This is a genomic window from Lentzea sokolovensis (assembly GCF_033949975.1).
GTDB classification, from domain to species: domain Bacteria; phylum Actinomycetota; class Actinomycetes; order Mycobacteriales; family Pseudonocardiaceae; genus Lentzea; species Lentzea sokolovensis.
On the sequence record NZ_JAXAVU010000017.1, the window covers coordinates 283,873 to 340,686 of the forward strand.

Here is a 56,814-nt window from a genome sequence, read left to right on the forward strand (position 1 = left end):
CCACCACACCGGCGGCATCACGATCCTCAAAGGCTCGCTCGCCCCGGAGGGCGCTGTGGTCAAGTCGGCGGGCTTCGACTCGGACGTCTTCACGGGCACCGCGCGGGTGTTCGATCGCGAGCGCGCCGCGATGGACGCGCTGGAGGACGGCACCATCACCTCCGGCGACGTCGTGGTCATCCGCTACGAGGGCCCCAAGGGCGGGCCGGGCATGCGCGAGATGCTCGCGATCACCGCGGCGATCAAGGGCGCGGGCCTCGGCAAGGACGTCCTGCTGCTCACCGACGGCCGGTTCTCCGGTGGCACGACAGGACTCTGCGTCGGGCACGTGGCACCGGAGGCGGTCGACGGCGGGCCCATCGCGTTCGTGCGCGACGGCGACCAGATCACGCTGAACGTCGCGAAGGGCACGCTCGACGTCGACGCCGACCTGGACAGCCGTCGCGAGGGCTGGGCGCCGCTGCCTCCGCGCTACGAACGCGGCGTGCTCGCCAAGTACGCCAAGCTGGTCGGCTCGGCCTCACGCGGAGCCGTCTGCGACTAGAAGCTCAGCTCGGCCGCCGAGCGGACCAGTGACTCCACTGGCGAGCCCGGCGGCCAGGCGAGCACCGTCGTGACGTCCGGCGCGTCCACGACGGGCACCGCGACGTGTTCCGGCCACTGCCAGGCGCGGCTGGAGGCGGGGATGACGAGCAGGGTCCTGCCGAGCGCCACCAATTGGGCGAGTTGCGACTGGGTGCGCACCTCGGGACCTGGGCCGTCCGGGTAGGTCCCGTCGAGCCGGGGCCAGCGGGCGATCGGCAGGTCCGGCACGTGGCTGACCTCCGCCATCGTGAGGCTCTCGCTGGCCGCGAGCGGATGCGTCGCCGGGACGATCGCCACCTGGCTCTCGGTGTGGAGGTCGGCGGTGTCGAACCCCGCGAGGTCGTCGAACGGGCGGTGCATCAACGCGATGTCGGCCTGCCCGTCGCGGAGCCGGTGCGCCTGCTCCCCCACCTCGCACAGCAGGACCTCGACCGGGTCGGTCAGGACGTCGAGCAGCGCCCGCAACAGCTCGTGGGACGCCCCGGCCTTCGTCACGAGCACCAGCGGGCGTTCCGGGTCACCGGCGCGACGGGTCCGGCGGACTGCGGCCGCGACCGCGTCGAGCGCCGTTCTGGCCTCCCGCAACAACACCCGGCCCGCGTCGGTGAGCTCCGCGCCGCGCCGGTCGCGGTCGAGGAGCCGGACGCCGAGTCGTCGTTCCAGCTGGGTGATCGCCCGCGACAGAGGCGGCTGGGCGATCCCGAGCCGTGTGGCGGCACGTCCGAAGTGGAGTTCCTCCGCGACGGCCACGAAATACCTGAGCTCGCGGGTCTCCAGATCGTCCACGGACCAAGCCTAATACCCGTGAGGTATCAGAGCTTACTGAATCGATCTTGGACAGCACGCCCACAGCGAGCCGAACATGAAGACGTGAACAAGAAGACCGCGCTGGTCACCGGCGCGAACAAGGGAATCGGCTTCGCCATCGCCCACGGGCTCGGGGCGCTCGGCTTCAGAGTCGCGGTGGGCGCACGGGACGACGTTCGCCGCAAGGAGGCCGTCGAGCGCTTGCGCGCCAACGGAATCGACGCGTTCGGGGTCGCGCTGGACGTCACCTCCGACGACAGCGTCGCGGAGGCCGCGGCGACGATCGAGCGGCTCGACGTGCTCGTCAACAACGCCGGCATCGGCGGGCGCACCGACGCGGGAGCGCAGGATCCGACGACGCTCGACCTCGACGTCGTCCACACCGTCCTCGACACCAACGTGTTCGGGGTCGTCCGGGTCACGAACGCGATGCTCCCTCTGCTGCGCCAGGCCGCCTCGCCGCGGATCGTCAACGTGTCGAGCAACATGGGGTCGCTGGCGTTGCGGACCGGCCCGATCATGGCGGCGTACGCACCGTCGAAGTCGATGCTCAACAGCATCACCGTCCAGTACGCGCGGGCGTTCGACGGCACGAACGTCATCGTGAACGCCTGCTGCCCCGGCTACGTCGCGACCGACTTCACCGGCTTCGCCTCACCGCGCACACCCGAGCAGGGCGCCGCGATCGCGCTCCGGCTCGCCACCCTGCCCGACGACGGGCCGCGCGGTGGTTTCTACGACGACGAGGGCGTCATCGCGTGGTGAGGGGTCGCCCAGTCGACTGAATTCGCCACGCGGGCACGGTAGCCCGGTCGGTGGGCCCCCGCGATTGAGCTCACAGCGGCGGGTACTTCGCGTTCACAGGCAACAGCCAAACGCGGAGGGACGACACGATGATCGATCAGACGCACGTTGAGGCTCTGTACGACTGCGACGTGATCGACAACCGGGGTGAGAAGATCGGTTCGGTCAAGCGGGTGTGGCTCGAGGACGGCACCGGCAAGCCGATGTGGGCCGAGGTCCACACCGGACTGTTCGGCATGAAGGAGAGCTTCGTCCCGATCCAGCAGGGACAGGTGGCGGGCGGCGCGATCACCGTCCCCGTCACCAAGGAGCAGGTGAAGGAGTCGCCGAGCATGCACACCTCCGGCGACCACATGTCGGACCAGGAGCAGGAGGCGCTCTACCGGCACTACGGGATGATCCCGCAGGCCAAGACCGGTGAGCACGACCGGCTCGACGGCAAGGCCGCCAAGGGCGGCAACGGCAGGCAGGCCGCTGGGCAGCGCGGCGCCGGACGTGGCACGGGCGACGCGGCCGAGGTCACGCTCTCGGAGGAGAAGCTCGACGTCGGCACCCGCAGCGTCGAGACGGGCCGGGTGCGGCTGGTCAAGCACACGGTCACCGAGCAGCGCAACATCACCGTGCCGGTCACGCACGAGGAGGTCCGGGTCGTCCGCGAGCCCGCGGAAGGCAGCACCGGCAAGGCGTTCGCCGACGAACAGGCGGAGATCACCTTGCACCGCGAGGAACCGGTGGTGCAGAAGCGCACCGAGGCCGTGGAACGAGTGCGGCTGGAGAAGGACGCGGTCACCGAGCAGAAGGACATCAAGGGCGAGGTCCGCAAGGAACGCGTCGAGGTCGAGCGCGACGACGAACCGCGCGGCCGCCGCTGACCGAACGTCGTGCGAACCGCCCACCACTTCCGCCGGTGGGCGGTTCGCGGCAATTCCAGGCGACACCGAAACATTCACCCGAAGCGGTTGATCACCGCAAGAACACCGGCCGCCCTGCCGATCCCGAAGTCGATCACCAGTTCGTTGACATCAGAGGGAAAAATGACGCAGGCACTGCTGGATCGCAAGTGGGACAACTTCTTCAACCACTTCGACGCCAACGGCAACGGGTACGTCGAGCACGAGGACTTCGTTCAGCGCGGCGAGGAGATCGTCACGGCGTGCGGCTACGACCCCGCTTCCGAGCGCGCGAAGTCGGTGGCCGACGGGTTCCAGCAGGTGTGGAACTCGCTCGTCGGATCGCTCGACACCGACGGTGACGGCCGCGTCTCCCGCAGCGAGTTCGTCGCGGGCATGGCGGTTCTCGCCGAGGGCGACGGCTACGACACGGTCTTCCAGCCGGCCATCGACGCGTTGCTCGTCATCGGCGACGAGGACGGCGACGGCAGGCTGAGCATGAACGACTGGCTGCGGCTGCAGGGCGGCTACGGCACTCCCCTGCCCGCCGCCGAGGAGTCGTTCCGCCTGCTCGACACCGACGCCAGCGGCTACCTGACGCGCGCCGAGATCTCGGTCGCCACCAGGGAGTACTTCACCAGCACCGACCCGCAGGCCGCGGGCAACCACCTCTACGGCCCACTGGTCTGATTCAGTACAGGCTGTCGAGAACGTCGGAGTAGCGCTTCTCGATCTCCCGGCGGCGCGGCTTCAGCGACGCGGTCAGCAACCCGTCCTCGACGCTGAAGTCGTGCTCCAGCACGGCGAACCGCTTGATCGTCTCATGTCGTGCGAGCTGCGCGTTGACGGACTTGATCGCGTTGTCCACTTCGGACTCGGCGTCCGTGAGCCCCGCCGCGGTGTCCGGGTCGAGCGTCACGAGCGCCACGCAGTACTTGCGCCGGTCGCCGTGCACGATCACGTTGCTGATGTACGGCGACGCCGCGTTGATCATGCTCTCGATCCGGGTCGGCGCCACGTACTTGCCGCCCGAGGTCTTGATCAGTTCCTTCTTGCGGTCGGTGATCTTCAACCGGCCCGCGTCGTCGAGCTCACCGATGTCGCCGGTGTGCAGCCAGCCGTCGACCAGCGACTCGGCGGTGGCGTCCGGCCGGTTGTGGTAGCCGCGCATGACACCGGGGCCGCGCAGCAGCACCTCGCCGTCTTCGGCGATCTTGACCTCCATGCCGGGGATCGGCGGCCCGACCGTGCCGATCGCGATCATGCCCGGCCGGTTGAAGAACGTCGCCGCGGACGACTCGGTGAGCCCGTAGCCCTCCAGGATCGTGATGCCGGCGCGCTCGAAGAACTCCGCGATCTCCGGTGCGAGCGGCGCGGAACCCGACACGAAGTAGCGGATCCGGCCGCCGACGCGGTCGCGCAACTTGCGGTACACCAGGCGATCCGCGAGCCAGCGCGTCGCCGGGCCGTGCTCGCGGTCGGCCCACCGGAAGATCTTCTCGGTGACGCCGCCCTTCTCCCGCGCTCCCGCGACGATCCGGCCGTGGATCTTCTCGAAGATGCGCGGCGCGGCGGCCACGATGGACGGCCGCAGCTCGCCGAGGTTGTCCACGATCCGCTCGACGCTGCCGTCGACGGCGGTCGGCACGCCCGCGGCGATCATCGCCATCGTCAGCACCTTGCCGAACGCGTGCGACAGCGGCAGCCACAGGAAGTGCAGGTCTGTCGGCTGCAGAATGCCCAGGGACGCAACGGCTTCCGCCGTCGTCAGCCAGTTCTCGTGGGTGAGCTCGACGCCCTTGGGCGTGCCGGTCGTGCCCGAGGTGTAGATCAACGTCGCGAGGTCGTCCTGCGCGAGCCCGTCGATCAACGCGTCGTAGTCACCCGAGACCTGGGGAACCGCGCCGAACCGCAGCACCTCGACGCCGTCCGGCATCGACGCGGCGTGCTCGTCGGTCTCCACGACGACGATCCGGCTGCCGGAGTCGCCGATGATGTGCGCGACCTCCGCGGCCGTGCTGTTCGGGTAGATCGTGGTGGTGGCACCCCCGGCGGCGAGCACGGCCAGGTCGGTGACGATCCACTCGATGCTCGTGGGCCCCATCAACGCGACGCGGTCGCCCTTGCGCAGGCCCTTCTCCACCAGCCCGAACGCCTCCGCGGCGACTCGTTCCTGCAGCTCGGACCACGTGAGCGACACCCAGCCGCCGTTGTCGCGGTACCGCATCGCCTCAGCGTCGGGCGTGCGGGCGACCCGATCGCGCAGCAGGCCGGGAATCGACAGCGCCATTGCTCTCCCCTTCTCTGGAGCGTCGCTCCAGAGCGGTACTCTAACCCTCATGTCCGACCGACGACAGTCTCTCCTCGACGCGGCGCTCAGGCTCGTCGAGGAAGGCGGCCTGGACGCCGTCACGATCGCGGCGCTGACCGAGCGCTCGGGCATGTCGAACGGCAGCATCTACCACCACTTCGGCAGCCGCGCGGGCGTGTTCGCGCAGCTCTACGCCGACAGCTACGCCCGGTGCGTCGCCGCGATGCTGCCCGCGCTGAAAGCGGAGAAGGCGTCCGAGGGCGTGCGCGCACTGACGCTGAGCTACCTCGATTGGGTCATGGCGAACCCGAGCCGGGCGCGTTTCCTCTACGCCGCACCGGACCACGCCGACCCGGCGGCCAAGATGACGGAGTTCGCGCCGGTCCTGGCCTGGTTCCTCGACCGGATGGCGTCCGGCGACCTGCGCACGGTCCCGCCGTGGGCGTTGGAGCCCGTGGTGATGGGACCGGCGCACGAGTCGGTGCGCAGGTTCCTGCTCGGAGTGTTCGACCTGGCCGAGGCGCGCGAGATCGTCGCGGACGCCGTGTGGGCCGTGCTGAAGCCCTAGTCCCAGGCGGCTTTCGGCGCGGGGAAGACCAGGTCGCCGTTGACGCTCTCCAACTGCACCACGGTCCCGAACACCTTCCCGCGCACGACGTTCATGCCGTTCTCGTGAACCTGCACGAACTCTTCCTCATCCCCAGTCATGCCGTCATTATCAGCTACGAACGACCTTCGTTGGCCATAGAACACCTGTTCGATTATGCTGCGGTCCATGCGCCAGGGATCACTGTTCGACCTGGACGCGGAGCCGGAACTGGCCCCGCTCGCCCCGCGCCGCACCGAACTCGGCCACGGCGCGTGGATCGACGTCCAGCCGGGCTGGCTCGCGGGCGCCGACGCGTTGTTCGACCAGCTCGTCGACGAGGTGCCGTGGCGCGCCGAACGCCGCCAGATGTACGACGCCGTGGTCGACGTGCCGCGCCTGCTCTGCTTCTACAGCGGCACCTTGCCGTTCGACGTGCTCACCACGGCCCGCGAGGCGTTGTCGACGCACTACCTGCCCGAGCTGAACGAACCGTTCACGACCGCCGGGCTCTGCTACTACCGCGACGGCCGGGACAGCGTGGCCTGGCACGGCGACACGATCGGCCGCGGCCAGACCGAGGACACGATGGTCGCGATCCTGAGCGTCGGCACCCCGCGTGCCCTGCTGCTGCGGCCGCGCGGAGGCGGCGAGACGCACAAGTACGCGCTCGGGCACGGCGATCTGCTCGTGATGGGCGGCTCGTGCCAGCGCACCTGGGAGCACGCCATCCCGAAGACCTCGAAGGTCGTCGGGCCGAGGATCAGCGTCCAGTTCCGCCCGCACGGAGTCCGCTAGCGACCAGCTCCTCGGACACCCGCCACACCCGCTGGGCCTCGTCCGTGCTGCGCAGACGGCTGTAGAGAGCCTGCTCGGCGGGTGGCCCGCTGAGGTGACCGAAGCGGCTCGGGCCGTAGAACGTGCCGGCCTCGGGTGCCGTCGCGGCGAGCAGCGCCGGGAGCTGGGCGGACTCGACGGTGCCGAGGACACCCACCGAGGACAGGACTCGGATCACGCGCACGCCCGCCATGTCGCTGGAGCGGCCGACCTCGGGCCGGGCGGCGAGCAGGTTCGTCGGAGCCACGCCGGGATGGGCGAGGTTGCTCGTGATGCCCCAGCCGCCCGCCTCGCTGCGCCGGGCGAGCTCCAGTCCGAAGAGCCCGAAGGCGATCTTCGACTGGCTGTAGGCCTTGCCGCCGTTGTACGAGCGCTCCCAGTTCAGGTCGTCCCAGTTGATGGCGTTCTGGTTGGCGGCGATGCTGATCTGCGAGGTCACCCGCGCACGGCCGGCCTTCAGCAACGGCAGCAGGTGGTCCACGAGAGCGAAGTGGCCCAGGTGGTTGGTGCCGAACTGCAGCTCGAACCCGTCCGCGGTCGTCTGCCGCTCGGGCGGGGTCATGACGCCCGCGTTGTTGACGAGGACGTGGATCGGCTTGCCCTCCTCCAGCAACACCGAGCCCAGGGCCGCGACCGAGGCCAGCGTGGAGAGGTCGAGCGAGCGCAACGACACGTCGGCGTCCGGGGTATGCCGCCGGATCGCGGCGATCGCCGCCTCGCCCTTGCGCTGGTTGCGGACGGGCATGACGACCTCGGCCCCGGCCGCCGCGAGCCGTCCGGCGATGCCGAGCCCGACCCCGTCGCTGGCGCCGGTGACGACGGCCCGCCTGCCGGTAAGGTCCGGGACCTCGACGTCGAACTTCCTGCTCATCGCGCACTCCCCTGCTCGTGGTGGTGTTGTCCTCCACAGTGGCCGGACCAGCACCACCGCATCCAGGACCTCTCACTCCGTGGCTACGGCGGCGCGCGCACGTTAGAAAACAGGGAGACGAGAGGAGCCGACGTGGCGATCGACCGAGCCGGCCTGGCGGCGTTCCTGCGGCGCCGCAGAGAGGCGTTGCAGCCCGAGGACATCGGACTCCCGCGCGGATCCCGGCGCCGGACCAGCGGGCTGCGCCGCGAGGAGGTCGCCGCCCGGTGCAACATGTCCACCGACTACTACGCGCGCCTGGAACAGGAACGCGGAACGCACCCGTCCGAGCAGATGATCGCGGCGATCGCCCAGGGCCTGCACCTGTCGCTGGACGAACGCGACCACCTGTTCCGGCTCGCCGGGCACAGCCCACCGCACCGCGGCGCGCTCAGCGAGCACGTCAGCCCCGGCCTCGCACGGATCTTCGACCGTCTCCAGGACACCCCGGCCGAGATCGTCACGGAACTCGGCGAGACGCTGCGCCAGACCCCGCTCGGCATCGCGCTCACCGGTGACGCGAGCCGGTACACCGGTCCGGCCAGGAGCCTCGGCTATCGCTGGTTCACCGACCCCGCGGCCCGCGCGTTGTACGACCCCGCCGACCACGAGTTCCTCGGCCGGATGTTCGCGTCGGGCCTGCGTGAAGCCCTGACGCGGCACGGCCCCGGCTCCCGCGCCGCGCACTACACCGACCTCCTGCTGGCCCGCAGCGAGAAGTTCAGGACCGTCTGGGACGCCCAGGAGATCGGCCTGCGCCCCAAGGAGTTCAAGCGGTACGTCCACCCGAGCGTCGGCGCGCTGGAACTGCAGTGCCAGACGTTGCTCGACCCGGACCAGAACCACTTCCTGCTGGTCTACACCGCCACGCCCGGCACCGAGAGCTACGAGAAGCTGCAGCTGCTGGCCGTCATCGGATCCGCTGCGCCAGCGGGCTGACCAGCAACAGCAGCAGACCCCAGTAGCTGATGAACGGCGACAGCACGAGGGCGATCAGCAGCACGACGGTCGGGGTGATGGCCCGCAGCACCACCGGCCGGGAAAGTCCTTGAGCCTCCACGGCCAGCTCCGGGCTGCCGTGCACGAGCAGCGTGATCGCGGTCAGCAACATGCTGCTGACGGTGATCGTGCCGATGTAGAAGAACTGGGTGAAGTGGTCGTCACCCGGCCGGCCGGCGAGCTCGGTCGGGAACGGCAGGACCACGATCGTCAGCAGCCACGCCATGTTCAGCACCACGAGCACCGAGCTGTACTGCTTCACGTTCTCGAACAGCCGGTGGTGGGTGAACCACAGGTGCGCGATGACCGCGAAGCTCAGCAGGAAGCTGAAGATCTGCGGCCAGTGGTGGGCGACCAGTTCGCTCGCGGGCTCGGAGCCCGGTTCGGAGGTGATCTCCACCAGCGGTAGCACCAGCAGCGTGATCGCGATGGCGACCACGGCGTCGGCGAACAGGACCAGGCGGTCGGGATCGCGCTTCATGGACACCCGGCCAACCTAGTCCTGACAGGACTCAGATCACGTCGACGAACACGGGGTTGGCGTAGAACCAGAGGTCCGCCCACGGGTCCGAGTTCGCGATCTCGTCGACCACCGGGTCACCGGACGACGTGAGCCGCTTGCCGTCGCTTCCCCGCAGCCGCAGGTAGAACGACCGCTCGACGTTCTTGAAGGTGTGCGTGAACCGGATCTTGCCGGTGCGCGGCACCTCGAACGTCTTCGCGACGGCGGTCTCCGGCGCCAGGAACAGGTCGCGGTCCGCGGACGGACCGGTCACCGGGCCCGAGATCAGGTCCACTTTGGCCAGCACGGGCCTGGCGCCGGAGAAGTTCGGGCCGTCGGCGCGGTCGATCTCGATGGTGATCTCGACGTCGCCGCCGCGGCGCACGAACGTCCGCCCGCCCAGCGTCACGCCGCGCAGGTCGTCGCGCGACCGCACGCGCAGCTCCAGGCCGTCGATCAGGCGGCCGTGCACGGTCAGCACCTTGCCCGACTGCAGGCCGCGCATGATGTCCACATAGGACTTCGACCGCGCGCCGACGACGTTCGCGCCGTACTGGCCCGGGAAGAAGTCGCCGTAGTTGGTCTGCTTGACGCCCGAGTCGATCGGCGCGCCCTTCGAGCCGGTCGTGGCGTAGTCCTGCTTGCCAGGGGTGAGGGTGTCGTTGAAGACCTGGTGCACGTCCGAGTTCGCGGTGATCCACCACGGCCTGCCCTCGGCGAGCAGCGAGTCCCACAGGCCGCCGACCTTGGCGGTCATCCAGTCGAAACCGCCGTGCGTGCGGTAGGACTCCGCCGGGTAGCCGGGGAACGACTCCGGCAACGGTGCGGCGGTGTCGTAGTAACCGCGGGCACGACCGGAGCCGCCCGCGGACTTCGGCGTGCCGGCGGCCTGGTGACCGGGCGCGCCCTCCATGCCGACCGCGACGCCGGGGGCCGCGTCGCGCCAGCCGCGGATCTCGTGCGGGCTGTCCACGCCGCGCCGCGACGGGTGGTTCGCGAACATCAGGGCGATCTCGGTCCGTCCGGAGAGGACCTGCGCCTCCAGGTACCGCAGCGCGGCCAGGGCGAGCGACTCGGTGTTGTTCGCGATGCGGCCGTCGTAGGACAGCTCGAACGCCTTGAGGATGTCGACGGTGTGCTTGCCGGGCGGCATGAACACGGTGGCGTGCTCCGCGCCGGGGATGTTCCACTCCAGGCCCTGGTAGACCAGCACGTCGCGCTGCGACCGGCGGACGCGCTCGATGTCCGGCGTGATCTGGTCGATCGAGAACTTCTGGTGCGCGACGCCACCGTGGTCGGTGATGACGACCCAGTCGAGGCCGAACTCGTGTGCCTTCCCGACCTGCTGCGCGATCGTGTACTGGCCGTCGTCGGAGTACTGGGTGTGGATGTGGTGGTCGCCCGAGTACCAGCGCTCACCGCCGCCCCAGGGGTTGACCGGGACGTGCGCCTCGGCCTTGCCCGTGCCGGCGGCCACGGCTCCGACGGCGCCGGCCGCGATGCCCAGGCCGGCGAGGAACCTGCGGCGTTCGACCGACGACGGACGGTCGTCCGCGGGGTCGAGCCAGCTGCCCTCCACCGGCTCTACCTCGTGGTGGTGGTGCGTGTGATCACCGTGAGAGTGATCGTGAGAGTGGGACATGCGCAGATCTCAACCGGTCAAGCTTGCGTGGCAAACGAACGGACGATGAACGCTTGTACCGGGAATTTCACTCACACGGCCTGGACAGCCAGCAACGCCAGGTCGTCGTGGTCGTCGCGGTCCAGCCACTTGAGCACGACCTGCTCGCAGTGACGCGCGATCTCCTCCGCCGGCAGTCCCTTGCATTCCTTCAGCACTGCCCGCAGACGCTGCTCGCCGAACAGTTCCGTGCGATCGGTGTGCGCACGGGCCTCGGTGAACCCGTCGCTGTAGAGCACCAGCGTGTCCCCCGGCGCCAGCGTGACCTGTTCGCCGGAGAACCGGACGTCCGACAGGATGCCGACGATCGCACCGGTCGCGCTCACCTCGTGCACGCTGCCGTCCGCCCGCAGGATCATCGGCGCGGGATGGCCGCCGGACGCGAGCGACAACCGCGCGCCGCCGTTCGCCAGCGGCACCAGTTCGCCGACGACGATCGTGGTGAAGAGCTTCGAACCGGTGGCGCGCAACGAGGTGTTCAGCAGGTGCAGCAGCCGCACCGGGTTCGTCTCGACCAGGGACAGCGCCTGCAGGGACTGCCGCACGCGTCCACTGTGGACCGCGGCTTCCAGGCCGTGGCCGCAGACGTCGCCCAGCGCGAACGTCGCCGAGCCGTCCGTGCGCGGGTGCACGTCGTAGAAGTCGCCGCCGACCATCGCGCGCTGGTGGGCCGGGATGAACACAGAGGCCATCGTCACACCGTGCACCTCGGGCAACGGCAACGGCAGCAACGCCGAGCGCAGCACCTCGATCGTCCGCTGCTGCTCGGTCAGCCTCGACGACGACTCCAGCGCCGTGGCGGCGTGCTTGCCGAACAGCCGGACGCGTTCGACGTCGTTCGGCGCGAAGTCGCCCTTGCGCGCCACGACCAGCGCACCGCCGACGCCCAGTGGCACGGCCAGCGCGCAGCCGAAGTCCTCCGGCACGCCCCAGCTGCCTTCACCCAAAGAGGTGATCCTGGTCAGCGCCGCCGTGCCGGTCAGCACCTCGGCGATCTCGGAGGCCCTGCGAGGCGTGCGCACGACCGTCGGTTCGCCGCCGCCGCACCGCCACCACTCGAGCCGATCACGGGTGGCGGGCACCACGGCGACGCAGTGCTCGCCCAGCAGCTCCGCCGCGAGCTGCACGATCGTCTTCAGGGTCAGTTCCCGCGACGTGCCGCCGGCTAGCCGCAGATGGGCGTGATCGAGCGTGGAGTCCGTGAAGTACCAGGCACTCCAGCCCTCGCCGAGGTCGTGCTGGCGGCCCGCGACGTGCACGTCGAAGTGCCCGCCGAGACCGAGCCGGGGGAACCGGTCGGCGGCCGCGGCGTTGCGCACGCGCACCACTCCTGCCGGGTCCACGACGAAGACGGCTTCGCGCAACCCGTCCACGAGCCGCTGCCAGCCTTCGAGGTCGATCCCGACGGCGCTGCTCATCGGCAGTCGCCCAGCGCAGCCGGCCGAATCATCACGGCCTCCTGCGGGTAGTTGGCGTGCATAGCGGCATCAAGTTACCTCGCTCCCAACCTAACGTGGCAGGCTTGGCTGCGACCACCGAGGCACGGAGGCTTGGAGTGACCACGGCCAACGAAGAGACGGACGCGACCCTCGATCGGGTTCTCTCCGCCATGAGAGATCTGCGGGACGGCAACTTCCGCCGCAGGCTCGTCGTGCCGGGGAACGGGCCCGTGTCGGCCCTCGCGGACGTGTTCAACGAGATCGCGGAGCGCAACCAGTGGCTCGCCGGTGAGCTGGGCCGGGTCCGCCAGGCGGTGGGCCAGGAGGGCAGGCTCACCGAACGGGTGGCGCCCGCGGGCACCGCCGGTGGCTGGTCGCTGATCGCGGACTCGGTGAACGGCCTGGTCGAGGACCTGATGCGGCCGACGAGCGAGCTGAGCCGCGTGCTCGCCGCCGTCGCCGAGGGCGACCTGACCAAGCGCATGTCGGACCAGACGCTGCGCGGCGAGTTCGCGACGCTCGGCTCGACGGTGAACGGCCTGGTCGACCAGCTGTCGAGCTTTGCCGACGAGGTCACGCGTGTCGCCCGTGAGGTCGGCACGGACGGTCGCCTGGGCGGTCAGGCGAAGGTGCCCGGCGTGGCCGGCACCTGGCGCGACCTGACCGACAACGTGAACTCGATGGCGAACAACCTGACGAACCAGGTCCGCAACATCGCCCAGGTCGCGACGGCGGTGGCGAACGGCGACCTGACGCAGAAGATCACCGTGGACGTCTCCGGCGAGATGCTGGAGCTCAAGAACACGCTGAACACGATGGTCGACCAGCTGTCGTCGTTCGCGGACGAGGTCACCCGTGTCGCCCGCGAGGTCGGCACGGACGGCAAGCTCGGTGGTCAGGCGAAGGTGCCGGGCGTGGCCGGCACCTGGCGCGACCTGACCGACAACGTCAACTTCATGGCGGACAACCTGACCACTCAGGTCCGCAACATCGCGCAGGTCACGACCGCGGTGGCGCTCGGCGACCTGACCCAGAAGATCACCGTCGACGCCCGCGGCGAGATCCTGGAGCTCAAGACCACCATCAACACGATGGTCGACCAGCTGTCGAGCTTCGGTGACGAGGTCACCCGTGTCGCCCGCGAGGTCGGCTCGGACGGCCGCCTCGGTGGTCAGGCCCAGGTGCCGGGCGTGGCGGGCACGTGGCGCGACCTCACCGAGTCGGTGAACGTCATGGCGAACAACCTGACGACCCAGGTCCGCAACATCGCCTCGGTCACCACCGCCATCGCTCGCGGCGACCTGACCCAGAAGATCACGATCGACGCCCGCGGCGAGATCCTCGAACTCAAGACCACCATCAACACGATGGTCGACCAGCTCTCCTCGTTCGCCGACGAGGCCACGCGCGTGGCCCGTGAGGTCGGCACCGAGGGCCGGCTGGGCGGTCAGGCGACGGTGCCGGGCGTCGCGGGCACGTGGCGCGACCTGACCGACAACGTCAACTTCATGGCGAACAACCTGACCAACCAGGTCCGCAACATCGCGCACGTCGCCACCGCCGTCGCGAACGGCGACCTGTCGCAGAAGATCACCGTCGACGCGCGCGGCGAGATCCTGGAGCTCAAGTCCACGCTGAACGTGATGGTCGACCAGCTGTCGTCGTTCGCCGAGGAGGTCACGCGTGTCGCGCGCGAGGTCGGCACCGACGGCCGGCTGGGCGGTCAGGCCCGCGTGCAGGGCGTCGCCGGCACCTGGAAGGACCTGACCGACAACGTCAACCTGATGGCGGACAACCTCACCAACCAGGTCCGCAACATCGCCGCCGTCGCCACCGCCGTCGCGAACGGCGACCTCTCGAAGAAGATCACCGTCGAGGCGAAGGGCGAGGTCGCCGCTCTCGCCGAGACCCTGAACGGCATGGTCGACACGCTCCGCGCGTTCGGCGACGAGGTCACCCGTGTCGCCCGCGAGGTCGGCACCGAGGGCATCCTGGGCGGCCAGGCGCGCGTGTCCGGCGTCGCCGGCACGTGGAAGGACCTCACCGACTCGGTGAACTTCATGGCGGACAACCTGACCAACCAGGTCCGCAACATCGCCCAGGTCACCACCGCCGTCGCGCAGGGCGACCTGACGAAGAAGATCGACGTCTCGGCGCGCGGCGAGATCCTGGAGCTCAAGACCACCATCAACACGATGGTCGACCAGCTCTCCTCGTTCGCCGACGAGGTCACGCGTGTCGCGCGCGAGGTCGGCACCGAGGGCAAGCTCGGCGGCCAGGCCGAGGTCGACGGCGTCGCGGGCACGTGGTCGAAGCTGACCGACAACGTCAACCAGCTCGCCTCGAACCTCACGACCCAGGTCCGCGCGATCGCCGCCGTCGCCACCGCCGTGACGGCAGGCGACCTGACCAGGCAGATCACCGTCGACGCGTCCGGAGAGCTCGCGGAGCTCAAGGACAACGTCAACCAGATGATCGCGAACCTCAAAGAGACCACGCGCGCCAACCGCGAGCAGTACTGGCTCAAGACCAACCTGGCCCGCCTGTCCGGCCTGATGCAGGGCCACCGCGACCTGCGCGCGCTGGCTTCGTTGATCATGAGCGAGCTGACGCCGCTGGTCAGCGCCCACCACGGCGCGTTCTTCCAGATCGAGGAGGACGAGTCCAAGCAGACCCTGGAGCTCACCGCCTCCTACGGCTTCCGGCTCGACTCCGCCCGCACGACCCGCGTGGCCATGGGCGAGTCGCTGGTCGGCCAGTCGGCGCTGGAGAAGAAGACGATCCTCGTCACCCAGGTCCCCGGCGGCTACCTGACCGTCTCCTCCGCGCTGGGCGAGTCGGCCCCGGTGAACCTGGTGATCCTGCCGATCCTGTTCCAGGGCGAAACCCTCGGCGTGATCGAGCTGGCGTCCCTGAACGAGTTCTCCGACGTCCACCTCGACCTCCTGGACCAGCTCAAGGAGGCGATCGGCGTCAACGTGAACACGCTGCTCGCCAACTCCCGCACCGACGCCCTGCTGGTCGAGTCCCAGCGCCTGACGACCGAACTGCGCGCCGGTTCGGAGGAGCTGGAGGACCGGGCCCGCCAGCTCCAGACCGCCTCGAAGTACAAGTCCGAGTTCATGGCGAACATGTCCCACGAACTCCGGACTCCGCTGAACTCGTTGCTGATCCTGGCGAAGCTGCTCGCCGACAACCTCGACGGCAACCTCAACGCCAAGCAGGTCGAGTTCGCCCGCACGATCCACTCGTCCGGCTCCGACCTGCTGCAGCTCATCAACGACATCCTCGACCTCACCAAGGTCGAGGCGGGCCACATGCAGCTGCACGAGGACCCGGTCCGCCTGGACGAACTGGTCCGCTACGTCGAGACCCTCTGCCTGCCCCTCACGGCCGAGAAGAACCTCGAGTTCTCCGTCCGCGTGGACCCGAACGTGCCGGAAACCCTGCACACCGACGAACACAGGCTTCAGCAGATCCTGCGCAACCTGCTGTCCAACGCCGTGAAGTTCACCCACGACGGCGGCATCCGCCTGCACGTGCGCATGGACGATCCGTTCACCGTGGCCTTCGACGTGCACGACACCGGCATCGGCATCCCGGCCGAGAAGCTCGCCGTCATCTTCGAGGCCTTCCAACAGGCAGACGGCACCACGTCCCGCAAGTACGGCGGCACGGGCCTGGGCCTGTCCATCAGCCGTGAACTGGCTCAGCTCCTGAACGGCGCCCTGCGCGTCCGCTCCGAGCCGGGCATCGGCTCGACGTTCACCCTCTGCCTGCCACTGGGCAAGGTCATCTCGGACAGCCTCGTCCTGCCCGAACCGACCCCCATCGTCATGCCCGCCCCGGTGCTGGCCGCCTCCGGCTCAATGCGCTTCCACGGCGAGAAGGTCCTCGTGGTGGACGACGACCTGCGCAACGTCTTCGCCCTCACGAGCGTGCTCGAACTGCACGGTCTGGAAGCCATCTACGCCGACAACGGCATAACGGGCGTGCGCGCCCTCGAACAGTACGACGACGTGGCCATCGTCCTGATGGACATCATGATGCCGGAGCTGGACGGCAACGCGACGATCTCGGCCATCCGTGCCATGGAGCGCTACGCCGACCTCCCGGTCATCGCCGTCACCGCCAAGGCCATGAAGGGCGACCGCGAGAAGTCCCTGGCTTCAGGCGCCACCGACTACGTCACCAAGCCGGTGGACACCGAACACCTCATCCGCCTGATCTCCTATTACCTGGGCATTTCAGGAGAGGCGTGACAAATGGGCGAACCGCCCACGGGAAATGGGCAGCCACGAAGTTGAGGCACGTAAATCGTGCGTGCCTGACCAGCGGTGATGACGCGACCAACCCGGCGATTGGGGCTTGACTTCGAGCCCCGATCGCAATTCTCGCGAAGCGGCGATGAATCGACCCGGCTCGGTACACCCCGCTGGAACGCGACATGCCGACGCAAGCCGGCCCGCGGCCATCACCGAGTCGAGTCGACGGCCTCCTGAACAGCCAGGTCCACCGACTCGTGCAAGCTCAGCACCTCAGCCACATCGGCCAACTCGAACAACCGCCGAACCGGCCCCTGGGCGGCAGCGACCCGCAACTGCCCACCGCCCTCGGCCAACCGCCGATGCCAGTCCAGCACCAGCGCCAACCCGGTCGAGTCCATGAAGGCCAGTTCCGACAGATCCAGCACGGCATGAACCCCGGTGACATCGGAATCAAGCCGCGCGGACAGCAAAGGGACGGTGTCGATGTCCAGCTCACCGGCGACGGCGAGCACACGCCATCCCCGCTGGACCTCGCTGCCGACGTTGAGCTCCATCGTCGCCGTTCCTTCCGCCACGCCCGACTCGTGCGACCCAAATCGTGCAGCACGATGCCCGACCATGCGACCACCGGGGGGCTGAAAGATCCGAACGGCGCGCCGGATGTGCGACGATGCGCCTTGTGTTGAACGACCCACTGGCCGAGGTGCGGGTGATCCTGACCGCCGAGGGTGGCTCGTGCGCTCGCGCACGTCAGGTGGTGCGCGAGGCCGCTACCTCGTGGGAGTTGTCCGAGGACCTGACCGACGACGCGCAGCTCGTCGTGACGGAGCTCGTGTCCAACGGCATCGATCACGGTGAGGGTCCGATCACACTCACGGTGAGCCGGAAGGCGGGCGGCATGCTCGTCGAGGTGCACGACGAGTCGTCGAAGCTGCCTCAGCTCAGACCCGTGGACCCCACCAGCGCCCGGGGCCGCGGCATGCAGCTCGTGCAGGCGCTGAGTGTTCAGTGGGGCACGACACCGCAGCGCGGCGGCAAAGTGGTCTGGGCGCAACTAGAAGCCTGACAACGGGCATCTGAGCCCGCACAACGGCCGCGCGCAGTGTGATCACCCTCGTCCTGCGGTTGGCCGTGCTCGTCGCGGCGATGCTCCTCCCAAAAGCTTTTCTGCTCGGTCAAGACGTGCTGACCTGGTGAGACCCCGTTCGGCTTGTGACGATCCGGCGATCACGCGTACGGTCGGTGCGGACGGGAGTCCTTATGAACCAGCTACGACAGAGAACTACCTACGTCCAGTCCATCCCGATCGTCTCGCTCACGGGTGAGATCGACATGTTGTCGTCGGCCCCGGTGACCAGCAGGCTCGCCGAGTTGCTCGACCGCAAGCCGCCCGCACTGGTCGTGGACCTGCGGGAGGTGCGCTTCTTCGGCTCCGAGGGGATCCGCGCGCTCGTGGAGACCCAGGCCCAGGCCGACGAGCTCGGCATCAGGTTCGGTGTCGTCAGCGACACCAGAATCGTGTTGCGTCCGTTGGAGATGACGGCCGTCGACCAGTTGCTGTTGCTGTTCAACGACGTCGACGACGCCGTCACCGCGCTGAAGAGCTTCTAGGCGGCGGACGAGTTCCTCGCGCGAGAGCGCTCCACCAGCGAGAGCAGCAGCCCTTCCTTGGTGGACCACGGCGAGATGTCCACGACGTCGTGGCCAGAGACCTTCATCAACCCCTCCGCGACCACCGCGCCCGCCAGCGACTGCTGGGCCCGGTGGCGCGAGATCCCCGGCAGAGCCGCGCGTTCGCGCACCGAGAGCTTCGCGAGGCGCGGAATCCACTTCTCCAGGTCCTTGAGCCGCAACTGGCGCGGCGCGTAGGTGCCGTTGCGCGCGCCGGCGAGGCGGGCCAACTGCTCGAACACCTTCGAGCACCCGACCGCGCGAGCGCTCTCACCCCAAGGGAAAGCGGACGCGAGCCGCTGCGCCACCTCGGCGCGCATGTCCGTGACGGTCAGGCCGGTGCGGGTCAAAGTCCTTGCCCCCAAAGGCAACGACACCGCGCGCTCGGGTTCCGCCCCGGAGCCGGCGGCCAGTTCGACGGTGCCGCCGCCGACGTCCAGCACGACCATGGGACCCGCGCTCCAGCCGAACCAGTGCCGGGCCGCGGCGTACGAGAAACGTGCTTCTTCCTTGCCGGACAACACTTTCAGGTCGACGCCGGTGCGTCTGGCGACCTTGCGGATGACCTCGGCGGAGTTCGAGCTGTCGCGCACGGACGAGGTGGCGAAGGGCAGGAACGGGACGTCGCCCGCCTCCTTGCGGGCGGCCAGCACGGCGGCGCAGAGCGACTCGACGCCGTCGCGGCTGATGGCCCCGGCGGAGTCCAGTTCCCGGTCCAGCCGCAGCCGGACCTTGTGGGACACCAGCGGACGCATCAGGTCTCGTTCCACGACCACCAGGTGTGCGCTGAAGCACCCGACGTCCAGAACTCCGACCGTCATCCGCCACCTTCCTTCCACCAAGTGTTCTTTACCTCATCGGCGCCCATTGTGCGGAACTGAGCACCCGAACGCGCAATCTTGCCCTGATGAGATGCGTTACAGTCACCGAATGTCACTGGCGGAGATACCTTCCCGGCTCGAACACGCCCTCGGCAAGGCTCGATCCGGCGTAATCGTGCTGGCGGTGCACGGTCTCTCCTCGGACGTGGCCAAACAGTCGTGGTTGTCCGCCTCCGTCTCCACGCTGTCCTCGACGGTGCCGTCGGCGTCCGCGACGGCGCTGCTGACCGCGCTGACCGGCGTCCCCGCGGACGTCCACCGCGTACCGGGAACGGTGTACCGCAACGGGTCCGGCCTGGTGCACGCCATCAAGGGCATGCCCGCGATCCCGAACCTGACGACCGTGCTGGAACGTCACGGCGCGACCGTGCTCGCCCGCGAGCTCGACCTGCTCGAAGGAACCTGGGCGCAGGCCCTGCTGCGAGGGTGCACCCGGATACCCGCGCACGCCCCGCACAAACTCACCGCTCAGGCCGAGGACCCGCCGCTGCTGGTCGCGAACGTCGTCGCCGATCTCGACAAGGCGCTCAAGGACTCCAGGTTCCTCTGGACGTACGTCAACGTGGGCGACCACGTGCGCCGCCACGGTTACGACGAGTCGGTGCACGAGGCCATGCTGCGCTTGGACGCCCACGCTTCCCGTTGGGCCGCACAGGGTTGGACCGTCGTCGCGCATTCGGACCACGGCATGGTCCCCGTCGACCCGGACCCGGAACTCGTCGAGGCCTGGGACGCGATCGTGCGCGAGGAGTGCGTGATCCCCTCCGGCGGCGCCGGGCGCACGCGGTGGCTCTACCCGAAGGCGGACCGCCTGGAGGCCGTTTTCGACCGCGTGGCAACGACTCTGGGTGACACGGCGACCGTGCACCACGCCACCGATCTCGGGTTGCCCCAGCCGGAGGCGGGCCCGGTCGTCGCGGTGGCCGCGTCACCGAGGTTCCCGCTCCCGGATCCGTCCGTCCGCTACGAGAACGGCGGCCTGAGCCGCGACGAGATCGACGTCCCCTTCGCGGTCTGGCAAGCCGTACAGTGACCGTGTGCACGTCGAATTCTCCAACACCATAAGGGAAATCGATTCTGCCGATTGGGACTCCGTGGTCCGCGACGCGGGCGCGCCGGTCTTCTACCGACACGCCTACGTCAGCGCCTACGAGCAGTCGCCGCTGACGACGGTCGACGCCTTCGCGTACTTCGTGGTGCGCCAGGGCGACAAGCCGGTCGCGGTCATGCCCGCCTACCTCCAGACGGCCGCGAATCCGTTGCGCCGCCTGCACGAGGCCTATCCGGACGCGGTCGGCCAGCCGGCGCTGCTCAGTCACACCTGGCACTGCTACGACGCGCACGTGCCCGCCACCGCGGAGGTGCTGCCGAGACTGCTGGACGCCCTGGTCCGCACGGCGTCGATCCTCGGCGCACGCTGGTGCGGATTCATGAACGTCCAGCGCGGCAACGCTTTGTCGCACGCGTTGAGAGCGGCCGGGTTGCCCGCGCGTCACCTGACCGACCGATGGACCACCGGCCTCACCACCTATGAGCACTACCTCGCGAGTCTGAGCCCGCGCGCCAGAGCGAACGTGCGGCGCAACGACCGAAGATCGGCAGAGGCCGGCGTGACGATCGAGGTCCTGCCCGTCCACCACGCCTCGCTCGACGAGATCACCCTGCTGTGCGTCAAGACCGCCAGCCGCTTCGAGAACAACGGCTACTACCCCGGCAAGGCCTTCGCCAGGTTCGTGACGGCGCTCGGCGACCTCGCGCACGTGATCGAGGTGCGGCAGCACGGCAAGCTCGTCGCGGCCGGCGTCTGTCTCACCGACGCCACCCGTTTCCACACCTGGACCTGCGGCGTCGACTACGCCGTGGACGGCAACTACAGCCCGTACGGCGTGCTGTTCGCGGAGTCGGTCCGGCTCGCGATCCGCCTCGGCAAGTCCACGCTGGAGGGCGGGCGCGGCAACGCCGCCTTCAAGCGGCGGCACGGCATGAGGCCATGCCATCTGGACGCGGTTCTCCACCGCGTCTGAACGGCGAATTGTTCACAAGGATGAACAATTGGTTTTACAACGTCGGATTCCAGGAAGTTCATATATCTGATCAACTCGGATGGGCGCCCTTTACGCTGTTCAGCAGCCCAGGACAAGACGAAGGAATCAATTTTTAACGCACCTTTACACGCGTTGATCCGATCTGGCATCGTGGCGCCGGGCGCAAGACAATGAAAGGGACTGGACGGTCTCGTGAATCTGTCTCGACGCACCCTTCTGGCGTCCGCAGCGGCCACTCCCCTGCTCACTGGAGCAGGAGTCGCCATCGGTGCGGGAGAAGCCGCAGCTTCGCCCGCGAAACTCCGTGCGGCCCTCGACTACGGCAACAGCAAGCTGAAGGCGGTCGCACCGGGCATCACCTCGTTCCCGGAGATCACCAGGGCCGAGAGGTGGACCTACGTCGCCGACGGCGGCTGGATCGGCGGCTTCTGGCCGGGCACCCTGTGGCTCGCGCACCTCGACAGCGGCGACGCGCAGTTCCGCGCTCTCGCCGAAGCCGCCAACGACAGGCTGGCGCCCAGAAGGCTTCAGCCGCGCGACCACGACCTGGGGTTCCTCTTCTACCCGTCCTGGGTCACCGCGTACCGGCTCACCGGCGACACCAGGTGGCGGGACGGCGCGATCGACGCGGCGAACACGCTGATCCAGCGCTGGAACCCGGTCGGCAAGTACATCCGCGCGTGGGGCGCGCTGGGCACGCCGGGCAACGCGGGCCGCGTCATCATCGACACGATGATGAACCTGGACCTGCTGGCGTTCGCCACCGAGCAGACCGGCGACCGCAAGTTCCTCGACATCGCGATCGCCCACGCCAGGACGACTCAGACGCACTTCGTCCGCCCGGACGGCTCGACCCCGCACGTGTTCGACTTCAACCCGGACACCGGCGCGGCGATCGGCCCGAACACGGTGCAGGGCTACAGCCCGACGTCGTGCTGGGCACGCGGTCAGGCGTGGGGCATCTACGGCTTCACGACCATGTACCGGCGCACGGGGCTGCGCGAGTTCCGCGACACCGCGCGCAAGCTGTCCGACTACGCGCTGTCGGTGCTCACGCCGGACAGCGTGCCGGTGTGGGACTACCGCACGCCGTTGGGCGTCAACGACATCAAGGACTCGTCGGCGGGCGCGATCATGGCGTGCGGCCTGCTCGACCTGGCCAAGGCCACCGGCACCGACCGCTACCGCGACCGGGCGCTGAAGATCCTCGACGGCCTGGTCGGCACGTGTCTGACCACCAGGTCGACGCGCGCTGAGGCGATCCTGGCGCGCGGCACCCGCAACCGGCCGGCCGAGGACGGTGTGGAGGTCTCGTTGCCGTACGGCGACTACTACCTGTACGAGGCGATCCTGCGCGTTCTCAAGCCCACGCAGATCGCCAAGGCCATCGGCCTGTAAGTCCTACTGCTCGATCACCTTCGCCGTCGGCCCGTTGTTCCAGGTGGCTTCCAGCCTGGACAACCGGCCGGCGGCGTTGCGGAAGTTCACCACCAGCGGCCCGCCGGGCTGTTCCACCGACACCGAGTACCCGTCCGCGGGGGTGGCCGACAGCGCCTGCACCCCCTGCGGCCGGTAGCGCACGACCACGTCCCCGCCCTGCAGGTGGAACGCGTGGACGTAGGAACCGTCCGACTGCCATTCCCCCTGCGGAAGTTGAGCCGAGGAGGGACGCGCATCCGTACTACTGGGAGGAGCCGGAACAGCGGACGTAGTGATCTCAGGAGGCCTGGTGGACGACGGCGTGGCAGGCGACGTACCGACGGAGGGACCCGATTCGGGCACCGGGACGGTGATCGAGGTGACGGTCGGCATCGGCAGCACGGCCGATCCCGTCGTGACCTCCACGGCGGCGACCGGGGCGGGTTCCATCGCCCAGCGGATGCCGAACCAGGACAGGCCGATGGCGACCGTGGTCACCAAAGCCCAGGCGACCAGGTATCCGACCGACCGTCTCACTGCGACAATCCTCCTGTAGCGGCTCATGGCATCAGTACTGCTCGTCGAGGACGACCCGGTGGTGCGGGCGGCGATCACGCGCGCCCTCACCGGCCAGGGCCACATCGTGCACGGTGTCGCGCTCGCGATCGAGGCCCTGCGCGAAGTCACCGCCAACTCCTACGACGTCGTGGTGCTCGATCTCGGGCTCCCCGACCTCGACGGCGGTGACGCGCTGCGGATGATCCGAGGCGTCACGAACACCCCGGTGGTCATCGCGACCGCCCGCGACGACGAGGCCGAGATCATCCGGCTGCTCAACGCGGGCGCGGACGACTACCTCGTCAAACCCTTCTCCAGCGAACACCTCGAAGCCCGCCTGCAGGCGGTGCTGCGACGCGCCCGCGACAGCAAGCAGCTCGTCATCGGCGGCCTGGAGATCGACGTGAACCTCCGCAGGGCCACTGTGGACGGCCAGGAGCTCTCGCTGACGCACAAGGAGTTCGAGCTGCTCTCCTACCTCGCGGCACGGCAGGGGGAGGTGGTGCCGCGGGCGGAGATCCTGGCGAGCCTGTGGCCGTCCAACCGCGACGACCAGACGCTCGACGTGCATCTGTCCTGGTTGCGCCGCAAGCTCGGTGAGCGGGCCGCGCAGCCTCGTTATCTGCACACGGTGCGAGGAGTCGGCGTGCGCATGGTCGCTCCGCAATGAGGCGGTCACTGGTGCTGGTCGCTCTCGCGGCGACCAGCATGGTGGCGCTGGCGTTCCTCGTCCCGCTCGCGATCGTCGTGAAGAACGCCGCGTACACCCGTGCCCTCAGCGAGGCCGAGAGGCAGGCCAACGCGCTGACGCCGGCGTTGCTGATCACCCGCAAACCGCAGGAGATCCGCCAGGCGATCAGGAGCACCCGCTACGGCGGTCAGCAGCGCCTGGCCGTGCACCTGAGCGTCCCGGCCGTCACCTACGGGTCCTCGCACATCACGGCGGCGGACCTGCAGGAGGCTCAGAAGCTCGCGACGGCCTCCACGGTCGAACGGCCTGATGGCGTGGCATATCTGCAACCGCTGGCCACCAGCGAGAGCGGGATCGCGATCGTCGAGGCGTTCGTGCCGCACGAACAGCTCACCCACGGCGTCATCGGCACGTGGTGGGTGCTGGCGGGGGTCGCGGTCGGCCTGGTCGCCGGGTCGGTGCTCGTCGCCGACCGCCTCGGCGCACGGGCCGTCAAAGCGACACGGGCGTTGGCCGAGGGCGCGCGCGGGATGGGCCAGGGCGACCTCACGGTGCGCGTCCCGGTGAAGGGACCGCCCGAGATCAAGGAGGTCGGCAAGGCCTTCAACGCCATGGCCGAACGCGTCCGGCACCTGCTCGCCGCCGAACGCGAGGTGGTCGCCGACCTCTCGCACCGCCTCAGAACGCCTCTCACGGCCCTTCTCCTGGACGCGGACACCCTCGGCAGTGGTCAGGGGGCGGACCGCGTCCGCGAGGCCGTCCAGGGCCTGGAGAGGGAGGTCGACGAGATCATCAAGGCGGCCCGCTCCGGCCTGCAGCCCGACAACTCCGGCACCGACGCGGCCGGCGTGGTCCGCGACCGGCTGGTGTTCTGGTCCGCGCTCGCCGACGACCAGGAACGGCCGTGGACGGTCCGCGGCGCAGACAAGCCCGCGCCGGTGCCGCTCACCCGTGCCGACCTCGCGGCCGCGCTGGACGCGTTGCTGGGCAACGTCTTCCGCTACACACCGGAGGGCACCCGGTTCGCCGTGACGCTGGTGCACCAGGCCGACCTGGTGGCGCTGGTGGTCGAGGACGCGGGTCCCGGCATCGCGGACACCGAACGGGCGGTGCGGCGCGGCGCCAGCGGTGGCGGTTCCACGGGGCTGGGGCTCGACATCGCCCGCCGCGCCGCGGAAAGCACGGGTGGCTCTCTCCACGTCGACCGCGGGCCGCTGGGTGGGGCTCGCGTGCAATTGAGGCTCCGGAGGCTTTAGGACCCCTCGCCGGGGCCGGAAGACGAACACCGCCGGCGGCGCGGACCGTGGGACGGATCCGACGCCGCCGGCGGGCACCGGCCGGCCGCGCGGCACCGCTGCCGCACCACCGAGTCCCGAGCAGGAGGGAGGAACCCGATGAGCAGTGCGCGCTTGCCTTCCCACACCGGTGAAACGAGGTGGATCAGCCGGGGCTCTCGGCGCCAGGTGTGGGGTTCCGGTGCATTCAGTGGGGCTGGGTGATCTTTTTGCGATCTGACATGAAGTTAGCCGACCGCTGATCGTCGCCAATCCACCGTTCAGACGATTAATCCGTTTTAAATATATTTAAGTTCGCCCGGTCGGTCGTCCACGACTTAAGTCAATTTAAGATAACGTCACCCGCACGCCGCCATCCCCGTTCGAAATTGAAAGGCCACTCATGCTCAGTGCGATGGCTGCTACGGGTTTGGCACTCTCCCTCCTCGTCGCCCCCGAGGCGAGGGCCGACGAGGTTCCGCCCGGAAAAATCACGATCGACGTCGTCACGGTGAACGGTTCCGGCTGCCCCGCCGGAACGGCCGCGGTAGCGGTTTCGGACGACAACACGTCATTCACGGTGACGTACAGCGACTACACCGCCCTGGCCGGTTCCGGATCGACACCGACGCAGTTCCGCAAGAACTGCCAGCTGAACCTGCGCGTGCACTACCCGCAGGGCTTCACCTTCGGGATCGCGAAGGCCGACTACCGCGGCTTCGCGCACTTGCCCAGAGGGGCGCGCGGCATGCAACGCGCCAGTTACTACTTCGCCGGCCAGTCGGCCACGGTGACGAGCACGCACAACATCGCGGTCCCGACGAGCGACAACTGGCAGTTCACCGACTCCACCGACGTCGCGGAGATCGTCTTCGCGCCGTGCGGGGCGGTGCGGCACCTGAACGTGAACACCGAGGTGCGGGCGTTCACGAACGCGTCGAACCAACCGTCATTCGTGTCGATGGACTCCACGGACGGCAGCGTCAAGACCCGGTACCAGTTCGCCTGGAAGCGATGCTGACCCGAAATGATCACGGAGAGGGCCCGGCGCTATACTCACAGTGAGCATCGGGCCCTCTCTTCGTGACCCGCACGTGACTTTTGACGGGTGAGTCAACCGGGCCATTGCTTCCCGCGTATACCCATGTAGATTCCCGCTCACCGTGACGGCCATTCGGGTGACTGTCGCGGACTCGCGCGCCGCACGCGAAACGGAGGCAGCATGCAGGCGAACGCCCAGACCGCCCAGGTCGACGACCTGACACTCATCGCGCTGCCCACCGCGGTGAACTGCGCGGATCTGTTCGTGCGCTTCACCCTGGGTGAATGGCGTCTTCGGAACATGACCGCGGAGTGTTCGGCCGTCGCTTGCGCACTGGTCGAGGCAGCCATCGAATCGGCAGATCCCAAGACCTCGCGGCTCATCACGCTGCGACTGCGACTGAGCGGCGACTACCTCGTCGTCGAGCTGGAGGCAGCCAGGTTCATCATGCCGCCCACCTCGCCTGACCTGCGCACCGGCGAACTGCAGCTCGGTGGCGGCATCAAGCTGATCTGGTGCGAGATGCAGCTGCCGACCGGCGTGAACGCCAACGCGGTGCCGCTGCCCCGGCGCGAGAAGCGCCGCTCCCCCGCCGCCGAGGCGCTGGGCGACGAGCCGGACGTCGATCCCGAGCTCATCCAGCGCATCCTGTTCGGCCTCGGTGGCTCGATGGGCAACGGCCAGCAGCGCTGACCCGAGATTTCACCCGCGAGGGCGCGTCCGTCAGTGGACGCGCCCTCGTCGCGTTTTCGTCAGGTTCACCGCGTGGACGCTTCACGAATTGATTTCCGGGTTCCTGAACAGCATTCCCGCGACCTGGGTGGCAATTAACCGACGAGCACGAAGAAGTATTCGTGAGCACGTTCTCACGGCAATGTTGCTCTGGTTGGCGGACGGTTCGTCAACAACCTTTCCGATACGGTCTCGTATCACGCCGCCCGAACTGTCCTGCACATTCGGAAAGGTGTCCCATGATTAGCACGCTGGCCGCAGCCGGCCTGGCTCTGTCCACCATCGTCATTCCCCCGGTCGCGGACCCGCCCCCGACGGGCCAGATCACCATCGACGTCGTCACGGTCAACGGCTCCGGCTGTCGTGCCGGCACCGCCGCCGTCGCGGTCTCCCCGGACAACAAGGCGTTCACGGTCACCTACAGCGACTACCTGGCGCAGGTGGGCCCGACCTCACGGCCGACCGATTTCCGGAAGAACTGCCAGCTGAACCTGAAGGTCAACGTTCCGGGCGGATTCACCTTCGGCATCGCACAGGCCGACTACAGAGGTTTCGCACACCTGGAAAAGGGCGCGAAGGGCACCCAGAAAGCGAGCTACTACTTCCAGGGAATGTCGGACACCGACCAGCGTTCGAAGACCTGGAACGGAGCGCTGAGCGACGACTGGCAGGTCACGCACAAGACCGACGTCGCCTCGATCATCTACCACCCGTGCGGCGCCAAGCGGAACTTCAACATCAACACCGAGCTGCGGGTGGACAAGGGCACGTCCGACCCGAAGAAGACCAGCTTCATGGCGATGGACTCGACGGACGGCTCGATCGAGACCATCTACCACTTCGCCTGGAAGACCTGCCCCAGATAGTCCGGTAGAGCAGCTACACGGCGCCCTCGCACAGCAAGGCCGGAGCCCAGGAGGCATGGGCTCCGGCCTTGCTGCTTCTACTTCTCCTTGTACGGCTTGCCAGCACCGATGTCCGCGCGCGCGGCAGACGTGAACTCAGCAACCGCGGAGATGAAGGACTTCTGGAACTTCATGAAGTCCTGACTCGGCGACGATTCGACCCACGCGTCGTTGGCCTTGTCGGCAGCCGCGTGGGCCTTGCCGAACAATGCGGCGACCTCGGGACTCGCCACAAGACTCATCTCGATCCAGGCATCCCAGCTTGCCTGGAGTGCGCGCTCGAAGTCAGGCTGGTCCTCGCAGACCCGGAGCGTCTGCGCAGCGTTCAGCCCTTTGACGTAGGCCTCGCGACGCAGCTCGAGATTCTTCGCTGCACGCGCGTGTTTTGCCGTGGTGAACGGGTTGATCCATGACGCCGCGATGGCACCAATGATGCCGACACCAGCGCCGACAAGGGCGGCGGTCGCGGCGTCCACGTCGCTCCCCTGCAACTAGGTGAGGCGATGGTGGCGCGACTTGCGGATCGCGGGGCATCGCTCTGGCCTGCGAAGGGTTGCATGCAGGCCAGCGCACAGCAAGGCCGGAGCCCAGGAGGCATGGGCTCCGGCCTTGCTGCTTCCCCGGATCAGATGTTCTGGTTCGCGAAACCCTTGGTCGCGATCTTCGACAACATGCCCTGCCACACCGACGAACTGGTGTGCGGGTCGCCGGTCACGCCGAGCGCCGACTTGAGGCCGTTGAACGCGCTCTGCGTGTTCGGGCCCCAGATGCCGTCGATCGCGAGGCCCGAGGCGCGGAAGTTGTTGCACGTGCCCTGGACGAACTTGGTGTCGGCCTCGGAGTCCTTGAGCACGCGCACCGGCATGCCACCGAAGTCGGAGTGGATGTGGTCGCGGTGGTCGGCGTTGTACCAGCCGTCGAGCACGTAACGGAACCGGCGGCGGCACACGGCCTCCGTCGCGAGGTAGCGCTTGCGCAGCGCCGCGGTGCCCGACGCGTGGTGCTGGTCGAGCGGCGAGGTGACGTTGCCGTTCGACCAGCGCACGTGGTCGAGGTCCATCGCGGTGCCGGCGCCGTGCTGGCCGGGCTTGTCGACGTAGAAACCCGCCGAGACGATGTAGCTGATCGAGCCGTAGCTCGACGAGAGCGAGCGCAGGTCACGGACCCAGGCGACGAGCGCGTTGTAGAACGCGTCGGTGGCCTGCCAGTTGCGCGCGGTCGTGTTGCCGCGGTTGGAACGCCAGTAGTAGACGGGAGTGCCGTCGATCTTCTGGAACGTCATCATCGCCAGGGCACCGACCTCGGCGGCCTGGATCTCGGCGTCGGTGTGCTGGTCGTTGGTCTCGGGGGCGGCGCTGGCCAGGCCCGGAGCGATGGTGGACAGGCCGGCGAGACCGGCGACCGCCGCCGCGCCCGTGACGAAGCCGCGCCTGGTGACGTTGTTCTCGAACACCCCAGTACTCCCTCTGCGTCCAAGCCGGTGGCGGCAGGACGAAGGGCCTGTCTCACCTACCGGCCCGACGGAGTCTAGGGATCACGTCCGAATGGCGGAATCGCGCCTGACCTGCGTTTTTCCGATGTCTTTACCGCACCGGCCCCAGCACGCGGACCAGGTTCTTCTCGGTGTCGTTGCCCAGCTTCTCCAGCGCGAGCTTCGCGACCGGCGCCCCGAACCGCGCGAGCCCGTTGAACTCGACGTGGGCGTGGTAGGCGATCCTGGCCGTGCCCGGCGCGTCCCCGGCGCTGATCGTGATGTCGTCGGTGGAGGTGGCGGTGTCGTTGCGCCCCACGAACTGCAGGCCGTGCGCGTCGTCCCTGGTCAGCTCGTAGACGAGCTCGGTCTTGCGGCCGAGGAACTGCGACACGTTGCGCCAGCGCGAACCGACCTCGACCGGGCCTTCGTCCAGGCGCGTGCACGACACGGTGCCCGGATCCCACTGCTCGGCGCGGGAGAAGTCGCGCAGGTACTCGACGACGCCCTCGGGGGTGGACGCGACGGTGAAGGTGCGTTCGACGTCCACACCGGACACGTGCGGTGAGTTGAACGCCTGCGGCGCGAGGTGGAGCCGGTACTGGTCGACGAGGGCGGCCTGGCTCACGGCGCGGCTTTCCAGCCGTTCCAGCCGCGTGTCGTCGAAGCTCCCCAGCTGCCGCAGCGTCCGCCACAGCGAGGTCTTGCCCTCGATGCCGACGCGCAGGGTCTCCAGTTCGAGGACGTCGCTCAGCGGCGAACGGCCGAGCACCCTCCCGTTGAACTTGAGCCTGCCCGCCTTCTCGGTCAGCCAGCCGAGCGCCTCCTTGTGGGGACGCGAGTCGACGCCGGTCTCGCGCATGAGGTCGAGCAGTTCCTTGCGGTCCGCCTCGATGTCGTCGGCGAGGACGCGCAGCTCGGGATGGGTGCGGCTGATGCGACGGGCGAGCTCGGTGCCCGCCATCGCCCCGGCCAGGTGGTCGTTGAGGTAGATGCCCAGCAGCTCCGTGTTCACGCTCTCCGGTTACCCCTGGCCAAACCTCTCACGGGCCCGCCGGACCCAGTTGGTAGCCCTGGTTCCACAGGGTTTTGATCACCAGGCCGAGCGGCGAGATCCGCCGCCGCAACCGCATGATGTGCAGGTGCAGGGCGTTGCTGGTGTCGCCGTCCTTGGTGGGCAGGCAGAGCAGCAGGTCCTCCCGTGTGGTCAACGAACGGAAGCGGCGCAGGAGCTCGCCGACCAGCGCCCGTTCCGTCGGCGAGAGCACCACGGACCGCGTGCGGAACCGCAGGATGCCGGACATGTCCAGCTCCGGCACGGCGTAGCGGGCGGCGCGGGCTCTGAGCATGGCGATGCGCACGGCCAGGTCCTGATGCGGCACCGGCGCGCGGACCCAGTCCTCCCGCATGTCGGTGAGCACGGGCGCGGGGACGTTCTTCTCCAGCACGAGCAGGCACAACGTCCCACTGCGCTGGCACGCCTCCCGTGCCGCCGCGTCCACCGGCCAGCGCACGACCTCGACGGGCAGTTGGTTCACCAGGTTCGACATACGTCCACTTCCGCTTGTCCACCACGGAGAGCACCGAACCAGCCTTCGGCTTCTCGTGGACGCTAGCGGCGGCCGCTATTTCCGCTCTATCGCCTGCACCGGCTCCAGGATGATCGGCTGCGCGCGGCGGCCGGTGACCAGGTTCCAGCCCCACTGGGTGAGCACCGCGATCCGGTTGCGGAAGCCCACCAGGAACGCGATGTGCACGACCGCCCACGCCGCCTTGCCGATCAGGCCCTTGAGCCGCAGCTTCTTGATGTCCGCGACGGCGTCACCAGGCGAGATGGTGGCCATCGTGCCGAGGTCGAGGTATCGGAACGGCTTGGCCCTGCGTCCCTTCAGGCGTGCTTTGATCACGCGGGCGACGTGGTGGCCCTCCTGGAGCGCGGGCTCGGCGATGCCCGGCAGGTCGTTCAGGTTCACCATGTCGCCGATGGCGAAGACGTCGTCGGTGACCGAGCAGTCCGCGGGGTTCACGACGATGCGGCCCTTGCGGTCGGTCTCGGTGTTCGTCGCCTCGGCGAGCTTGCGCGCGAGCGGCGAGGCCTGCACGCCGGCCGCCCAGATGATCGTCCGCGCCTCGACCCGGTCGCCGTCCTTGGTGGTGAGACCGGCGGCGTCGATCGACTCGACCATGGCACTCGTCATCACCGTGACGCCGAGGCGTTCCAGCTTCACCCGCGCGTGCTCGCGCAGTTCGGCCGAGAACGGCGGCAGCACGTGCGGCGCGGCATCCAGCAGCGTGATCCGGACGTCACGCGGATCGATCTCGCGGAACTGCCCCTTCAACGCCCGGCGCGCCAGGTCGGCGATCTGCCCGGCCAGCTCGACGCCGGTCGGTCCCGCGCCCACGACCGCGAACGACAGCCACTGCTTCGGATCGTCGGCCGCCACCGCCGTCTCGAACGCCCTGAGCAGCCTCGATCGCAGGTCCACCGCCTGTTCGAGGGTCTTCATCGGCGGCGCGGACTCGGCCCACTCGTCGTGACCGAAGTAGCTGTCGCGCGAGCCGGCCGCCACGACCAGGGTGTCGTACTCGACCTGGCGCGACCTCCCGTCCGTCAGGTCGACGTGCACGCGCTTCGCGGCCGTGTCGAACCCGGTCACCTCGCCCAGCAGGACGTGCGCGTTGCGTTGCGTGCGCAGGATCGCCCGGAACGCCGGCGCGATGTCACCGGCGGGCAGCAACGCCGTCGCCACCTGGTAGAGCAACGGCTGGAACAGGTGGTGGTTCGTGCGGTCGATCAGCGTGACCTCGGCGTCCGCGCGGTTGAGCCCGCGTACGACGCCCAGACCGCCGAACCCACCTCCGACGACGACTACCCGATGCTTGCCCATGGAGATCGCATACCCGCTGAAGGCCGCGGGTATCCACCGCCATGACCACCACCGCTGACCAGTCGCTCTGGCTCGCCGCGCTCCCGGCCACGGCCCGTCCCCCGCTGACCGGCGCGCACTCGTTCGACGTGGCCGTGGTCGGCGGCGGCATCACCGGCCTCACCACCGCGTTGCTGCTCAAGCGCCGCGGCCTGCGCGTCGTCGTGCTGGAGGCCGACCGGGTCGCGTCGGGTGTGTCGGGCAACAACACCGCCAAGGTCACCGCCCTGCAGTCCACCGTGTACTCGCAGATCCGGAGCGCGCACGGCCTGGCCGCCGCCACCGACTACGCCACGGCGTCCCTCGCGGCCGTGGCCCAGGTCGCCGAACTGGCCAAGGGCATCTCCTGCGACCTGCGCCGCGCACCGGCCGTCACGTACGCCTACACCGAGTCCGAGGTGCGCGACGTCGACCACGAACTCATCGCCGCCCGCCAGGTCGGGCTCCCGGTCAAGGCGGCCGGCGACGTCGACCTGCCGTTCGAGGTGCACGCGGCCGTTCGGCTGGACGACCAGATCGCGCTGCACCCGGTGAAGTACCTGCGGGGTCTGGCCGACGCGATCGACGGCGACGGCAGTCTCGTGTGCGAACACAGCCGCGTGCTCGACGTGAGCGGGCACCGAGTGTCCACAGCGGACGGTCGCGTTACCGCCGAGAAGATCGTGATCGCCACGCACTACCCGACGCTGGACCGCGGCCTGTACTTCCCCCGCCTCGAACTCACCCGCGCCTACTGCGTCGCGGCCCGCGTCAGCGCACCGCCGCAAGCACTGGCGATCAGCACCGGCAGCCCGTCGTGGTCCATCTCGGCGCACGAGGACAAGCTGATCCTCGCCGGCCAGAGCCACCCGACCGGCAAACCCGTCGTGGAACCGTTCCGCCGCCTGGAGGACTTCGCCCGCAAGCACTGGCAGGTCGAGGAGATCACCCACCGCTGGTCGGCGCAGGACCCGACGTCCTACGACCACCTGCCGATGATCGGGAGCTACACGCCGGGCAACACCACCCTGTTCACCGCCACCGGCTACATGAAGTGGGGCCTGACCAGCGGCACGTTCGCCGCGGGACTGCTCGCGGACCTGGTGACGGGCAAGCCGAACGAGCTGGCCGAGCGGTTCAGCCCTCACCGGGTGTCGCTGAAGTCGCTGCCGACGCTGCTGAAGAAGAACGCCGAGGTCGCGGTCGAGATGGTGGGCGACCGGGTGCTGCCGGCCGACGCCACCTCCAGCGACGACCTGCCGGCGGGCCAAGCCCACGTCGTCCGCGACGGCCTGGGCAAGATGGGCGTCTACCGCGACGACGACGGTGACCTGCACGCGGTGTCGATGCGCTGCACGCACCTCGGTTGCTTCGTGCGGTTCAACGCCGCCGAGCGCAGCTGGGACTGCCCGTGCCACGGCTCGCGGTTCGACGTCGACGGCGCGGTGCTGGAGGGACCGGCGACCCGGCCCCTCCCCCGCAAGAAACCGCGTTAGCTCTTCGCCACCAGCGTGAGCACGTCGTACTTCGCGACCGACTCGCCCTTCTGGTTCGCGACGTCCGCGTCCCAGCGGACCTCGCCGTACTCCTGGTCCTCGCGCGGCGTGATCTGCTTGACCGTCAAGGTCACCGTGAGCTGGTCGCCGGGGAACGTCGGCGTGACGAACCGCAGGTTCTCCAGGCCGTAGTTGGCGAGCACCGGTCCGGGCTCTGGCGAGACGAAGAGTCCCGCCGCGAACGACACCACGAGGTAGCCGTGCGCGACCCGGCCGCCGAAGAACGGGTTGGCCGCGGCGGCTTCCTCGTCCATGTGCGCGTAGAACGTGTCGCCGGTGAACTCCGCGAAGTGCTCGATGTCCTCCAGCGTCACCTCGCGCGGACCGGCCACCACCGTGTCGCCCAGTCGCAGTTCGGCGAGCGTCTTGCGGAACGGGTGCACGGCGTCCTCACGGCGAGGCGCGCCCGTCACCCAGCGGTTCGTGATGGCGCTCAATGCGCGCGGGCTGCCCTGCACGGCCGTGCGCTGCATGTGGTGCAGCACGCCGCGCATGCCGCCCATCTCCTCACCGCCGCCGGCCCGCCCAGGTCCGCCGTGCACGAGCATCGGCAGCGGCGAGCCGTGCCCGGTCGACTCGCCGGCGTCCTCGCGGTCCAGCACCAGCAACCGGCCGTGCCACGGCGCCACGCCGATGACGACGTCGCGCACGAAGTCCGTGTCGGCGGAGACGATCGAGCCCACCAGCGAACCGGCACCCCGCGCGGCCAGCGTCACGGCGTCGTCGATCGAGTCGTACGGCATGAGCGTCGACACCGGCCCGAACGCCTCGACCTCGTGCGGCTGCACGGCATCGGCGGCGGCGCGCAGCAGCATCGGCGACATGAACGCGCCGCGTTCGGCGTCAGCGTCCACGAGGGACAGAGCACCGTCGCCGTAGACGACCGAGGCGTTCTCCCGCAACGCCTTCAGGGACCGCAGCACCTCCTCGCGCTGCTCCAGCCCGGCCAGCGCGCCCATCTTCACCGACCTGTCGGCGGGGTTGCCGATCACGACCTCGGCCAGCTTCGCCGCCACCGCCTCGCCGACCTCGTCGATCAGCGACGCGGGCACCAGCGCGCGCCGGATCGCCGTGCACTTCTGCCCGGCCTTGGTCGTCATCTCGGCCACCAGCTGACCGACGAACAGGTCGAACTCGGGTGTGCCGGCGACCGCGTCCGGCCCGAGGATCGAGCAGTTCAGCGAGTCGGCCTCGGCGTTGAACCGCACCGACGACCGGATCACGGCCTGGTGCGTGCGCAGGTGCTGGGCCGTGGACGCGGAGCCGGTGAACCCGACCAGGTCCTGCTCGGTCAGGTGATCCAGCAGGTCACCCGCCGAACCGCAGACCAGCTGCAGCGACCCCTCGGGCAGCAGCCCGGAGGCGAGCATCAGCTCGACCATCTTCTCGGTCACGTAGGCCGTCTGGGACGCGGGCTTGATCAGCGACGGCACCCCGGCGATGAACGCGGGCGCGAACTTCTCCAGCGGCCCCCACATCGGGAAGTTGAACGCGTTGATCTGCACCGCGACACCGTGCAGCGGCGTGCAGATGTGCTGACCGACGAACGTGCCGCCCCGCCCGAGCGGTTCGACTGGCCCGTCGACGTAGACCTTGTCGTTCGGCAGCTCGCGCTTGGCCTTGGACGCGTACCCGAGCAGCACGCCGAAGCCGCCGTCGATGTCGATCCACGAGTCGGACCTGGTCGCCCCGGACCGCGCGGACAACGCGTACAGCTCGGCCTTGTGCTCCTTCAGGTACAGCCCGAGCGCCTTCAGCAGCTGCGCGCGCTGGTGGAAGGTGAGCTCGCGCAACGCGGGCCCGCCGACCTCGCGCCCGTACCGCAGCGCCGCCCCCATGTCGACGCCCGCCGACGAGATCCGTGCGATCTCCTCGCCCGTCACGGCGTCGTGCAACGGCGCGCCCTCCACCGAAGGCGTGTGCCACCCACCCGACACGTAGCTGCGCAGCAAGCTCATCGAGCCAACCCTTCTCGCTGGGCGCTGGATCTTCAGCGACCCGACCACCAGGCAACGTATCAGGGGTGGCGGAGGGTGGCGCAGCGCTCAGCGGGGCTCAGCGCGTGCCGAAGTCCTGCGTCCAGTAGTGGCCGTACGTGGTGTTCTGCCGGTACTGGTGGCCGACACCGATGTCACGCAGGGCGCAGTTCAGGATGTTGGCGCGGTGCCCGGAGCTGGTCATCCACCCGCGCACGACGCCGGCGGCGGTCGCGTACCCGGCGGCGACGTTCTCGGCGGCCCTGGTCCAGCGGGTGTAGCCCGCGCGTTCGATCCGGACGACCACGGTGCTGCCGTCCGAGCCCGTGTGGCTCATGAAGTTCTTCGCGGCCATGTCGGCCGAGTGACGCTGTGCGGCGGTGCTCAGCGCGGTGTTCTGCCGCAGGGCGGGGCATCCGGCCTTGGCGCGTTCGGCGTTCGTGAGGGCGATGACGTCCTCTTGCACGGTGGCCGCCGTGGCCTGTGGGGTGAGTGTCGCCGCCAGCGCCAGGGTCGCGGCGGCGAGCAGGGAGATGCGCGGCGCGATCATCAGACGATCTCCCACGTCACGTTGATGATGCCGACCGAGGTGTTGGCCAGGCTGGCGAAGGCGGGCTGGCTGAGGTCGATCTTGGTGCTCGCGCAGCTCGGGCACTTGTCCTTGATCGGCACCGTGATCGTCTTGCCGTTGTGCGTGACCCGGATCGACTTGCGGCACAACGGGTCGTTGTTCGGGTTGGGCGTCGTCCACAGCGCGGCGGGGCCGCGACCAGCAGCTCGGTCGCCGCGTTGATCTTGGTGCCGCAGGCGCCGTAGCCGGCGTCGTTGTAGTAACTGGCCGTGCCGGAGACGGCGGAGGCGGTGCCGGAGAACACGAACGACAGAACCGCGGCGGCGCCGAGCACCTTGACGGTGGACCTCATGGTTTTCCTTTCGCGGTGGGGACCGTTTCAGGCCACGGAGTGGAACGTGACCTTGAAGCCGCTGCAGTTCGCGCACTGGAACACGGTCTGGTTGCCGGGTTCGGTGTCCTGCCTGGACCAGGCGTAGGCCTTGGGGCAGCGGGATTTGATGGTGTTGCTGTAGTCGGTCGGCGCGTCGCGGTCGGGGTTGACGCAGTTGATGCGCTGACCGTTGACGCCGTACTTGACGTACGCGGGGTTGCAGCGGGGCAACAGGTTCTCGGTGCACCCGGCGGTGCTGCACGACGTGGACCCCGGCGGTACGACCGCGTTCACGGCGGCGATGGACACCGGCACGGAGAACGCGTTGACGTAGCTGACGTTGTACCAGGGGGCGAGCGTGTCCCGGGAGTCGAAGTTGAACTCGGCGAGGCTGGCCGGCTGTTCCCCGGTGACGCAGCGGGCGGCCTGGACACCGCAATCGCCCACCGCGCAACGGAAGTTCGTGCCGGAGGTGCCGGTGCACCCCTGCCGGGCGAAGAACGTGCCGCGCCAGTGGCCGGGTGCGGAGGTCTCGGGGATCGTGATGGTCGCGGACTGGCCGTTGAGCAGCGTGGGCAGGTTCGTCAGCGCCTTGGAACCGTCCGCGTTGACGGTGCTGCCGACCCAGATCGTCTGGCCGGTGTTGTTGACCAGGGTGACCGTGTGGTCGATCGCCGCGTTCGCGGTCGGCACAGCGGCGAACGTGAGCGCGAACAGGGCCACGAGCAATCGTGTGAGCATCTGCGGGCTCCCTCCTCGGGGCTCCACGATCACCCGGAGGAGCCCGCGGGGGCATCGCGGTCGGTCCGCAAGGTTCTCTGGTGCGGCCCTGCCCACCCGGTCGCACGCAACTCTCGCCGGCCCGACAGCCCGAGCTTGCGATAGACCCTGGTCAGGTGCAGTTCGACGGTCCGCGTCGCCATCGCGAGCCGGGCCGCGATCGCCCGGTTGGGCATGCCCGCGAGCACGAACCGGGCGATCTCCGTCTCGACTGGCGTCAGCGCCGGCTCGCCGCCGCACGCCGTGGCGGTCATGGCCTCTTCCGCACGCCACACGATGGCGGTGTCGCCGACGTCCAGGGCCGTGGCACGCGCTTGTGCGTAGATCTCGTACGCCGCAGTCTGCCTGCCATGTGCGGTGAGCCGGGCGCCGTAGTCGCACAGCACTTCCGCGAGTTCCATCCTCGCGTGCGCCAGTTCCAGCAGGCGAACCGCCCGTTCGTACGCCACGAGGTCCTCACCGCCGGGAGAACCCTCCGCGACCGCCGCCAGGCTCCAGCCGAGTGCTCTCGGCTCGCCCCACCGAGCCGCGGCGGTGTGTTCCTCCGTCGCCAGGCGCAGAGCCTCATCGGTGTCACCGCACACCAGGGCGGCGCGGGAGGCCCAGGAACGCCACGGCAGCACAGCGGGGTTGAGGACACCGGCCTCGGTGCACACCCGTCCGCACGCGAGATGGCCCGCCAGGGCGTCCCGCGGACGGCCCGTCGCCATCGCCACCACCGCGGCGGCCGCGAGCAGCAGCGCACGGTCGGGGTGACAGGCCTCGATCTTCGCGGCGACGCCGTGGTCGAGCAGCACGGCCTCGGCTGCGCGCGGTTCCCCTCGGGCGACCAGCAACTCCACCGACCAGAGCAGCACCACCGGACGGATCTCGTCCTCGGCACCGTTGTCCCGCAACACGTCCAGCAGAGACGAACACCGCGCGAGATCGCCGGTGCGGCGAGCCACTCCGGCTCGGGCGAGCAACATGTGCTCCGCCATCACCTGGTCGCCGGGATTCTCGTCGAGCAAGGCGAGGCTGTGCGCGTCGGCGGCCACGAGTTCGCCCGCGCAGACCAGCGTCCCCACCGCGCGCGACATGCACGGCGCGCGCTCCCGGCAGCCGGGCGTCGCCAACGCCCGTTCAGCCGCCTGGACGGCTTCGGTCCAGTTCTCCCCCGCAGCGAGCAGACCGGCCGAGACGGCCGCCGGGCACTCGGGGTCCGGACCAGGCGCCCACCTCACGCCGTGGGGACCAACGCCCGGCGCAGACCCGGCCGCCCCGCCACCCCCATCTTGCGGTACACGGCGGTGAGGTGGATCTCGACGGTGCGCACCGTCAGGTTCAGCTCGGCGGCGATCTCCCGGTTCGACCTCCCCGACCTGGCCATCAGGGCGATCCTGCGTTCCTGTCCGCTCAGGGCGGACTCGCCGTCGTTGCGCAACAGTCGCGACGCCAACGCGTCCGCCTCACGAGTCCACCGTGGACAGCAAGCCTCCCGCAACCGCCGGACGTGCTCGCGGGCCCGTTCGATCTCACCGCGCGCGAGCAGGAGCTGTGCCAGGTCGTGACGCACGCGCAACGCCTCGCCCGCGGCCGGTGCCAGACAGGTGAGCGCTTCCTCGAGCAGAACGTCGTCACCGCCGCGCGCCAGGGCGCAGGCGTGCAGGGCGAGTCCGATTCCCCTTGGCGCGCCCCATCTTCTGGCAGCGACCAGGTCCTTGTCCGCGCAGATCCGCGCGAGCACGAGGTCTCCGAGATCGGCGGCGGCCAGAGCGGCGGACGACCTCCAGGGCAGCACCGCCGGGTTGACGACACCCCACTCCGCGAGCAGCCGTCCGCAGTTGAGGAACTCGTCCAGTGCCAGGGCGCTCTGCCCCTGCGCCAGCAGGAGCCGGCCGCGGGCGAAGCACAGCTCGGCGCTGTCCGGGTGCTCGGTCTCCAGCACGGCGTGCGCCCGGCCGAACTCGCCGGTCTCCGTGAGCGCCAGGGCCAGCCAGGCGACCGCGACGCCCCGTGGCCGGACGCCCTCCAGCAGCCGCACCGCGGCGCGCGGATCGCCGCGCAGCAGCATGATCCGTCCGCCGAGGAGATCGTGGCCGGCGGCCGCAGCCCAGTGCCGGTGCGCCAGGCCGACCTCGCCGACGTGGACGAGGACCGTCACCGCCTGCCAGAACGCGCCCGCGTCCAGCACCTCGCCCGCCGCCAGCACGCGCTGGGCGATTCCGGACGCTTCGGCACGGCCGGTGCCGCGATTGACCGCCTGCACCGCCCGGAACAGGGCCGGATCGGATCGCCCGCGCGTTTCCGGGAACCCCGGCAGGTAGGCGAGAGCGGCAGGCTCCAGCCCCGGCACCGCGTCGCGCGCGAACTCGTCCGCCTCATTCCACCGCCCACTGCGCACCAATTCGAAACGGGTGCGGCAAACCTCCTCGAGCAAACCGTTGTTCGTCATCCGACGACGTCCTTTCCGAGAAATGCGTCTCATCTCATCTGGACGATCAACTGGTCTGGACCTTACCGCCAAATACGTCTCCATTGAACAGAAGTGTTCAGGCCTTCCCAGCACTCCGAACGCGAACTCTCGCCTGATAATACGTATTACAGTCTTGTTTCATCGCATCGGCGGCTCTACGGTCCGGATCACCCCTGAGTCCTCGAAGCGAAGGAGCGCCCCATGCCACCGAGCCGCCGTCAACTGTTGCTGGGCACGGCGGGAGCGGCCTTGCTGACGGGAGTCGCGCCTGCCGTCGCGGCGCCGGCGGGCTTCCCGAACTACCGGTACACCAGGCTCGCCCTCGTCAAGAACAAGCTTCGCTACAACCCGACCAACGAATTGATCTTTCCCACCATTCGCGGCACAAAAGATCGGATCTCCGGCGCACTCGCGGCCTACTACCTCTACTACGCGCCCCACGACGCACCAGGTGGAATCTGCCTGGCTTACGCGAACTCACTGGAGGAGGAGTTCACCGAGTACGCCGGCAACCCGATCATTTCGCGGAGCTGGCCAGGCGAGTACAGCGTGTCCCACGTGTCCTCGCCACACGCCATGTGGAACGACGACGTCAAGCGCATGTACCTGTACTTCCACGGCGAGAACACCGTGACCCGGCTCGCCAGCTCCGCCGACGGCATCCACTTCTCCTACGAGAAGGAGGTCCTGTCCACGCGACTGCAGCCCGCGGGCACCACCGAGACCTCCTACGCGAGGGTGTTCCGGCACGACCTGCCGTCGCGCAACGCCCGGTACGTGATGGTGTTCATGATCAACAACAGCACGAACCGGCGGGACATCGGCTGGGGCTGGTCGCCCAACGCACGCGACTGGACGTTCGCCCAGACCCCGCTCGTCCGGCACCAGGACGTGGGCGCGGTCAACGTCGGCGGGCCACACCTGTTGTTCCGCAACAACAGCGTCTACGTCGTGTACAACACCGACATCGGCAGCGGCGGCAACATCCTCATCACCGAAGTGGGCGCAGACTTCAGCAAGCGCAACCACCTGGGCGTCTTCCACGACTCCTTGTCCGGATCACCGGACAACGGCAGGGCGGCAGCACCCTCGTTCGGCACCTACCAGGGCCGGGAGTACATGATCTACGAGGCCGGGGACCGGCTGACGGGCAACATCGCCATCGCGCGAGCGATCTGACCTACCCGCGCGCGGACGAGCGAAGTCCGGCCAGGGCGTCCAGCAACGCCGGTGCCACCTCAGGGCGGCACACCAGCAGATCCTCGGTGCGCGGATCGGACGAGCGGTAGTCCAGCGGCGTGCCGTCGAGACGAGAAGCGTGGGCACCGGCCGCAAGGGCGACGGCGACCGGCGCCGCGCTGTCCCACTGGTACTGGCCACCCGCGTGCACGTAGGCGTCGACCCGCCCGGTGCACACCGCCACCGCCTTGACCCCGGCCGAACCCATGGGCACCGGCTGGACGTCCAGCACGCCGGCCAGTTCGTCCACCAGCGGCGGCCGGTGACTGCGGCTCACCGCCACTCGAAGCCGCCGGTCCGCCGGGGCGGGCAACGGCACCGGAGAGGCCGTGCTGTGCGTGTCTCCCGATGAAAGGGCCACGGCACCAGCGGTCAGCTCACCTCTCTCAGCCAGCGCCACGTGGACGGCCCAGTCGTCGCGGCGGTCGCAGTACTCGCGGGTGCCGTCCAGCGGGTCGATGATCCACAACCGGCCGGAGCGGGCGCCGGGCGGGACGGGGTCGCCTTCCTCGGACAGCACGGCGTCGTCTGGACGGTGCCGCTCCAGCAGTCCGACGAGCAGATCGTGAGCCTGACGGTCGCCTTCGCGACCCAGCTCTGGTCCGGCAACACCGTCAGAACGCAGGCGTGCCAACAGGTTCCGGGCGGTGGAAGCGAGAGAGGAGGCCAGCGCGTGATCGTCCATTGTGGTCAGTCCTGAACGCTGAGAACGACGCGGTCGCCGTGGACCTCGAACCGCGCGTGCGAGAGGTCGGGCACGACGACGTCCGCGTCGAGATCCGCACCAACGCCGAGGGTCGTGCAGCCGGCGGCGCGGCCCGACGCGAGACCGGAGGCGGTGTCCTCGACGGCGAGGCAACGGCGTGGGTCGGTGCCCAGTTGGTCCGCGGCGGACAGATACGGCTCGGGCGCGGGTTTGCCCTGCCTCACGTCGTCGGCGGTGACCAGCACGTCGGTCGTGGGGAGGCCGGCGGCGGCGGTGCGGGCCTCGGTGACGTCACGCGTGCACGAGGTCACGATGGCCTTCAACGGGCCCGCGGCGGCCGTCGCGTCGAGGGCGCCGGGCAGCACGACGACGCCGTCGAGGTCGTGGGTGGCGATGTGGGAGTAGTGCTCCAGGGCCTGCGAGTGGCGCTCAGGCGGGAGCAGGGCGGCGACGATGTCCTTGGCGGGCTTGCCTTCCGTACCGGCGAGGCGCGCGGGATCGACGCCTTCCTCCTCCGCCCAGCGCCGCCAGGCCCTGCGGACGGCGGCCGTCGAGTCGATCAGGGTGCCGTCGAGGTCGAACAGCACCGCGTCGAATTCCAGTCGCATGGTCATCCTTTCGAAGCTCCAGAGGTGACGGGTTCGCGCTGCGCGACGTAGCGGACCAGCACGATCACGAAGCCGAGCGCGACGATGCCGAGCACGCCGCCGAGCACGGCGACACCGGGCAGACCGGCCTGGGCGAGTGCGATGCCGCCGAAGCCGGCGCCCGCGACGATGCCGATGTTGAAGGCCGACACCGCGAACGACACGGCGAGTTCGCCGCCCTCGCCCGCCGCCTGGAAGAGCGCGGCCTGCACGGCGGGGACGAACGACCAGGCGGCGAGCTGCCAGACGACCACCAGCGCGATGGTCTGCACCGCGCTCACCGACAGCGGCAGGACCGCGAGCAACGCCACCGCGGTGACAGCCGAAGTGATCAGCAACGTCTTGCGGGAGTCGGTGTCCGCTCCCCTGCCACCGATCACGTTGCCCACCACGGCGCAGACGCCGGCGATGATCAGCACGACGATCACCATCGTGTTGTTCATGCCGGTGCGCTGCTCCAGCAACGGCACGAGGTAGGTGTAGACGGTGAACGAGGCACCCCAGAACAGCGTGATCGCGGCGAGTCCGACGAGCACGGGCGCGGTGCGGACCGCACGCAACCGTTCGCGCAGCGGCGGGCCCTCGTCAGCGCCGGTGGGCGGCAGCACCACGGCGATGAAACCCAGTGACAGCAACGCGAGCGCGCCGATCACGAACATCGGCACCCGCCAGCCCATGTGGTGGCCGAGCAGGGTGCTGATCGGCACGCCCAGCGCCGTGGCGGTGTTGACGCCCGCCTGGATCGTCGCGATGGACGAGGCGCGGCGTTCCTCTCCGCCCAGACGGGCGGCGGCGCCGATCGCGGTGGCCAGGTAGAGACCCATCATCGCGCCGGACAGGATGCGCGAGCCCAGCAGCACCGGGTAGTTCGGGGCGAGGCCCGCGGTGGCGTGACCGAGCGCGAACACGGTCAGGCAGCCGAAGAGGACCTTGCGGCGGTCCATCTTGTGGCAGGCGGCGGCCAGCACGGGCGCGCTGATGGCGAACGCCACGGCGTTCAGCGTCACCAGCTGGCCTGCCGCCGCCTCCGACACACCGAGGTCACGCGCGATCTGGGGTAACAGGCCGACGACGGCGAATTCAGTGCACGCGACCGCGAACGCGCCGCTGAACAAGGCCCAAATCCAAATCCTCTTCACTGCCCCCTCCAGGCGTGCGCATCGGGAACGCAATTGCACGAAGGGTTGACGACTCGTTCGACGGCTATGCGGATTTCGCCGAGAAAATCGAAACTGCCTCGGGGGGCGACGATCGTATTCACGTGATTGGAGTAACGCGGTGACTGTCCGATTACCACCTGTATGAGCGGTTCCGAACGGCGACGAAGTGGGTAGGCCCAGTATTCCGGGCGTCTGGGGGGACCTGACGCGCCGCGGACTCATCAAGGGGAGGATCGCCTGTGCTCGAGGACGTGGAGCCGCACGCCACGCCGCGATTATCGGGACACGCAGAACTCGTCGACGCCGCGCTCGCCGCTCTGGCGCGCGGTGAGGGCAGCGTCCTGATCGCCGAGCAGCACGGGGTGCTGGGCCGCAGAGCGCTGGTCAGCCGAGTCAGGGCGAAGGCGGCGCAGGCCGGGGTGCGGGTCGTGCACGGCCGCGCGACCCACGTGGACCGGGTCGCTCCGCTGTCGACGCTGCGGGCGGCGCTGAGCACCGGGACGCCCGGCTCGCACCACGACTTCGACGTCAGCCACCTCACGGCGTTGCGCGAGATCCGCACCCGGCTGATGGACCTTTCCGCCGGTCAGGGCCTGCTGGTGTGCCTGGACGACTTCCACCACGCCGACGAGGTCACCGCGCTGGCGTTGCGCATGCTCGTGCCGGAGCTCGCGGGTACGCCCGTGCTGTGGCTGTTGTCGGTGCGCCGTTCGCAGGCCTCCGCCGCCGTGCTCGGCGTGGTCGACGTGCTGCTGGAGGCCGGTGCCCGCAGGCTGCCGTCGAGGTGGCCGACCGGCGAGGACGTGCGGCGGCTGTGCGCACGCGTGCTCGGCGCGGAGCCCGACCAGGCGGTCGTGGCGATCGCGAGCGATCTCGACAGCGACACGGAACGGGTCGTGCGCGCGTTGCAGGACGCTGGGCACGTGCGGGTGGCGGACGGGAAGGCCGTCCTCGCGTCGGCCGGTCAGCCGTTGCCGCACTGGCTCGTGACCGAGGTCCGTTCGGCGCTGGGCGACCTCAGCGGGCCGACCGCGGAGGTGCTGGACGCGGGAGCGGTGCTGGGCAGGCGGTTCACCGTGCACGAGGCGGCCGCGCTGCTGCGCCGGCCGGTGGCCGAACTGCTCTGGGCGGCCGCGCTGCTGGTGGAGACCGGTGTGCTGGCCGCCGTCACGAGCGGGCTGACGTTCCGCAGCGAACTGGTCCGGCGCGTCGTCTACGCGGGGCTCACCGAGCCCGTGCGGGTGGCGCTGCACCGGGAGGCCGCCGACGTGGTCGCGCGCGAGGGACGACCGGCCGACGAGGTCGTGCACCACCTCGAACGCGGTGGCCACCACGGATCCGGGGCGGTGGTGGACACGCTGCGCAAGGCCGTGCGCGACCGGACGGGGTCGGCCGGCCTCGCGGTGCGGCTCCTGGACCTGATCCGCGACGACACCGGGGACCTCACCGTGGACGCGGTGCGGCTGCTCGGGGCGGAGGGCCGGACCGAACAGGCGTGGGACCTCGCGGTGCGGGCGCTGAACCGGACCACGGACGCCGGTACCGAGACGCGGCTGGTGTGCGCGCTCGCCGAACTGGCCGACGCCCGCGACCCAGGCCACGACCACCTGGTCGTCGAGTACGCGCGCAGGGCGTCGGCCCGGCCGGACCTCGCCGAGCGGGACCGCGCCGACCTGGCCGCCGTGCAGGCCTATCGGCTGGCGGCCGCCGGGCACACCGAGGCCGCGGCGAACGCGGCGGCGCTGGCCGGGTCGGCCGGTGGCGAGGCGGTCGTGCTCGGATCGGCCGCGCGGGCGCAGATCGCGTTGCGCCGCGGTGAGCTCGGTCGTGCCCTGGAACTGGCCAGGGCCGCCGTGCACGAGGCCGACCGGGCGGGGCCGCCGCAGCGCGGGCTCACCTCGCGGTTGTGGCTGTGCGCGCCGCTCGTGGCGCTGGACCGGTTCGACGAGGTGCACTCGACGCTGGACCTGGTCGCGAGGGAGACCGCGCAACTGGGCGCGTCGTGGCCGGTGTCGCGCTGGCAGTACCACCAGGCCCGCGCCCACCTGGCGGCCGGCCGGTTGCGCTCCGCGGCCGCCGGCGCCGAACTGGCCGTCCTCACCGCGCGGGAGTCGCCGTCCTCGCCGATGCTCGGGCGGGCGTTGCTCCTGCTCACGGAGATCCGCACGGCGCTCGGCGACGTGGACGCGGCCGAGGCGAACCTGAGGGAGGCCGAACAACTCGGTGGCGCCGGAGCGGCCAGGCTCACCTGGCGGCGGGTGCTCCTGCTGTGCGAGTCCGACCGACACGACGAGGCGGCCGAGGCGGCCGAGGTGCTCCTGACCAGCGCCGATCTGATCGCCATCACCGCCTCCGCGCCGACGCCGGTCGCACCGGTGCTGGTGCGCCTCGCCCGGCATCGGGCCGACGAACGACGGGTCGATCAGATCGTGCGAGTCGCACGGGAGCTGAGCGAACGCAATCCCGGTGTTCTGTGGGTCGCCGCGGCCGCCGCGCACGCCACGGGTCTGCGCGACCGCGACGTGGGCGCGGTGATCAGGGCCGCCGAGCTCCACCGGCACAGCGGCCGTGCGGCTGCCGCGGCCGCCGCGCTCACCGACGCCGGTCAGCTCGCGTTCGAGCACGGCGAGGGCCGGCAAAGCCGTGACCTGCTGGAACAGGCCCAGCACAGGTGGACCGCGGTCGGCGCCGGGCAGCGCCTCACCCCGGTCCCGGACGCGCCGGACCGCGATCCCGACGACCCGATCCCGTCGCCGTCGCTGGAGCTGTGGGCGAGCCTCACCGAGACCGAGGTGCGCGTGGCGCGGCTGGTCGCGCGCGGGCTCACCAACAAGGCCATCGCCTCACGCCTGACCCTCTCCCCCAACACCATCGGTACGCACGTGCGCAACGCGTTCACGAAACTCCAGGTCACCAACCGCGTCGAACTGGCGCTTCAGGTGATCGCGCACGAACGAAAGCGCACCTGAATTCGGCCGGTGCCTCACTCATTCGTGTGAGGCAGTTGCGGCTATTACCAGATCGCATGGACCAGGTTCATGGATTTACGCGAGCTTCGCTGTCGCTCCAGCCGGAGAACCTCTTTGTGAGGGGTGAATTTCAGCTCCCATCGGACGAATTCCGAACGGAGTGGCATGGAGATCAGCATCCAGAAGTACGGCGGCAGCTCGCTGGCCGACGACGCGCAGGTCGCCGCCGTGGCGCAGCGCGTTGCCGAGGCCCATCGCGCAGGTAACGCCGTGGTCGTCGTGGCGTCCGCACGGGGCGGCACGACCGACGAGCTGGTCCGCTCGGCCACGGCGGTCAGCGACGTGCCGGACCCGCGGGAGACCGACAAGCTCCTCGCGACCGGTGAGCTGGCCTCCGCCGCGTTGCTCGCCATCGCGCTGCGCGACCTGGGCGTGCCCGCCGTGTCGTTGTCCGGGCCGGAAGCCGGGCTGCGCGCGGTGGGACCGCCCGGCGCCGGCGTGATCGCCTCGATCGACACCGGCACCGTCCGGCTGTGGCTCGACCGCGGCCACGTCGTGGTCGTCGCGGGTTTTCAGGCCCTCGACGACGACGGCGCCGTCGTCACGCTCGGCCGCGGCGGATCCGACACCTCGGCGGTCGCACTGGCCGTCGCGCACGGCGCGGCGGTGTGCGAGATCTACACCGACGTGCGCGGCATCGCCCGCGCCGATCCCAGGGTCGTACCCGGTGCCGGTCTGCTGCCCGTGCTGCCCGCCGCCGTGATGGCGGAGATGGCGTTCTCCGGTGCACGGGTGCTGCACCCGCGTTCGGTCGAGCTGGCCGCCGCGCACGGCGTCGACATCGTCGTGCGCGACGCGTCCGGTCTCGGCGACGGAAGCACGATCTTCGGAAGGAGAGCGGCGATGCTCGACTCGGACGTCCTCGAAGGACGCGCCGGCGTGGTCGCGGTGACGCACGACGAGAAGGTGACGCAGGTCCTGGTGGAAGCCGGGTGCGGCCTGGTCGAAGGCAGCGCGCGCGTGTTGGAGGCGTTGGCGCGCTTGGAGATCGCGGTCGACTCGGTGCAGTGGTGGTCGCCTCCCGGCGCGCCGCTGCGGATGCGGTTCTGCCTCACCGACGAGGCCGCGGACGAGGCGGTGGCCGCCGTGCGGGACGAGCTCGGTTGCACGGTCTCGCTGCGCCGCGAGTTCGGCCGCGTCTGCGCCGTCGGCACCGGTCTGCTGAGCAGGCCAGGCCTCACCGCGCTCGGCCTCACCGCGTTGTCCACGGCCGGGATCGCCGCCGAATGCGTGGCGTGCAGTCAGGCACGGACGACGTTCCTCGTTGCCAGAGAACGGCTCCACGACGCCGTGCGCGCGCTCTACGAATGCTTCGGACTTGACCGACACGACCTCGAAGGGAGCAGGTCCCGGTGAACCAGCCGCAATCCTTCGGCGCGAGGTTGCGCCTCGACCGCATCGACCGCAACGGAGACGGCCGGTTGATGATCGTTCCGCTCGACCACTCGGTCGCCGACGGACCGGTGACCCCCGACGACTCGCTGGACGACCTGGTCGGTGAGCTCGCCGCGGCCAAGGTCGACGCCGTGGTGCTGCACAAGGGAACCGTCCGGCACCTCGACCCCAAGCGGTTCGTCAACACCTCGCTGATCGTGCACCTGAGCGCCAGCACCGCGCACGCCCCCGACCCGGACGCGAAGTACCTCGTCACGAGCGTCGAGGCGGCACTGCGGCTCGGCGCCGACGCGGTCAGCGTGCACGTGAACATGGGCTCGCAGCAGGAGGCCGAGCAGATCGCCGACCTCTCGCGCACCGCGGAGGAGACCGAACGCTGGGGCATTCCCTTGCTGGCCATGATGTACGCCCGCGGCCCGCAGATCGACAACGCCGCCGATCCCGAACTCGTCACGCACTCCGCGACGCTCGCCGCCGACCTCGGCGCCGACCTGGTGAAGGTCAGCTACCCCGGCTCGGCCGCCGCCATGGCCGACGTCGTCCGCGCGTGCCCCATCCCCGTCGTCGTGGCGGGCGGACCGCCGGTGGACGACAAGCGGGACCTGCTGCGGCGCGTCGCCTCCACGGTGCGCGCGGGTGCGGCGGGAGTGGCCATGGGCCGCAACATCTTCCAGCACCCGACGCCGGGCCGGCTGGCCCGCGAGATCGGTGACGTCGTGCACGGCCGCATGGCGATCGCCGCCTGAGCTCCCAGGAGGCAGCGATGACCAGTTCCCCGTTGAAACAGACCCGGCAGCTGCTGGCGGACCCGGCGATGACCGAGAGCACGCCCGGTTCCGAGTTCGCGCAGGCCGCCACGCTCGGCAACCCGTCCGACGACGTGACCGTCACGTACCGCGCCTATCTGCCCACGGCGTTCCCGCTGTTCGCCGAACGCCCGAGGTTCACGGTGCGGCAGCTGATGAAGATGGCCACGATCCGCGACGACGACGCCCCGTACGTGCGTGAGCCACAGCCTTCGCAGCAGCGTGACCAACGCTCCGGCGTCACGTTCGCCACGACACCGGAGTCGGCGTTCCAGCCGTTGCTCGACGAGGCCCGGCTGACCGACATCGGCGTGTCCGTGTCGGTGCCACCCGGACTGCTGGAGCACCCGCGGCTGCTGGCCGCGTTCATCGACTACCGCTTGCTGGTCCGGTTCGGCACCACCGAGAACGAGGTGTTGCTGCACGGCAGCGCCGACGGCGCGGTGCCCGGTCTCCTGACACTGCCGGAGGCCCGCCGGCTGAGTGCCGAGGGAGCCCCGGCCGACCTGCTCACCAAGGCCGCTGCGCTGGTCGAGGAGACCGGCGGTTCGTGCGACGGGATCGTGGCGCACAACGCCGTGTACTGGCAGGCCGTCGAGTCCGGTCTGCTGGGCCGGCTCGCCGAGGCGGGCGTGCGGATCGCGCGCACCAGGATGATCCCCGAGCACCAGGTGCTGCTCGGCGACTTCCGCGCCGCCACCACGTTCCTCGACCCCGGCGTGGGCCACCTGCGGTTGCGCCGCGGTGCCGCGGAGGACGGCGGAGACCTGCTGGAGGCGGGCAGCCGGATGGGCCTGGCCGTGCACCTGCCGCAGCACTTCGTCCTGCTGGAAGGAGCGGCCTGATGCGGGTCCTCTACCTCACCGGCATGATGCGCTGCGGCAGCACGATGATCGGCAACGTCCTCGGGGAGATCCCGGGCGCTCTGCACGTCGGCGAACTGCACTACCTGTGGCGCAACGGGGTGCTCGACCAGGGCACCAACTCCAGCTGCGGCTGCGGCTCCCCGTTGGCCGAATGTCCACTGTGGTCTTCCGCGCTGGACGACGGCCGGCTCGCGAAGGCCGTGGAAGCGGTGCAGGCCACCAGGTTGCGCGCCCGCCACACCCCGCGGCGCCTGGCCGAGTCGATCGGCCCCGTGAGCGCGCCACCCGACGTGCGCTGGGTGACCGGCGTGACGGCCGACGTGTACCGCGCGACCGGTGCCGAGGTCGTGGTCGACGGGTCCAAGTACCCGGCCGAGGCGGCGGCTCTGCTCGGCCGCGACGACCTGGACGTCCGCGTCCTGCACGTCGTGCGCGACGCCCGCGCGACCACGCACTCGTACCGCAAGGACAAGAGCTACGTCGAACGCATGAGCGCGGCGCGCAGCACCGGGTACTGGACGGCGGTCAACGCGGCGTCCGACCTGCTCGCGCTGGCCGGCCGCGACCGGTACCTGCGGGTGCGGCACGAGGACTTCTCCGCGCGTCCGGCGGAGGTCGTGGACCAGATCATGGCGTTCGTGGGCATTTCCGGCCCGAACCCGGTGGCCGCGGACGGAACCGTCGAGCTCGGGGTCAACCACACGGTCACCGGCAACCCGGACCGGTTCCACCGCGGCCGGGTGCTGATCAGGGACAACGCGCGGTGGCGGACCGAACTGGACTGGAAGCCGAAAGCGCTGACGACGGCGGCCTCCGCGCCGCAGCTGCTGCGCTACGGCTACCCAGTGCTCACCGGGAAGGAGACCTGATGGATCTCGGACTCGACGGCAAGGTGGCCGTGGTCGCCTGCGCCAGCAGCGGACTCGGTCTCGGCGTGGCCCAGGCACTCGCCTCCGAGGGAGCGGACGTGTCGATCTGCGGCCGCGACCCCGACCGCCTCGCCGAAGCCCGCGGCAAGCTCGAAGCGACCGGCCGCAGGGTGCACAGCCAGATCGCCGACGTCAGCATCGACGGCGCCGTGCGGCGCTGGGTCGACGGCGCGGTGGCGGAGTTCGGCGGGATCGACGTCGTGGTCAGCCACACCGGCGGTGTCGTGCAGGGCCCCGTGGCCGACTTCGGCCCGGAGGACTACCGCAGGGCCGTCGACACCGCTCTCATCCCGCACGTCGCCCTGATCTCCGCGGCGACCCCGCACCTGCGTCCCGGCGGCCGCGTTCTGCTCATCACGTCGGAGGCCGTCCGCCAGCCCATGCCGCACAACGTGTTGTCCGGGGTCGCGCGCCAGGGCGTGCTGTCGTACGCGCGGAACCTGGTGCACGCCTTCGGGGACAGCGGCACGACGGTCAACGTCCTCGCGCCCGGTTACCACGACACACCGGCGTTGCGCGGCCCGTCCGGAGAGGACACCTCCGCCGCCGCTGCCGAGGTGCCGCTGGGCAGGGTCGGCGACCCGGACGACTTCGGCGCACTGGCCGCGTTCCTCGCCTCCCGGCAGGCGGCCTTCGTCACGGGCGCGCTGCTGCTGGTCGACGGCGGCAACACGCGCGCGCCGGTGTGACCCACGAACCCCACGAGGAGAAGACGATGACAGAGACATATGTCGCCCGAGGGTGGTGGCGCGAAGAGGAAACGCTCGTCGACGACCTTCGACGGGCGGCGCGGGATCACCCGGACCGGCGCGCGACAGTCGTGTGGCACACCGACGGCCGCGACACCGAGACGCTGACCTACGCCGAGCTCGAACGCCGCGTCGAACGGATCGCGGCAGGGCTCGCCGGGCTCGGCGTCGAGCACGGGGACGTCGTGACGCTCCAGCTCCCGAACTCGTGGCAGTTGCTCGCGACCACGCTGGCGTGCGCGCGGATCGGCGCTGTCGCCGGCCCGGTGCTGCCGATCATGCGCAAGCGCGAACTGACGTTCATGACCAGCCTCACCAAGAGTCCCGTCTACATCGGACCGGTCGAGCATCGCGGCTTCTCGCACGCGGATCTGAGCGAGGAGGTCGCCCGCGAGGTGGCGTCGATCAGGCATCGAATCCTGGTCGGCGTCACCGAGACCGGTACAGCGCTGGACTTCGACACGGCGTTGCTCGGCGAGCCCGGCACGGACGGCGCGTTCTTCGGCGACATCGAGGGACGCGAGGCGAAGCCGGACGACCTGGCGTACGTCATGTTCACCTCGGGCACGACCGGTGAGCCCAAGGGCGTGATGCACAGCCACAACACGTTGCACGCCACCAACCGCATGCAGATCGACGCGCTGCACCTGGGCGACGGCGAAGTCACCGCGATGGGCTCTCCCACCACCCACAACGCCGGGTGGACGTGGAACTTCACCATGCCGTTGCTGCTCGGCGCGACGTGCGTGCACATCGACAACTGGGACGCGGACGTGATGCTGCGGATCCTGGAGGAGGAGCGGGTCAGCTTCTTCATGGGCGCACCACCGTTCCTGGTGGATCTGATCGACCGTCAGCGCACGGAAAAGCGCGACCTGTCCGCTCTCAAGACCTTCGCCACGGGCAGCGCGCCGATCCCGCCCGTGCTGGTCGAGCAGGCCCGTGACGTGCTGGGCTGCCGCCTGTACGCGTTGTGGGGCATGACGGAGAACGGCGCGCCGACCATCACCCGGCCGGAAGACCCGGAGATGCGCGCCGCCGAGAGCGACGGCTCCCCGGTGCCCGGCATGGAGATCCGCGTCGTCGACGAGGACGGCGCGCTGGTTGAAGACGGCGCCACCGGACGGCTTCAGGTGCGCGGCGCCACGCAGTGCCTCGGTTACTTCGGCCGGCCCGAGGTCTACCAGGACAACCTCGCCGAGGACGGCTGGTTCGACACCGGCGACCTCGCCCGCGCGGACGGCCACGGCGGCATCCGCATCGCCGGGCGGGACAAGGACGTGATCTCCCGCGGCGGCGAGAAGGTGCCCGTCGTGGAGGTCGAGGCGGCGTTGCTGCGACACCCGGCGATCAAGGACGTCGCCGTCGTCGCCTACCCGGACGACCGGCTCGGGGAACGGGCCTGCGCGGTGATCGTTCCGCAGGGCGAACCACCGGAGCTGCCGGCGTTGCGCGAACACCTCGACGGGCTCGGCATGGCCAAGCAGTACTGGCCGGAACGCGTCGAGCACGTGGGCGAACTGCCGACGACGCCCAGCGGCAAGGTCCAGAAGTTCCGGCTGCGCGAGCAGCTGGTGAGCTGAGGAGGCGGACGTGGACTTCTCGTTCACCGACGAGCAACGGGCGCTGTCGGACAAGGTGAAGGCGTTCGCGGACGACACGGTCGCCCGGCACGCGGCGCTCGACGACCGGGAACGCACGTTCTGGTCCGGGTTCTTCGCCGAACTGGGCCGCGCGGGACTGACCGGTCTGATGATCGCGGAGGAGCACGGCGGCAGCGGCCTGGGCGCGGTCGAGGCCGGCATCGCCGTGGAGCAGCTGGCCAGGGCCGAGGCGACGGCCTGTTATCCGGTGGTCAACGCGGCGCTCATCGGCGGCATCATCGGCCGCAGCGGCACCCCGCGCCAGCAGGCCGAGTGGCTGCCGGCGGTCGCGGCGGGCGACGCCGTGGTGGCGTTGGTGCTCACCGAACCCGAGCACGGCACGGACGCCGCCGCCATCGAACTGAGCGCGCACAGGGACGACGACGGCTGGGTGCTCACCGGCACCAAGACGTCGATCATGCTCGGGATGCACGCGACGCACGGCCTGGTGTTCGCCCGCACCAGCGACGACGGCGCACGCGGCGTGACCGCCTTCTACCTGCCGCTCAACCGAGACGGCATCGCGCGGGAACGGCTCGACGACCTCGGTGTGCGTGCCGGAGGCCGGGCGACGCTGCGGTTCGCCGGGGTGCGCGCGTCCGACGACGAGATCGTCGGCGGTGTCGGCGAAGGGTTCGGCGGCGTGATGCGCGGCTTCGACCACTCCCGCGCGTTGATCTCGGTGCTCGCCGTCGCCAACGCACAGGCTGCCATCGACGACGCGCTGGAGTACGCCCGCGAACGGACGTCGTTCGGTCAGGTCATCGGCAAGCACCAGGGCGTGGCGTTCCCGTTGGTGGAGCACGCGACCCGGCTGCACGCGGCCCGGTTGCTGGCGTTCGAGGCGTTGTGGCGCGCGGATGCCGGACTCGACCACCGCGTCGAGGCGAACATGGCGAAGTGGTGGGCCTGCCGCGCCGGTGTCGAGGCCGCGCACCAGGCGTTGCTGACCCTCGGCCACCGCGGCTGGCACGACGACCACCCGGCCAGCCGCCGCGTGCGGGACGCCATCGGGCAGGAGATCGCCGACGGCACCGAGAACGCCACAAAGCTCGTGGTGGCAAGGAAACTGCTCGGCCGCGAATACGCGCCCTGAGCACTCGACCGCAAAAGGAGGATTTCGTGACCACCACGTTGTGGTTGACCGGACTGCCCAGCTCCGGCAAGTCGACACTCGGCAGGGAGCTGGTCGAACGGCTGCGTCCCGGACGCCGGGTGCAGCACCTGGACGGCGACGTCGTCCGCAGGGACTTCTTTCCCGAACTCGGCTTCAGCAAGGAGGATCGGACCGAGAACATCCTGCGCATCGGCCGGCTCGCCGCGATGCTGGCGGCCCAGGACGTGCTCGCCGTCGTCTCGGTGATCGCGCCGTTCCGCGAGGTGCGCGACCAGGTCCGCGCGGAGCACGAGGAGGCGGGCCTCACGTTCGTCGAGGTGTACGTGGACGCTCCGGTGGAGATCTGCGCCGAGCGTGACGTGAAGGGCTTGTACGCCAAGGCCGAACGCGGCCAGGTGCAGGCGATGACCGGGGTCAGCGACGTCTACGAGGCACCGGCCAGCCCCGAGGTGCTCGTCGACACCGCCACCCTGAGCGTCGAGCAGGGCGCGGAGATGATCGAACGGGCCCTGGTGCGCTGTGAGAGCGAACGACGTGAGCAGGACATCCGGGAGGTGGTGCTGCGATGAGCGCTCCAGCCAAGGAAAGGGCCGTCACCGGCATCGAGCAGCTGGAGGCCGAGGCGATCCACGTCCTGCGCGAGGTCGCGGGCGAGTTCGACCGGCCCGCGCTGTTGTTCTCCGGCGGCAAGGACTCCACCGTGCTGGTGCACCTCGCGGTGCGCGCTTTCGCCCCGGTGGCACCGCCGTTCACGCTCGTGCACGTCGACACCGGGCACAACTTCCCGGAGGTGCTGCAGTTCCGCGACGACATCGTGGAGCGGTTCGGGCTGCGGTTGCACGTCGCGCAGGTGCAGGACTGGATCGACCGCGGTGACGTGCAGGAGCGCGAGGACGGGATGCGCAACCCGCTGCAGACCGTGCCGTTGCTGGACACCATCACCGAGCAGAAGTACGACGCGGTCATCGGCGGCGGCCGCCGGGACGAGGAACGGTCGCGCGCCAAGGAACGCATCTTCAGCGTCCGCGACAGCTTCGGCCGCTGGGACCCGCGCCGGCAGCGCGTCGAGCTGTGGAACCTCTACAACGGCAGGCATTCCCCCGGCGAGCACGTGCGGGCGTTCCCGATCTCGAACTGGACCGAACTCGACGTGTGGCGTTACGTCGAGAAGCACGACATCGAGCTGCCGTCGCTGTACTTCGCGCACTCCCGCGAGGTGCACCTGCGGGACGGCATGTGGCTGACCGGCGGGCCGTGGGGCGGACCGGCCGAGCACGAGGAGACCGTCGAGAAGACCGTGCGCTACCGCACCGTCGGCGACGGCTCGTGCACCGGCGCGGTCGAGTCGGACGCGGCCACCGTCAGCGACATCATCGAGGAGATCAAGGCCAGCCGGCTCACCGAGCGCGGCGCGAGCAGGGCGGACGACCGCATGTCCGAGGCAGCCATGGAGGACCGCAAGCGGGAGGGGTACTTCTGATGACGTCGGATCTGTTGCGACTGGTGACGGCGGGCAGCGTGGACGACGGGAAGTCCACTTTGGTCGGACGGCTGCTCTACGACACCAAGTCCGTGCTCAGCGACCAGATCGACGCGGTGCTGCGCAGCAGCGAGGAACGCGGGCTCGACAATCCGGACCTCTCGCTGCTGGTGGACGGCCTGCGCGCCGAACGGGAGCAGGGCATCACCATCGACGTGGCCTACCGCTACTTCGCGACGGCCAAGCGCACGTTCGTCCTCGCCGACACCCCCGGTCACGTGCACTACCTGCGCAACACCGTGACCGGCGCGTCGACCGCGGACCACGCCGTGCTGCTGACCGACGCGCGCAAGGGCGTGCTGCCGCAGACCCGCCGGCATCTGGCCGTGATGGCGATGCTCGGCGTCCCCGGCATCACGCTCGCGGTCAACAAGCTCGACCTGGTGGACTTCTCGCAGGAGACCTACGAGTCGATCCGCACCGAGTTCGTCGCGCACGCGGAGTCGCTGGGATTCCGCGCCTCGCAGATCACCACCGTGCCGTTGTCAGCGCTGGCCGGCGACAACGTGGTGACCCGCTCGGACCGGACTCCCTGGTACGACGGGCCGACGTTGCTGGAGCACCTGGAGACCGTGCGGCCAGACGAACGCGGCTGCGACGTCGGCCTGCGCGTGCCGGTGCAGTACGTGCTGCGCGACACCGACTACCGCGCGTACGCCGGTCAGATCGCGGCGGGCGAGGTGCGTCCGGGCGACGAGGTGGTGGTGCTGCCGGCCGGGACCAGGTCGACCGTCACCGCGGTCGGCACTCCCGACGGCCCGGTCGACGAGGCGACCGTCGGCCAGCCGGTGGCGCTGACGCTCGCCGACGACCTGCCGATCAGCCGCGGCGACCTGATCGCGGCCGCGGACCGCGTCCCGGAGCTCGTCCAGGAAGTGACCGCGACCGTGTGCTGGCTGGCGGAGGAACCACTGCGTCCGGGCGCGCGGGTGCTGCTCAAGCACGGCACGCGCACCACGAAGTGCCGCGTGCCCACCCTGTCCGCGCGGTTCGACGAACAGGAGCTGGTGCTCGAACGCGAGCCGGAACGCCTGGAGCTCAACGACATCGGCCAGGTGCGCCT

55 protein-coding genes (2 of these 55 cut by a window edge) are annotated in these 56,814 nt (G+C 69.8%); 31 read left to right on the forward strand and 24 right to left on the reverse strand.

The window, feature by feature from the left end:
- Nucleotides 1-544 carry the 3' portion of a dihydroxy-acid dehydratase gene (gene ilvD / locus SK854_RS44280; RefSeq protein ID WP_319981189.1) on the forward strand. Its footprint begins 1,145 nt before the window's first position, so the window shows 544 of its 1,689 coding nt (coding positions 1,146-1,689); the start codon falls outside the window, past its left edge; its stop codon occupies nt 542-544.
- Here ilvD and SK854_RS44285 read toward each other — a convergent pair.
- Entirely contained in the window at nt 541-1,371 is an 831-nt protein-coding gene (locus SK854_RS44285; RefSeq protein WP_319981190.1) for a LysR family transcriptional regulator, read from the reverse strand. The two genes, ilvD and SK854_RS44285, sit on opposite strands and share 4 nt — an antisense overlap.
- Before the next feature lie 84 nt (nt 1,372-1,455).
- On the opposite strand from SK854_RS44285, the gene SK854_RS44290 reads away from it, so the two are divergent.
- From SK854_RS44290 to SK854_RS44300, 3 genes are all read left to right on the forward strand, one after another.
- The gene (locus SK854_RS44290; protein ID WP_319981191.1) at nt 1,456-2,157 is read left to right on the forward strand and encodes an SDR family oxidoreductase; all 702 of its coding nucleotides are present in this window, start codon (nt 1,456-1,458) and stop codon (nt 2,155-2,157) included.
- A gap of 128 nt (nt 2,158-2,285) precedes the next feature.
- Nucleotides 2,286-3,068 carry a PRC and DUF2382 domain-containing protein gene (locus SK854_RS44295; RefSeq protein ID WP_319981192.1) on the forward strand — a complete coding sequence of 261 codons (783 nt, stop codon included), beginning with the start codon at nt 2,286-2,288 and terminating at the stop codon, nt 3,066-3,068.
- A gap of 162 nt (nt 3,069-3,230) precedes the next feature.
- Entirely contained in the window at nt 3,231-3,776 is a 546-nt protein-coding gene (locus SK854_RS44300) for an EF-hand domain-containing protein (protein WP_319981193.1), read from the forward strand.
- A 1-nt stretch (nt 3,777) separates the two neighbouring features.
- Here SK854_RS44300 and SK854_RS44305 read toward each other — a convergent pair whose 3' ends face one another.
- On the reverse strand, nt 3,778-5,376 hold the full coding sequence (locus SK854_RS44305; RefSeq protein ID WP_319981194.1) for an AMP-dependent synthetase/ligase: 1,599 nt from the start codon (nt 5,374-5,376) through the stop codon (nt 3,778-3,780).
- Nucleotides 5,377-5,425: 49 nt separating this feature from the next.
- On the opposite strand from SK854_RS44305, the gene SK854_RS44310 reads away from it, so the two are divergent.
- Nucleotides 5,426-5,965, forward strand: coding sequence for a TetR/AcrR family transcriptional regulator (locus tag SK854_RS44310; RefSeq protein ID WP_319981195.1), 540 nt, complete (start codon nt 5,426-5,428; stop codon nt 5,963-5,965).
- Here SK854_RS44310 and SK854_RS44315 read toward each other — a convergent pair.
- Nucleotides 5,962-6,105, reverse strand: a complete 144-nt coding sequence (locus tag SK854_RS44315; RefSeq protein WP_319981196.1) for a hypothetical protein — start codon at nt 6,103-6,105, stop codon at nt 5,962-5,964. The genes SK854_RS44310 and SK854_RS44315 overlap by 4 nt on opposite strands.
- A 67-nt stretch (nt 6,106-6,172) precedes the next feature.
- Between SK854_RS44315 and SK854_RS44320 the strand changes: the two genes are divergently transcribed.
- Nucleotides 6,173-6,781 (forward strand): alpha-ketoglutarate-dependent dioxygenase AlkB, encoded by a 609-nt coding sequence (locus SK854_RS44320; RefSeq protein ID WP_319981197.1) that lies wholly within the window; start codon nt 6,173-6,175, stop codon nt 6,779-6,781.
- On the opposite strand, the gene SK854_RS44325 is transcribed toward SK854_RS44320, so the two are convergent.
- Nucleotides 6,747-7,691, reverse strand: coding sequence for an SDR family oxidoreductase (locus tag SK854_RS44325; protein ID WP_319981198.1), 945 nt, complete (start codon nt 7,689-7,691; stop codon nt 6,747-6,749). The two genes, SK854_RS44320 and SK854_RS44325, sit on opposite strands and share 35 nt — an antisense overlap.
- 138 nt (nt 7,692-7,829) lie before the next feature.
- Here SK854_RS44325 and SK854_RS44330 point away from each other — a divergent pair, with 138 nt between their 5' ends.
- Nucleotides 7,830-8,669 (forward strand): helix-turn-helix transcriptional regulator, encoded by an 840-nt coding sequence (locus SK854_RS44330; protein ID WP_319981437.1) that lies wholly within the window; start codon nt 7,830-7,832, stop codon nt 8,667-8,669.
- Here the strand turns inward: SK854_RS44330 and SK854_RS44335 are convergent.
- From SK854_RS44335 to SK854_RS44345, 3 genes are all read right to left on the reverse strand, one after another.
- Nucleotides 8,641-9,210 carry a TMEM175 family protein gene (locus SK854_RS44335; protein ID WP_319981438.1) on the reverse strand — a complete coding sequence of 190 codons (570 nt, stop codon included), beginning with the start codon at nt 9,208-9,210 and terminating at the stop codon, nt 8,641-8,643. The two genes, SK854_RS44330 and SK854_RS44335, sit on opposite strands and share 29 nt — an antisense overlap.
- A 31-nt stretch (nt 9,211-9,241) precedes the next feature.
- A complete protein-coding gene (locus tag SK854_RS44340) occupies nt 9,242-10,810 on the reverse strand; it encodes a PHP domain-containing protein (protein ID WP_319981199.1) in 1,569 nt (522 codons plus the stop codon).
- Nucleotides 10,811-10,944: 134 nt separating this feature from the next.
- Nucleotides 10,945-12,330 (reverse strand): PP2C family protein-serine/threonine phosphatase, encoded by a 1,386-nt coding sequence (locus SK854_RS44345; RefSeq protein WP_319981200.1) that lies wholly within the window; start codon nt 12,328-12,330, stop codon nt 10,945-10,947.
- 137 nt (nt 12,331-12,467) lie between these two features.
- On the opposite strand from SK854_RS44345, the gene SK854_RS44350 reads away from it, so the two are divergent.
- Nucleotides 12,468-16,613 (forward strand): HAMP domain-containing protein, encoded by a 4,146-nt coding sequence (locus tag SK854_RS44350; RefSeq protein ID WP_319981201.1) that lies wholly within the window; start codon nt 12,468-12,470, stop codon nt 16,611-16,613.
- 212 nt (nt 16,614-16,825) lie between these two features.
- Here the strand turns inward: SK854_RS44350 and SK854_RS44355 are convergent, their stop codons facing one another.
- The gene (locus tag SK854_RS44355; protein WP_319981202.1) at nt 16,826-17,194 is read right to left on the reverse strand and encodes an STAS domain-containing protein; all 369 of its coding nucleotides are present in this window, start codon (nt 17,192-17,194) and stop codon (nt 16,826-16,828) included.
- 95 nt (nt 17,195-17,289) lie between these two features.
- Here SK854_RS44355 and SK854_RS44360 point away from each other — a divergent pair, with 95 nt between their 5' ends.
- Entirely contained in the window at nt 17,290-17,685 is a 396-nt protein-coding gene (locus SK854_RS44360) for an ATP-binding protein (protein WP_319981203.1), read from the forward strand.
- A gap of 194 nt (nt 17,686-17,879) precedes the next feature.
- A complete protein-coding gene (locus tag SK854_RS44365) occupies nt 17,880-18,230 on the forward strand; it encodes an STAS domain-containing protein (protein ID WP_319981204.1) in 351 nt (116 codons plus the stop codon).
- Here SK854_RS44365 and SK854_RS44370 read toward each other — a convergent pair.
- Nucleotides 18,227-19,111: a Ppx/GppA phosphatase family protein gene (locus SK854_RS44370; protein WP_319981205.1), complete on the reverse strand. Its 885-nt coding sequence runs from the start codon at nt 19,109-19,111 to the stop codon at nt 18,227-18,229. The two genes, SK854_RS44365 and SK854_RS44370, sit on opposite strands and share 4 nt — an antisense overlap.
- 109 nt (nt 19,112-19,220) lie before the next feature.
- Here SK854_RS44370 and SK854_RS44375 point away from each other — a divergent pair, with 109 nt between their 5' ends.
- The 3 genes from SK854_RS44375 to SK854_RS44385 all read left to right on the forward strand — a co-directional run bounded on the left by SK854_RS44375 (nt 19,221) and on the right by SK854_RS44385 (nt 22,614).
- Entirely contained in the window at nt 19,221-20,204 is a 984-nt protein-coding gene (locus SK854_RS44375) for a hypothetical protein (RefSeq protein WP_319981206.1), read from the forward strand.
- A 4-nt stretch (nt 20,205-20,208) separates the two neighbouring features.
- The gene (locus SK854_RS44380; protein WP_319981207.1) at nt 20,209-21,195 is read left to right on the forward strand and encodes a GNAT family N-acetyltransferase; all 987 of its coding nucleotides are present in this window, start codon (nt 20,209-20,211) and stop codon (nt 21,193-21,195) included.
- A 213-nt stretch (nt 21,196-21,408) separates the two neighbouring features.
- On the forward strand, nt 21,409-22,614 hold the full coding sequence (locus tag SK854_RS44385; protein WP_319981208.1) for a glycoside hydrolase family 88 protein: 1,206 nt from the start codon (nt 21,409-21,411) through the stop codon (nt 22,612-22,614).
- 3 nt (nt 22,615-22,617) lie between these two features.
- Here the strand turns inward: SK854_RS44385 and SK854_RS44390 are convergent, their stop codons facing one another.
- Complete coding sequence (locus SK854_RS44390; protein WP_319981209.1) at nt 22,618-23,172, reverse strand: hypothetical protein; 555 nt, start codon at nt 23,170-23,172, stop codon at nt 22,618-22,620.
- Nucleotides 23,173-23,197: 25 nt separating this feature from the next.
- Between SK854_RS44390 and SK854_RS44395 the strand changes: the two genes are divergently transcribed.
- The 5 genes from SK854_RS44395 to SK854_RS44415 all read left to right on the forward strand — a co-directional run bounded on the left by SK854_RS44395 (nt 23,198) and on the right by SK854_RS44415 (nt 27,798).
- Nucleotides 23,198-23,863, forward strand: a complete 666-nt coding sequence (locus SK854_RS44395) for a response regulator transcription factor (protein ID WP_319981210.1) — start codon at nt 23,198-23,200, stop codon at nt 23,861-23,863.
- Nucleotides 23,860-25,140: a HAMP domain-containing sensor histidine kinase gene (locus SK854_RS44400; RefSeq protein WP_319981211.1), complete on the forward strand. Its 1,281-nt coding sequence runs from the start codon at nt 23,860-23,862 to the stop codon at nt 25,138-25,140. Before SK854_RS44395 ends, SK854_RS44400 begins: the two co-directional genes overlap by 4 nt.
- 421 nt (nt 25,141-25,561) lie before the next feature.
- A complete protein-coding gene (locus SK854_RS44405; RefSeq protein WP_406601901.1) occupies nt 25,562-26,179 on the forward strand; it encodes a DUF4360 domain-containing protein in 618 nt (205 codons plus the stop codon).
- 201 nt (nt 26,180-26,380) lie between these two features.
- Nucleotides 26,381-26,893 carry an ATP-binding protein gene (locus SK854_RS44410; protein ID WP_319981213.1) on the forward strand — a complete coding sequence of 171 codons (513 nt, stop codon included), beginning with the start codon at nt 26,381-26,383 and terminating at the stop codon, nt 26,891-26,893.
- 278 nt (nt 26,894-27,171) lie between these two features.
- Entirely contained in the window at nt 27,172-27,798 is a 627-nt protein-coding gene (locus tag SK854_RS44415; protein ID WP_319981214.1) for a DUF4360 domain-containing protein, read from the forward strand.
- A 77-nt stretch (nt 27,799-27,875) separates the two neighbouring features.
- Here SK854_RS44415 and SK854_RS44420 read toward each other — a convergent pair whose 3' ends face one another.
- From SK854_RS44420 to SK854_RS44440, 5 genes are all read right to left on the reverse strand, one after another.
- Entirely contained in the window at nt 27,876-28,313 is a 438-nt protein-coding gene (locus SK854_RS44420; protein ID WP_319981215.1) for a hypothetical protein, read from the reverse strand.
- Between the two features lie 149 nt (nt 28,314-28,462).
- Nucleotides 28,463-29,290, reverse strand: coding sequence for an extensin family protein (locus tag SK854_RS44425; protein ID WP_319981216.1), 828 nt, complete (start codon nt 29,288-29,290; stop codon nt 28,463-28,465).
- A gap of 130 nt (nt 29,291-29,420) precedes the next feature.
- Entirely contained in the window at nt 29,421-30,323 is a 903-nt protein-coding gene (locus tag SK854_RS44430) for an SRPBCC family protein (protein WP_319981217.1), read from the reverse strand.
- Between the two features lie 28 nt (nt 30,324-30,351).
- The gene (locus SK854_RS44435; RefSeq protein WP_093604052.1) at nt 30,352-30,858 is read right to left on the reverse strand and encodes a helix-turn-helix domain-containing protein; all 507 of its coding nucleotides are present in this window, start codon (nt 30,856-30,858) and stop codon (nt 30,352-30,354) included.
- A 75-nt stretch (nt 30,859-30,933) separates the two neighbouring features.
- On the reverse strand, nt 30,934-32,196 hold the full coding sequence (locus SK854_RS44440; protein ID WP_319981218.1) for an NAD(P)/FAD-dependent oxidoreductase: 1,263 nt from the start codon (nt 32,194-32,196) through the stop codon (nt 30,934-30,936).
- A 41-nt stretch (nt 32,197-32,237) separates the two neighbouring features.
- Between SK854_RS44440 and SK854_RS44445 the strand changes: the two genes are divergently transcribed.
- Nucleotides 32,238-33,710 carry an FAD-dependent oxidoreductase gene (locus tag SK854_RS44445; RefSeq protein WP_319981219.1) on the forward strand — a complete coding sequence of 491 codons (1,473 nt, stop codon included), beginning with the start codon at nt 32,238-32,240 and terminating at the stop codon, nt 33,708-33,710.
- On the opposite strand, the gene paaZ is transcribed toward SK854_RS44445, so the two are convergent.
- From paaZ to SK854_RS44475, 6 genes are all read right to left on the reverse strand, one after another.
- Nucleotides 33,707-35,728: a phenylacetic acid degradation bifunctional protein PaaZ gene (gene paaZ / locus SK854_RS44450; protein WP_319981220.1), complete on the reverse strand. Its 2,022-nt coding sequence runs from the start codon at nt 35,726-35,728 to the stop codon at nt 33,707-33,709. The genes SK854_RS44445 and paaZ overlap by 4 nt on opposite strands.
- A gap of 97 nt (nt 35,729-35,825) precedes the next feature.
- On the reverse strand, nt 35,826-36,311 hold the full coding sequence (locus tag SK854_RS44455) for a CAP domain-containing protein (RefSeq protein WP_319981221.1): 486 nt from the start codon (nt 36,309-36,311) through the stop codon (nt 35,826-35,828).
- The gene (locus SK854_RS44460; protein ID WP_319981222.1) at nt 36,296-36,466 is read right to left on the reverse strand and encodes an RlpA-like double-psi beta-barrel domain-containing protein; all 171 of its coding nucleotides are present in this window, start codon (nt 36,464-36,466) and stop codon (nt 36,296-36,298) included. The genes SK854_RS44455 and SK854_RS44460 overlap by 16 nt, the downstream gene beginning before the upstream one ends.
- A gap of 230 nt (nt 36,467-36,696) precedes the next feature.
- The gene (locus SK854_RS44465) at nt 36,697-37,431 is read right to left on the reverse strand and encodes a thaumatin family protein (RefSeq protein ID WP_319981223.1); all 735 of its coding nucleotides are present in this window, start codon (nt 37,429-37,431) and stop codon (nt 36,697-36,699) included.
- Between the two features lie 29 nt (nt 37,432-37,460).
- Nucleotides 37,461-38,693: a helix-turn-helix transcriptional regulator gene (locus SK854_RS44470; RefSeq protein ID WP_319981224.1), complete on the reverse strand. Its 1,233-nt coding sequence runs from the start codon at nt 38,691-38,693 to the stop codon at nt 37,461-37,463.
- The gene (locus SK854_RS44475) at nt 38,690-39,904 is read right to left on the reverse strand and encodes a response regulator transcription factor (protein WP_319981225.1); all 1,215 of its coding nucleotides are present in this window, start codon (nt 39,902-39,904) and stop codon (nt 38,690-38,692) included. Before SK854_RS44475 ends, SK854_RS44470 begins: the two co-directional genes overlap by 4 nt.
- A gap of 222 nt (nt 39,905-40,126) precedes the next feature.
- Between SK854_RS44475 and SK854_RS44480 the strand changes: the two genes are divergently transcribed.
- Complete coding sequence (locus SK854_RS44480; RefSeq protein ID WP_319981226.1) at nt 40,127-41,104, forward strand: hypothetical protein; 978 nt, start codon at nt 40,127-40,129, stop codon at nt 41,102-41,104.
- 1 nt (nt 41,105) lies between these two features.
- Here the strand turns inward: SK854_RS44480 and SK854_RS44485 are convergent, their stop codons facing one another.
- From SK854_RS44485 to SK854_RS44495, 3 genes are read right to left on the reverse strand one after another with little or no spacing between them, the layout of a single operon-like run.
- Nucleotides 41,106-41,849, reverse strand: coding sequence for an inositol monophosphatase family protein (locus SK854_RS44485; protein ID WP_319981227.1), 744 nt, complete (start codon nt 41,847-41,849; stop codon nt 41,106-41,108).
- A 5-nt stretch (nt 41,850-41,854) separates the two neighbouring features.
- On the reverse strand, nt 41,855-42,478 hold the full coding sequence (locus tag SK854_RS44490) for an HAD-IA family hydrolase (protein ID WP_319981228.1): 624 nt from the start codon (nt 42,476-42,478) through the stop codon (nt 41,855-41,857).
- Nucleotides 42,479-42,480: 2 nt separating this feature from the next.
- Nucleotides 42,481-43,656, reverse strand: a complete 1,176-nt coding sequence (locus SK854_RS44495) for an MFS transporter (protein WP_319981229.1) — start codon at nt 43,654-43,656, stop codon at nt 42,481-42,483.
- A 260-nt stretch (nt 43,657-43,916) separates the two neighbouring features.
- On the opposite strand from SK854_RS44495, the gene SK854_RS44500 reads away from it, so the two are divergent.
- From SK854_RS44500 to SK854_RS44550, 11 genes are all read left to right on the forward strand, one after another.
- Entirely contained in the window at nt 43,917-46,646 is a 2,730-nt protein-coding gene (locus tag SK854_RS44500) for a helix-turn-helix transcriptional regulator (RefSeq protein ID WP_319981230.1), read from the forward strand.
- Between the two features lie 165 nt (nt 46,647-46,811).
- Nucleotides 46,812-48,062 (forward strand): aspartate kinase, encoded by a 1,251-nt coding sequence (locus SK854_RS44505; RefSeq protein ID WP_319981231.1) that lies wholly within the window; start codon nt 46,812-46,814, stop codon nt 48,060-48,062.
- The gene (locus SK854_RS44510; protein ID WP_319981232.1) at nt 48,059-48,847 is read left to right on the forward strand and encodes a 2-amino-3,7-dideoxy-D-threo-hept-6-ulosonate synthase; all 789 of its coding nucleotides are present in this window, start codon (nt 48,059-48,061) and stop codon (nt 48,845-48,847) included. Before SK854_RS44505 ends, SK854_RS44510 begins: the two co-directional genes overlap by 4 nt.
- A gap of 17 nt (nt 48,848-48,864) precedes the next feature.
- Complete coding sequence (locus SK854_RS44515) at nt 48,865-49,752, forward strand: family 3 encapsulin nanocompartment shell protein (RefSeq protein WP_319981233.1); 888 nt, start codon at nt 48,865-48,867, stop codon at nt 49,750-49,752.
- Entirely contained in the window at nt 49,752-50,642 is an 891-nt protein-coding gene (locus SK854_RS44520; protein WP_319981234.1) for a sulfotransferase, read from the forward strand. The genes SK854_RS44515 and SK854_RS44520 overlap by 1 nt, the downstream gene beginning before the upstream one ends.
- Nucleotides 50,642-51,391, forward strand: a complete 750-nt coding sequence (locus tag SK854_RS44525) for an SDR family NAD(P)-dependent oxidoreductase (protein WP_319981235.1) — start codon at nt 50,642-50,644, stop codon at nt 51,389-51,391. The genes SK854_RS44520 and SK854_RS44525 overlap by 1 nt, the downstream gene beginning before the upstream one ends.
- A 26-nt stretch (nt 51,392-51,417) precedes the next feature.
- Entirely contained in the window at nt 51,418-53,034 is a 1,617-nt protein-coding gene (locus SK854_RS44530) for an AMP-binding protein (RefSeq protein WP_319981236.1), read from the forward strand.
- A gap of 10 nt (nt 53,035-53,044) precedes the next feature.
- Nucleotides 53,045-54,190: an acyl-CoA dehydrogenase family protein gene (locus SK854_RS44535; RefSeq protein ID WP_319981237.1), complete on the forward strand. Its 1,146-nt coding sequence runs from the start codon at nt 53,045-53,047 to the stop codon at nt 54,188-54,190.
- Nucleotides 54,187-54,780: an adenylyl-sulfate kinase gene (gene cysC, locus SK854_RS44540; protein WP_319981439.1), complete on the forward strand. Its 594-nt coding sequence runs from the start codon at nt 54,187-54,189 to the stop codon at nt 54,778-54,780. The genes SK854_RS44535 and cysC overlap by 4 nt, the downstream gene beginning before the upstream one ends.
- On the forward strand, nt 54,777-55,691 hold the full coding sequence (gene cysD, locus SK854_RS44545; RefSeq protein WP_319981238.1) for a sulfate adenylyltransferase subunit CysD: 915 nt from the start codon (nt 54,777-54,779) through the stop codon (nt 55,689-55,691). The genes cysC and cysD overlap by 4 nt, the downstream gene beginning before the upstream one ends.
- On the forward strand, nt 55,691-56,814 hold the 5' portion of the coding sequence (locus SK854_RS44550; RefSeq protein ID WP_319981239.1) for a sulfate adenylyltransferase subunit 1. 145 nt of this gene lie beyond the right edge of the window; 1,124 of the gene's 1,269 nt are visible here — the first part of the coding sequence; it begins with the start codon at nt 55,691-55,693; its stop codon lies off the right edge, out of view. Before cysD ends, SK854_RS44550 begins: the two co-directional genes overlap by 1 nt.

What these genes read in the sequence shown, in the direction of transcription:
- SK854_RS44295 (WP_319981192.1), top strand. Translation starts at nt 2,286, where the DNA reads ATGATCGATCAGACGCACGTTGAGGCTCTGTACGACTGCGACGTGATC.
- SK854_RS44300 (WP_319981193.1), top strand. Translation starts at nt 3,231, where the DNA reads ATGACGCAGGCACTGCTGGATCGCAAGTGGGACAACTTCTTCAACCAC.
- SK854_RS44305 (WP_319981194.1), bottom strand. Translation starts at nt 5,376, where the DNA reads ATGGCGCTGTCGATTCCCGGCCTGCTGCGCGATCGGGTCGCCCGCACG.
- SK854_RS44310 (WP_319981195.1), top strand. Translation starts at nt 5,426, where the DNA reads ATGTCCGACCGACGACAGTCTCTCCTCGACGCGGCGCTCAGGCTCGTC.
- SK854_RS44315 (WP_319981196.1), bottom strand. Translation starts at nt 6,105, where the DNA reads ATGACTGGGGATGAGGAAGAGTTCGTGCAGGTTCACGAGAACGGCATG.
- SK854_RS44320 (WP_319981197.1), top strand. Translation starts at nt 6,173, where the DNA reads ATGCGCCAGGGATCACTGTTCGACCTGGACGCGGAGCCGGAACTGGCC.
- SK854_RS44325 (WP_319981198.1), bottom strand. Translation starts at nt 7,691, where the DNA reads ATGAGCAGGAAGTTCGACGTCGAGGTCCCGGACCTTACCGGCAGGCGG.
- SK854_RS44335 (WP_319981438.1), bottom strand. Translation starts at nt 9,210, where the DNA reads ATGAAGCGCGATCCCGACCGCCTGGTCCTGTTCGCCGACGCCGTGGTC.
- SK854_RS44345 (WP_319981200.1), bottom strand. Translation starts at nt 12,330, where the DNA reads ATGAGCAGCGCCGTCGGGATCGACCTCGAAGGCTGGCAGCGGCTCGTG.
- SK854_RS44360 (WP_319981203.1), top strand. Translation starts at nt 17,290, where the DNA reads ATGCGCCTTGTGTTGAACGACCCACTGGCCGAGGTGCGGGTGATCCTG.
- SK854_RS44365 (WP_319981204.1), top strand. Translation starts at nt 17,880, where the DNA reads ATGAACCAGCTACGACAGAGAACTACCTACGTCCAGTCCATCCCGATC.
- SK854_RS44370 (WP_319981205.1), bottom strand. Translation starts at nt 19,111, where the DNA reads ATGACGGTCGGAGTTCTGGACGTCGGGTGCTTCAGCGCACACCTGGTG.
- SK854_RS44375 (WP_319981206.1), top strand. Translation starts at nt 19,221, where the DNA reads ATGTCACTGGCGGAGATACCTTCCCGGCTCGAACACGCCCTCGGCAAG.
- SK854_RS44395 (WP_319981210.1), top strand. Translation starts at nt 23,198, where the DNA reads ATGGCATCAGTACTGCTCGTCGAGGACGACCCGGTGGTGCGGGCGGCG.
- SK854_RS44400 (WP_319981211.1), top strand. Translation starts at nt 23,860, where the DNA reads ATGAGGCGGTCACTGGTGCTGGTCGCTCTCGCGGCGACCAGCATGGTG.
- SK854_RS44405 (WP_406601901.1), top strand. Translation starts at nt 25,562, where the DNA reads ATGCTCAGTGCGATGGCTGCTACGGGTTTGGCACTCTCCCTCCTCGTC.
- SK854_RS44410 (WP_319981213.1), top strand. Translation starts at nt 26,381, where the DNA reads ATGCAGGCGAACGCCCAGACCGCCCAGGTCGACGACCTGACACTCATC.
- SK854_RS44415 (WP_319981214.1), top strand. Translation starts at nt 27,172, where the DNA reads ATGATTAGCACGCTGGCCGCAGCCGGCCTGGCTCTGTCCACCATCGTC.
- SK854_RS44435 (WP_093604052.1), bottom strand. Translation starts at nt 30,858, where the DNA reads ATGTCGAACCTGGTGAACCAACTGCCCGTCGAGGTCGTGCGCTGGCCG.
- SK854_RS44440 (WP_319981218.1), bottom strand. Translation starts at nt 32,196, where the DNA reads ATGGGCAAGCATCGGGTAGTCGTCGTCGGAGGTGGGTTCGGCGGTCTG.
- SK854_RS44445 (WP_319981219.1), top strand. Translation starts at nt 32,238, where the DNA reads ATGACCACCACCGCTGACCAGTCGCTCTGGCTCGCCGCGCTCCCGGCC.
- paaZ (WP_319981220.1), bottom strand. Translation starts at nt 35,728, where the DNA reads ATGAGCTTGCTGCGCAGCTACGTGTCGGGTGGGTGGCACACGCCTTCG.
- SK854_RS44465 (WP_319981223.1), bottom strand. Translation starts at nt 37,431, where the DNA reads ATGCTCACACGATTGCTCGTGGCCCTGTTCGCGCTCACGTTCGCCGCT.
- SK854_RS44475 (WP_319981225.1), bottom strand. Translation starts at nt 39,904, where the DNA reads ATGACGAACAACGGTTTGCTCGAGGAGGTTTGCCGCACCCGTTTCGAA.
- SK854_RS44480 (WP_319981226.1), top strand. Translation starts at nt 40,127, where the DNA reads ATGCCACCGAGCCGCCGTCAACTGTTGCTGGGCACGGCGGGAGCGGCC.
- SK854_RS44485 (WP_319981227.1), bottom strand. Translation starts at nt 41,849, where the DNA reads ATGGACGATCACGCGCTGGCCTCCTCTCTCGCTTCCACCGCCCGGAAC.
- SK854_RS44490 (WP_319981228.1), bottom strand. Translation starts at nt 42,478, where the DNA reads ATGCGACTGGAATTCGACGCGGTGCTGTTCGACCTCGACGGCACCCTG.
- SK854_RS44505 (WP_319981231.1), top strand. Translation starts at nt 46,812, where the DNA reads ATGGAGATCAGCATCCAGAAGTACGGCGGCAGCTCGCTGGCCGACGAC.
- SK854_RS44515 (WP_319981233.1), top strand. Translation starts at nt 48,865, where the DNA reads ATGACCAGTTCCCCGTTGAAACAGACCCGGCAGCTGCTGGCGGACCCG.
- SK854_RS44520 (WP_319981234.1), top strand. Translation starts at nt 49,752, where the DNA reads ATGCGGGTCCTCTACCTCACCGGCATGATGCGCTGCGGCAGCACGATG.
- SK854_RS44525 (WP_319981235.1), top strand. Translation starts at nt 50,642, where the DNA reads ATGGATCTCGGACTCGACGGCAAGGTGGCCGTGGTCGCCTGCGCCAGC.
- SK854_RS44530 (WP_319981236.1), top strand. Translation starts at nt 51,418, where the DNA reads ATGACAGAGACATATGTCGCCCGAGGGTGGTGGCGCGAAGAGGAAACG.
- cysD (WP_319981238.1), top strand. Translation starts at nt 54,777, where the DNA reads ATGAGCGCTCCAGCCAAGGAAAGGGCCGTCACCGGCATCGAGCAGCTG.